Genomic DNA, 56,724 nt, shown 5'->3' on the forward strand with positions numbered 1-56,724 from the left:
GACGGCGTCGACCGGATTGCCCTTGATCAGCCGGGGGATGAGGAAGTTGAGGGTGACCGCCGCCCAGACCGCGACCAGGTAGAACAGCGCCTTGCGCCGCAGGTAGCGCATCGGGGCGGCTCAGCCGGCCGGGGTGAGGTTCTTGGCCACGATCCCCATGTCCGGCCCGTTGTACGGGGTGGTCAGCGCGTAGTGGTTCTCCTCGGTGGGGAAGTTGCCGAGGTTCTCGGTGCGGTACTCGATCAGCGAGGCGGACTGCTGGAGCGGGATGTACGGCAGCTCCTCGACGATCACATCCTGGATCTTGAAGAGTTGTTCCCTGATCGCGTCGCGCTGGTCCGGCGGGGTGCTCTCCATCGCCAGCAGTGCCGCGTCCACGGCGGCGTTGCGGAAGCGGCCGTAGTTGGAGCCGGCCTGCTGGCCCAGCGGTGCGGTCCGCTTGCTGGAGAACGCCCGGCTGTACCAGGAGTACGCGGTGCCCTCGCTGTACAGGTTGGTGATGATCATCTCGAAGTCGCCGGTCTGCTGGTCGGTGGAGAAGGCGGTGAAGGAGACCTCCTGGGTCTTCATCTCGATCCCGACCGACTTCAGCGACTGGGTCATGATCTGGAGCGCGGAGATGTAGTCGTTGTAGCCCTGCACGACCTTGACGGTGAAGGAGAGCCGCCGGCCGGCCTTGGCGTAGATCCCGTCGGCGCCCTTGGCCCAGCCGTCGGCCTGGAGGGTCTGCTCGGCCCGGGCCGCGTCGAACTCCAGCTTCCGGTCCTTGTACTCCGGCTTGATGTAGTCGTCCCAGAGCGGCCGGGGCAGCTGGGCCGGGCTGGCCTCCTTGCCGTACCCGGAGAAGGCCAGCCGGATGATCTGCTCGCGGTCCAGGGCCAGGCTGATCGCCTTGCGTACCGCGGCGCTGTCGAACGGCGCCCGGTCCAGGTTGGGGATCAGGTTGGTCAGGTAGAGCTGCGACTCGTTGATGTACTTGTTGTGCTTCGGGTCCTTGCTGACGTACTGCTTCTCGATGTCGGCGATGAACGATCCGGCCCAGTCGAGCTGCCCGGCGGCGAGCGCCGCGATCGCGCTGTCCGCGCTGGCGAACTGCTGGAACCGCATCCCCTTGATCTTCGGCTTGCCGGTCTCCCAGTAGTTGGGGTTGCGTTCGAAGACGTAGTTCTGCTGGCTGAACGAGGCCAGCGTGAACGCGCCGGTGCCGACCGGCTTCTCGTTGGTGAAGGCGGACGGGTCGGCGATGGTCGACCAGATGTGCTTGGGCACGATCCAGGTCCGGCCGGCGATCAGGTTGAGCCGGGTGTAGACGCCCTGGCTGAACGTGACCGAGACGTGCGTGGGGTCGGTCGCGACCGCCTCGACGATCGGCAGGCCGTTCTGGTTGAGCTTCGGGTTGTCCCGGATCAGGTTGAAGGTGAAGGCGACGTCGTCGGCCGAGAACGGCTTCCCGTCGCTCCACTTCACCCCCTCCCGGATGGTGAGGTTCAGCCGCCGGCCGTCGTCGGCGAACTCGTATCCGGTGGCGAGTTGCGGCTGCACGTCGTCGGCCCGGGCGGCGTTGAAATAGAGCAGGGACTCGTAGAGCACGCTCATCGTGCCGGCGACGCTGTTCTGGGAGAACGGGTTGAAGTTGGGTACGAACCCGGCGTTCGTCCCCGAGAGGACGTTGATGATCTTTCCTTCGGCGTCGGCGGACGAGTCGCCGTCGTCACCGCAGCCGGCGGTCACACCGACGGCCAGCGTCGCCGTGGCCAGCGTGGCGAGCAGCCGGCGGGCGAGGGTACGGCGCATCGTTGCCTCCCGGTTCGGGGATTTCGGACGGGTTGCCACCTGGTGTCCGGGGCAGGTGAGATCGATGACAACACCGAACCGGTTCACAGTCAATAGACGGAAAGCGATTTCCGCCCCGGCCGGCGGCCGGGCTCGGGGCGTGCGACGCGACCTGGAGGCGGCTCCGAGGCGGCCCGATCCGGCGTCACTTAACCGGTTCTGCCGGTGCTGCCGGACGGGACGGTTGCCGACGACTGTGACCCGGCAGCCGGCGTCGACGGTGATCAACGGGGAGCGGTCGAAACCAGCCGGAAATCCGGTCACTGGTACCGTTGCCAACGCCGACAACACTCGCGAGCGAGAGACCGCCCGGCAGCGTGGGGCGGCGCCGAAGGGGCAAATCCTCCCCGGAACCTCTCAGGCAAAAGGAGCCCGCGGGCAGGCGACTGTGGAGCGCCCGCGACGTCGCGGAGCGTGACAGAGGGGGAGGTTGCAGCGTCGACCTCGCCCGGGAGCGTCCCCCATGACCACAGCACAGCACCCCACCCGCGACGGCGGGCAGTTCGCCGACCGGCACATCGGCCCCGACACCGACGCGATGCGCCGGATGCTGGAAACCGTCGGCTACCACTCCGTCGACGACCTGATGGACGCCGCGATCCCCGAGGTGATCCGCTGGACCGGCGACCTCGACCTGCCGCCGGCCGCCACCGAGGAGGAGGTCGCCGCCGAACTGCGCGCGCTGGCCGCCCGGAACAGCGTCGCCGTCTCCATGATCGGTCTCGGCTACTCCGGCACCCACACCCCGGCGGTGATCCGCCGCAACGTGCTGGAGAACCCGGCCTGGTACACCGCGTACACGCCGTACCAGCCGGAGATCAGCCAGGGGCGCCTGGAGGCGCTGCTGAACTTCCAGACCATGGTCACCGACCTGACCGGGCTGGCCACCGCGAACGCCTCCATGCTCGACGAGGGCACCGCCGCCGCCGAGGCGATGACCCTGGCCCGCCGCGCCGGCAAGAACAAGACCAACGTGTACGTCGTCGACGCCGACACCCTGCCGCAGACCCTCGCCGTACTCGCCACCCGGGCCGAACCGCTCGGCATCGAGGTACGGGTACTCGACCTTTCCGCCGAGCCGCTGCCGGCGGAGTTCTTCGGCCTGCACCTGCAGTACCCGGGCGCCTCCGGCGCGGTCCGTGACCACAGCGGGCTGGTCGAGGCCGCGCACGCCGCCGGGGCACTGGTCACGGTCGCCGCCGACCTGCTCGCGCTGACCCTGCTCCGCCCACCGGGTGAGATCGGCGCCGACATCGCCGCCGGCACCACCCAGCGGTTCGGCGTACCGATGGGCTTCGGCGGCCCGCACGCCGGCTACCTGGCGGTCCGGGGCGGCCTGGAGCGGATGCTGCCCGGCCGGCTGGTCGGGGTCTCCCGGGACGCGGCCGGCGACCCCGCCTACCGGCTGGCGTTGCAGACCCGGGAACAGCACATCCGCCGGGAGAAGGCGACCAGCAACATCTGCACCGCCCAGGTGCTGCTCGCCGTGATGGCCAGCATGTACGCCGTCTACCACGGCCCGGCCGGGCTGCGGGCGATCGCCGAGCGGACCCACCGCCGGGCCGCCACCCTCGCCGCCGGGCTGCGCACCCTCGACGGCGTCGAGGTGGTGCACGAGACGTTCTTCGACACCGTGCTCGCCCGGTTCCCCGGCCGGGCCGCCGAGGTGGTCGGCGAGGCCGCGCGGCGCGGGGTCAACCTGCGACTGGTCGACGCCGACCAGGTCGGGATCGCCTGCGACGAGACCACCACCGAGGCGCACCTGGCGACCGTCTGGGACGCCTTCGGCGCCGTCGCCGGGCAGCGGGTGACCCCGGCCACCGGGCAGCCGCCGGCCGCACTTCCGGCCGACCTCGCCCGTACCGGCGACTACCTCACCCACCCGGTCTTCCGGTCGCACCACTCCGAGACCGCGATGCTGCGCTACCTGCGCCGGCTCGCCGACCTCGACTACGCCCTGGACCGGGGAATGATCCCGCTCGGCTCCTGCACGATGAAGCTGAACGGCACCACCGAGATGGAGCCGGTGAGCTGGCCGGAGTTCGCCGACGTGCACCCGTTCGCCCCGGACGAGCAGACCGCCGGCTACCGCGACCTGGTCGCCACCCTGGAGGGCTGGCTCGCCGAGGTGACCGGCTACGACGCGGTCAGCGTGCAGCCGAACGCCGGCTCGCAGGGCGAACTCGCCGGCCTGCTGGCGATCCGCGCCTACCACCGCGACCGGGGCGAGGCGCACCGGGACGTCTGCCTGATCCCGTCCTCGGCGCACGGCACCAACGCGGCCAGCGCGGTGATGGCCGGGATGCGGGTGGTGGTGGTCGGCTGCGACCCCGACGGCGACGTCGACCTGGCCGACCTCGACCGCAAGATCGAGGCGCACCGGGAGACCCTCGCCGCGATCATGGTCACCTACCCGTCCACCCACGGGGTGTACGAGGGCGGCATCGCCGCGCTCTGCGCCAAGGTGCACGACGCCGGCGGCCAGGTCTACGTCGACGGCGCCAACCTCAACGCGCTGCTCGGGTACGCCAAGCCGGGCCGGTTCGGTGCCGACGTGTCACACCTGAACCTGCACAAGACGTTCTGCATCCCGCACGGCGGCGGCGGACCCGGGGTCGGCCCGGTGGCGGTACGGGCACACCTGGCGCCGTACCTGCCCGGCGACCCGCGCGACACCGAGGGCCGGCCGGCGGTCTCGGCGGCCCGGTACGGCTCGGCCGGGATCCTGCCGATCCCGTGGGCGTACCTGCGGCTGATGGGGCCGGACGGGCTGCGCCGGGCGACCGGGGTGGCGGTACTCGCCGCCAACTACGTCGCGGCCCGGCTGCGCGGCCACTACCCGGTGCTCTACGCCGGCAACAAGGGCCTGGTCGCACACGAGTGCATCCTCGACCTGCGGCCGCTGACCAAGGCGACCGGGGTCAGCGTCGACGACGTGGCGAAGCGGCTGATCGACTACGGTTTCCACGCCCCGACGATGTCGTTCCCGGTCGCCGGCACCCTGATGGTGGAGCCGACCGAGAGCGAGGACCTCACCGAACTCGACCGGTTCTGCGACGCGATGATCGCGATCCGGTCCGAGATCGACAAGGTCGGGGCGGGGGAGTGGCCGAAGGGGGACAACCCGCTCGGCAACGCGCCGCACACCGCGGCGATGGTGACCGGCGACGAGTGGCCGCACCCGTACCCGCGGTCGGTGGCCGGCTATCCCGGCGGGGTCGACCGGCGGGCGAAGTACTGGCCGCCGGTACGCCGCATCGACGGTGCCTACGGAGACCGGAACCTGGTCTGCGCCTGCCCGCCGCCGGAGGCGTTCGAGAACTGAGAACGGAGGACCGGCCGGCACAACAGGCGCCGGCCGGTCACAGTGAGTGATGAATCAGCCGACCAGGGCGTGCCGGGCCGGACCACGGTGCGGCGCTATGGTGCTGCCGTCGGGCAGCAGCTCGCCGGTGTCCTCGAAGAGGATGACGCCATTGCAGAGCAGGCTCCACCCCTGCTCACGGAAGCAGGCGAGGACGCGGGCCGCTTCCCGGTCGGTTGCTTCGGCGGAGGGGCAGGTCGGTTCGTGCTGGCACATCGGGTTCTCCGGACTATGGGGGCGCTGTGGCATGGTTCACATGACCAGTGACGGACGGTACCCCTTCACGCCCAGTGATGACGAGCGGGTATCCGTCTCTGACCGGGGAAATCCACTTTTCGGATGAGGCAGATCCATCCGTACGTCGTGGAAGCGCTCCCATTCGCGCCACCGGGAGCGCCCGCGAGCTGCGTACCCGGGCTCGTCGAACACGACCGGCTTCAATGCCCGGCCGACGGTCCGGACGACCCCGCCACGCTGCTGGAGGAGTTCCTCGCCGGGCACGGCCTCCCGGTCCGCGACCTGACCCGGCCCGGCGTCCACCCGCCGGACGGTCCGGCCGGCACCATCTGCGGCGCCGCCGTCTTCGTCTCCGCCGCCGCCGGAGCCCGGATGGTCGGCGCGCCCGCCGGCCCGGCCACCCCGGCACCCGCCGTCCCCGACCTGGTCGCGGTGGTCTACCGGCACGGCGCCGCACCGCAGGCCGGCCGACCCCGGCGGCACCCGCCCGACGACCGGGAGGCCGACGCCTGGGAACTCGGCCCGTGGGTCGAGAGTTGGACGCCGCAGCGGCACGCCGACGCGGTCCGGCAGGCCCGGGACGCCATCGCGGCCGGCGACATCTACCAGGTCAACGTCGTCGGCCACGGCTGCGCCCGGTACGCGGGAGACCCGCTGCCGGCACTGGCCCGGCTGGCCCGGCTACCCGGCGCCCGGTACGGCGGCGTGCTCACCGGCCCCGGCTGGGCGATCGGCTGCGCCTCCCCGGAAACCCTGGTCGAGGTGACCGACGGCCGGGTCTACACCCGGCCGATCAAGGGCACCCGGCCGGCGACCGGCCCCGGCCGGCGGGAACTGCTCGAATCCGCCAAGGAACGCGCCGAACACGTGATGATCGTGGATCTGGAACGCAACGACCTGGCCCGGATCGCCCGTACCGGCACCGTCCAGGTCGACCAGCTCTACGCCATCCGGCGCTGGTCCGACCTCTGGCAGGCCGAGTCGACCGTCTCGGCCACCCTCGCCGACGGGTGCGGGCTGGCCGACCTGCTCCGCGCGGTCTGCCCCGGCGGGTCGGTCACCGGCGCCCCCAAGCTCGCCGCGCTGGCCCAGATCGCCGCCCTGGAACCGGTCGGCCGGGGCGCCAGCATGGGCGGGCTCGGCTGGATCGGCCCGGACCGGATCGACCTGGGGCTGACCATCCGGACGGTGGCCGCCGACGCCGACCGGGTGCACGTCTGGGCCGGCGGCGGCATCACCTGGGGCAGCGATCCGGCGGCGGAGGTCGCCGAGGCGGCCGCCAAGTCCGGCCCGGTCCGGGCCATCCTGGCCGCCCCCCGCTGACCGCCGCCGAGCCGCACGTAGCCGCCGAGCGCGGCCAGGTTCCGGTGGCGGGACTTGGCCTGTAGCTCGGCGGTGCTGCGGCCCTTGGCGGCTAGGTGGGTCAGGCTGCTGTGGCGTAGCTGGTGGAGGGTGTACCCGATGCCGTGCGGGTCGTGGAGCTTGGATGCCTGGTCGTCGCGCCGCCGCGCGGAGCTGATCGACATATCTCTATTTGCCATGGAGTCTGCTCAAGGGGGCATGCTTGCAGCCATGGAGATCGACTCCCCGATGATCGACGAGCCGACCATCGGGCAGGTATCTGACCTGGTCGGCCTGTCGCCCGACACGCTGCGCTGGTACGAGCGGATCGGGCTCCTCGAGACGATCCCGCGCGATGCCGCCGGGCAGCGCCGATACCGCGCGGTCGACCTCGACCGGCTGGAACTCCTGATCAAGATGCGGGCGACCGGTATGCCGGTCACCGAGATGCACGAATACGTCGCTCTGATCCATGGGGGCCCGGCCACTCGATCCGACCGGCTGGCCCTGCTCGAGTCACACCGTCAGCGCACACTCGACCGAATCGCCGCTCTCCAGCAGGATCTCGTCGTCATCGACCGCAAGATTGACCGCTATCGCAGCCTTCTGGAGGATGACAATGCGCAAAACCGTGCTGGGTGAATCCGGTCCCGCAGTCTCAGCCATCGGCCTGGGCTGCATGGGAATGAGCGCACACTACGGACCACGCCCAACGGAAACGCAATCCATAAGCGTCGTTCACCGAGCACTTGACCTCGGCATCAACCTCATCGACACCTCTGCCTCCTACGGCGTCGGCCACAACGAACAGCTCATCGGCAAAGCCATCCACGGCCGACGCGACCACGTCGTCCTGTGTACCAAGTTCGGGATCCGGCGCGACAACGGCCGCATGTACGTGGACTCCTCACCAGGCTGGGCAAGAAAGTCATGCGACGAATCCCTACAACGCCTCCGTGTTGACTACATCGACCTGCTCTATCTGCACCGACGCAACCCCGAAGTCCCCATCGCGGATACGATCGGCGCGATGGCCGAACTGGTGGCCGCCGGCAAAGTTCGCCACCTTGGACTGTCCGAAGTGAACGCGCAGACTCTGCGGCAAGCTCATGCCATCCATCGCCTGGCAGCGCTGCAGACCGAGTACTCGCTGCTCAGCCGCGAGGTCGAAGCGGATCTGCTGCCGACCTGCCGCGAACTGGGCATCGCCCTCGTCGCCTACTCACCCATCAGCCGGGCCCTGCTCACCGGCCACATCACCACCGACACCGCGTTCGGTGACGATGACCTGCGCGGTGGCAACCCCCGCTTCGCCAGGGCCAACCGGGCCGCCAACCTGGCCCTCGTCGACCGGTTACGCGCACTTGCCGGCGAAATAGGCGTGACACCGGCACAACTCGCACTTGCCTGGCTACTCGCACAGGGCACCACCCCGATCCCAGGCACGACCACAGTCCGCCACCTGGAAGACAACGCCGCCGCCAGCACAGTCTCGCTAACGACCGAACAACTCCACCAAATCGCCGACCTCGTACCGGCTGGTGCCGCTCAAGGCGAGCGACTCTCCGCTGCCGCCGCGCGCTGGGTCGGCAGGTGACAGGCAACAGCAGCCGGGAAAGGACCCTCTAAAAGGGTCGACGGCTGTCGTGTCCGCATGTGCTGGACAGGTGAGCTCGGCCGGGGCCGTCGCGCCGCCGACCGCCCCGGCGGAGCCGGTCGCGTCGTCGACCCGACCCCGACCGGCGGAGTCGGTCAGTCGCCGAGCAGGTCGGCGAGGGCGTCCGCCGGGTCGTCGCGAGCAACCCCGGCCGGCCACCAGTCGCCGCCGGCCACCTCCCGGTACGGATACCAGCGGCCGTCGCGGCCGTACCGCAGCTGGGCCCGGTGCCCCGGAAACGTCCACCGGTTGCGCCACACCTGCGGCTCCGGCGGGTCGTCACCGGTCCAGCCGGCGGCCAGGTCGGCCCGGGCCCGGGCCAGCCGTACCGGCGGCGGCGTCCACGGCTCGTCCAGCACCGAAAGGCCGGCCTGCCCGCCGTACTCCCAGGCCCGTACCGCCCGGCCGAACTCCCCTGCGGTACGCCCGGCGGCCTGCCGCAGCCGGGCCAGCACCGGACCGCTCGCCCCGACCGCGAGCCGGACCGCATCCACCCGCTCCGGCAGCACCAGCGGCGGGCCGTCGCCGCCCGAAGCGGCGTCGAGCAGCACGCCGGCCCGGACGGCGGCGTTCTCGACCAGCCCGTGCAGCACCTCCGCCGCGATCCCCGGCGCGTCCGGCAGCACCGGCCCGGCCACCCCGGGCTCCGGCGCCGGCGGCGGAGCCGGCAGCGCCGGGTCCGGCCGGGCGTACACCTGCGCGGCCGGCACCCCGACGCCCGGCGGCGGGCCGGCCGGCTGCTCCGCCGGGGCGCCCGCCGCCGGCCGGTGCCCCCGGCGCCGCAGCTCGGCGAGCACCTCCCGGGGCCCCCGGCCCCGGATCAGCAGCAGCAGGAACGGGTCGGCGTCGAGCAGCCAGGCCACCTGGTAGCCGAGCGCGGCCGCGTGCCGGCACGCCGCCGCGACCCACTCCGGGCAGTCGCACTCCGGCTGGAGGTCGCCGATCCCCGGCAGCAGGGCGACCCCGACGTCGTCGGCCGACGTGGCCAGGTCGCGCGGCATCTCCCCGTCGAGCAGCGCGGCGATGTGCCCGGCCTTCGCCGCCACCTGGTCGAGGAACCGGGACCACTGCGCGTCGGTCAACGGCTCCACGAAGATCCGGGTCCGGTACGGCACGTCGCCCACCCCGTCGTGCACCTCGGCCGCGATCCGGCCCGGGCTGACGGTGATCGAGCCGACGTGCCCGGCCGTGGCCGAGCGCCGCCCCCGGCGCAGCAGAGTCTCGTCCAGCGAGGTCTCCTCCAGCGCCCGGATCCAGGCGTCACCCCACCAGGATCGGCTGCTGCGGGCACGCCGCCCCGGCGGGAACGCCGGAAAGCCCCGGACCCGGTCGTCGCCGCTCATCGGCCCCCACCTTCCACGGCCGGCCCGGAGCCGACACACCACGCCCGGCTCGCGTACGCGGTCACGCCGGCCTGCGCAACTCGACCAGGGACGCCAGTTCGGCGTCGGAGAGTTCGGTCAACGCCGCCTCGCCACCGGTGAGCACCGCGTCGGCGAGGTCCCGCTTGACGGCGAGCAGGGCGGCGATCCGGTCCTCGACCGTCCCCTCGGTGACCAGCCGGTGCACCTGCACCGGACGGGTCTGCCCGATCCGGTACGCCCGGTCGGTGGCCTGCTCCTCGACGGCCGGGTTCCACCACCGGTCGTAGTGCACCACATGGTCGGCCCGGGTCAGGTTCAACCCCGTACCGGCGGCCCGCAGCGACAGCAGGAAGACCGGCACCTCACCGGCCTGGAACCGGCGTACCTGCTCGTCGCGGCGGGTCACCGGGGTGCCGCCGTGCAGCAGTTCGGTCGGTACGCCCCGGTCGCCGAGGTGCCGCTCGATCAGCCGGGCCATCGCGACGTACTGGGTGAAGACCAGCACCGCGCCGCGTTCGGCGAGAATCGTGTCGACCAGCTCGTCGAGCAGCTCCAGCTTGCCGGAGCGGCCGGCCAGCCGGGGTCGCGCCTCCCGCAGGTAGTGCGCCGGATGGTTGCAGACCTGCTTCAGCGAGGTCAGCAGCTCCAGCACCAGACCACGGCGGGCCATCCCGCTGCTGTCCCGGATCCTGGCCAGCGTCTCGCGGACCACCGCCTCGTAGAGGCCGGCCTGCTCGCCGGTCAACCCGACCGGATGGTCGGTCTCGGTCTTCGGCGGCAGCTCCGGGGCGATCCCCGGATCCGACTTGCGGCGGCGCAGCAGGAACGGTGCGATCAGCCGGGCCAGTCGACCCGCCGCCGCCGGATCCCGACCGGACTCGATCGGCGCCGCCCACCGGGCCCGGAACCGGGGCAGCGGGCCGAGCAGGCCGGGAGTGGTCCAGTCCAGGATCGCCCAGAGTTCGGTCAGGTTGTTCTCCACCGGGGTGCCGGTGAGGGCGACCCGAGCAGCGGCCGGAATCCGGCGCAGCGCCCGGGCGGTACCGGAGGCGCGGTTCTTCACGTGCTGCGCCTCGTCGGCGACGACCAGCCCCCACCGCACCCCGGCGAGCCGGTCGGCGTCGAGCCGCATCGTCCCGTAGGTGGTGAGCAGGAACCCGCCGTCCAGCGCGTCGAGGTTGCGTCGCCCGCCGTGGAAGCGGCGTACCGGGGTACCGGGGGCGAACCGGCCGATCTCACGTTCCCAGTTGCCGAGCAGCGAAGCGGGGCAGACCACCAGGGTCGGGCCGGCGGTCGCCGGATCCGCCTGCCGGTGCAGGTGCAGCGCGATCAGCGTGACCGTCTTGCCGAGCCCCATGTCGTCGGCGAGGCAGCCGCCCAGCCCCAGCTCGGTCATCCGGGCCAGCCAGCGCAGCCCGCGTAGCTGGTAGTCCCGCAGGGTGGCGGTCAAGCCGGCCGGCACCCCGACCCGCTCCGGGTCGGCGCCGGCCTGCTCCGGGTCGGCGATCCGCCGCCGCAGTCCGTCCAGCCAGCCGGTGGTGTCGACCTGCACCGGCCGACCGTCGACCTCCACCGTGCCGGTCAGCGCCGCGCCGAGCGCCTCGATCGCGCCGACCGGCGGCAGCGCCGGCTTGCGGGCCCGGGCGGCCAGTTCCGGGTCGACGAGTATCCACTGGTCGCGCAGCCGCACCACCGGTCGGTGTGCCTCGGCGAGCAGGTCCAGTTCGGCGGCGGTCAGCGGTCGCCCGCCGAGGGCGAGCTGCCAGTCGACGTGGAGCAGCCCGTCGCCGCCGAAGAAGGTGGCCAGGTCCGACGGCGGTGACTCGGCGGCGCCGAGCACCGCCCGGGAGGTGAGCCCGGCGGCCAGCTCGCGGGGCCAGTGCACCGCCATCCCGACCGTGCCGAGCCGGCCGGCGGCGTCGGCGACCAGCTCGGTGACCTCCTCGTCGGTCAGCAGGAGCGTGTCGGGGACGGCGGCGTCGAGCAGGTGCCGCAGCGGCGGCCAGACGCCGGCGGCGCGGCGGATCGCCAGCGTGGTGTCGAGCCGGGCCCGGGGCCCGAACCCGGCCACGTCGCCGTGCCACAGCGCGGCGGCGTCGACCACCAGCGCCGGGTCGACGAGGCTGTGCACCTGCACCACCGCCCGCAGTCCGGGCCGGGTGAGGTCGCCGTCGACCGGCTCCAGCCGTACCGAGACCCGCACGCCGGAGTCGAGACCGGCGCGGACCTCCTCGGCCCAGCCGCGCAGCCGGGGTACCGACTGCGGTGCCGTCGCGGCGAACGCGTCGGTGCCGGCGGCGTGCCGGGCAGCGGGGGAGCGGGGCATAGTGTCGGCGACCGCGTCGAGGAAAGCGCGCAACAGGCCGGCCGCGTCCGGCAGGAGCGGACCGGCCGACGGTGCCCCGTCCGCCGTCTCGTCCGCCGGGACCGGATTCGCCCGGGCCCGGGCCGGCATCGCCGCGGCGAGTTCCCGGATCCGGCCCGCGTCGGCCGCGTCCAGCGCCCCGACCGTCCAGGCGTCGAAGCCGGCCGGCGAGACCGTCGGCAGGATCCGCCGCCGGGCCACCAGGTGCAGTGCCAGCAGCGCCGCCGCCGACCAGTAGGCCAGCGCGGGGTCGACCGGCCGCTCCGGCGCCGGGCCGGCCAGCAGCAGCGGAAGCGCGTCGCCGACCGGCAGCCGGCGCGCCGGCACCGTCCGGTCCCGCACCCCGGCACCGTCCGGCAGCACGACCGTCAGCTCCCCGTCGTGTCCCGGTCCGTCGGCCGGCAGGCCACCGCCGTCGGGCCGCCAGAACGCCAGTACCCCGGCGCGGGGCGGGTCGGCCGGCTCGAAGGCCACCGCACAGGACGCCGCCCACCGCTCGTCCGGGCCCGCGTTCCCGGACCGTCCGGTCGGGGAGGCGTCGCCGGGTACCGACGTCGTGTTCGGCCGCATCTCCGGTCCTGCCCCCTCGTCCGCCAGCCGCCCCGACCCCCGGACCCCCGTCCGGTCGGGACGCCACCCGTACCAGCCCGGACATTATATCGTACGACGTACGGGAATGCCCTCCGTCGGCCCGCCGAACCCGGAACGACGAGCGCACCGCTGTCGTCGAGCGTGCCGGGACACCGGACCGGTAACGAACCGATAAGGTTCCGGTCATGACGATGCGGCCCATCCGGATCATCGGCGACCCCGTGCTGCGCACCCCGTCCGAGCCGGTCACCAGCTTCGACGCCGAACTACGCGACCTGGTCACCGACCTGATGGACACCCTGCTCGGCGCACCCGGCCGCGCCGGAGTCGCCGCACCCCAGATCGGCATCAGCGCCCAGGTCTTCGTCTACGACGCCGACGGGCACCGCGGCCACCTCGTCAACCCCACCCTCGAACTCTCCGCCGAGCAGCAGGACGACGACGAAGGCTGCCTCTCCGTCCCCGGCCTCTACTTCCCGACCCCGCGCGCCATGCACGCCACCGCACACGGCTTCGACCAGTACGGCGAACCCCTCACCATCACCGGCAGCGGCTTCCTCGCCCGCGCCCTCCAGCACGAAACCGACCACCTGCACGGCCGGCTCTACGTCGACACCCTGCGCGGCGACACCCGCCGCCGCGCCCTGCGGGAGATCCGCGCCGGACGGTTCGCCAGCCCCGACCGGTGACCCCACCCACGGCCCGGATCAGCGGCCCCGCCGACGCCGCAACCAGACACCGACCGCACCCACCAGCACGAAGACCAGCCCGGAACAACACAGCGCTTTGAAGAGCACGCCGAAACTGTCGCACATCCCGCCGTAAGGTGTGCACGTGCGCCTGGCAACCTTCAACCTGCTGCACGGCCGATCCCCGCACGACGACCTCGTCGACGAGAACCGGCTCGCCGCCGCCGTCGCCACCCTCGACGCCGACATCCTGGCGCTGCAGGAGGTCGACCGGGACCAGTCCCGCAGCAACCACCTCGACCTGACCGCGATCGCCGCCCGGGCGATGAACGCCCCGGAACACCGGTTCGCCGCCGCCGTCGTCGGCACCCCCGGCGAACGGTTCCGGCCACTGACCCACGACGACGACGGCCACGGCGAACCCCTCTACGGCATCGGCCTGATCAGCCGCTACCCGGTCCGCTCCTGGCAGGTCACCCGGCTCGCCTCGGCACCCGTACGCTCCCCGGTCCTCGACCCCGGCCCCGGCGGCGGCATCATCCTGCTCCGCGACGAACCCCGGGTCGTCCTCGCCGCCATCCTCGACACCCCGTACGGGCCGATCACCGCCGCCGCCACCCACCTGTCCTTCGTACCCGGCTGGAACATCCGGCAGCTACGCCAGGTCATCCGCGCCCTGCGTACCCTGCCCGCGCCCCGGATCCTGCTCGGCGACCTCAACCTGCCGGCCAGACTCGCCACCCTCGTCTCCGGCTGGCGCTCCCTGGGGCACCGCCCCACCTACCCGGCCCGACAACCCCGGGTACAGCTCGACCACATCCTCGCCGACCCCCGCGACGGACACCCGCTACCCGCCGTCACCGCCGTCGACGCCCCGATCGCCACCATCTCCGACCACCGGCCACTCGTCGTCGACCTCGCCTGACGCCCGCACCCGCGGCGGCTCCGGCTCGCCCAGCCGAACCGACCCCCGAACGAGCCGCCCCGGACCCGAGCCGCCCCCGGTGACCTACCGCCCCGGCGGCACGGCGCCCCGAGTCCGTACCACCAGGGTGGTATCCCGACCGGCAACTCCGGCATGACGACCCAGGACCACACCGGTACCTACGCTGCCGGCAGGTACCAGTCGTGCTAGGGAAGGAACCACCGATGTCCGTCCGCCACCTGTCCGCCGCCACCACAGCCGCCCTGCTCGCCGGAGTCTGGCACGCCGCACCCGCCGCCGCGCACGTCACCGGCCAGCCCGTCGCCGCCAGCGTCTACACCATGAGCCCCGGCCGGATCGGCTCCATCGTGGCCGGGCTGCTCGGACTGGTCGGCATCGTCGTCGGCGCACTCGCCCGGGCCCGCTCCGCCGGACGGGTCGGCACCGGCAACGGGCGACGCGGCGCCCTGACCGCCATCGCACTGGGACTGGTCGGCGCCCTCATCGGCGCGGTGGTGGTCGCCACCTCCGACGGCGGCCTCGGCACCGGCAACGGACTCGGCGGAGCGATCGTCGCCCTCGCCCTCGGACTGACCGGCATGCTCCTCGGCGGACTCACGCTGAACCGCGCCCGCCACACCGGCTGACCCGACCCCCTCACACTGACCCGGCCACCGCGCCGGGTCAGTACCCGGTCCGTCCCACCCGGGCGGACGACCCACTGCCGGTGCCGACCCCCGACGGACGACCCACCCGCACGGCGCCCTCAGGAACGGGCGAGCCAACCGGGTACGGTCAGCCCCGACTCGTACGCGAGGATCACCAACTGGGCCCGGTCCCGTACCCGGGTCTTCGTCATGATCCGACTGACGTGCGTCTTCGCGGTCGCCGGACTCAACACCAACCGCGCCGCGATCTCGTCGTTGGAGAGACCAGCCGCGACCAGCACCAGCACCTCCCGCTCCCGCTCGGTGAGCGCCCGCAGCCGCGGCCCCGGATCAGGATGGCGGACCCGGGCCGCGAACTCGGAGATCAACCGGCGGGTGATCGACGGCGCGATCAACGCGTCACCACGGGCCACCACCCGCACCCCGTGGATCAGCTCCGCCGGCTCCGTGTCCTTGACCAGAAAGCCGCTCGCACCGGCCCGCAACGCCCCGTAGACGTAATCGTCCAGGTCGAAGGTGGTCAAAATGATCACCCGGGCGTCCGAACCCGCGACGATCTCCCCGGTCGCGGCCAGACCATCCAGCCCCGGCATCCGGATGTCCATCAGTACGACATCCGGCCGCAACCACCGGGTCAGCCGCACCGCCTCGGCACCGTCGGCAGCCTCGCCGACCACCTCGACGCCCTCCTCACCCTCCAAAATGGACCGGAACCCGGCCCGCACCAGGGTCTGGTCGTCGGCGAGCAGCAACCGGATCACGAAACACCCCCCGACTCCGACGACAACCCCGCCGGCCCCGCCGACACCACGTCACGCCGCAACGGCAGACGGGCGGAGACCCGGAAACCACCACCCGGCCCAGGACCCGCACTCAACGAACCACCCAACGCCCGCGCCCGCTCACCCATGCCGACAATCCCGTTACCGGGCACACCCGGCCCGCCAACGCCGTCGTCCTCGACCTCCACCAGCACGCCACCACCGTCACGCCGCACCCGCACCACCACGGCGGTCGCACCCGCGTGCCGAGTCACGTTCGTCAGCGCCTCCTGCACGATCCGATACGCCGCCAACTCCACCTCCGGCGGCAACGCCCGGATCTGCGCCACCTCGGTACGGACCGCCAGCCCGGACCGCCCCGCCGTCAGCACCAGCTCACCGAGCCGGTCCAGACCCGGCACCGTCACCGCCTCGCCCTCCTGCCGCAGTACGCCCAACGCCGTACGCAACTCACCCAACATCTCCTTGCTCGCCTGCTTGATCGCGGTGAGCGCCTCGGCCGACCGGCCCGGATCCGGACGATGCAACGCGGCACTGGCCTGCACGTTGATCAGCGAAAGATGGTGGCCGAGCACGTCATGCAACTCCCGGGCGATCCGCAACCGCTCCTCGGTGGCCCGACGCCGAGCCTCCTCCTCCTTGCCCTGCTCCGCCGCGAGCACCCGGGCCCGCGCCTCCGCGACATAGGCCCGACGGTTACGGGTCACCCCGACGATCACCGCCACCAGCCAACCGGCATGCAGCAACGTCGCCCCGTTCCCACCACCGGCCGACCGGCCATAGCCGTCCGCCGCCGCGAACGCGACCACCGAAGCGCCCCCGAGCCCGACCGCGACCCAGAGGCGCCCCTCGTCGACAACGGTGTAGAGCGCCACGACAAAAACCAGCATGATCGGACCCGGCCGGTGCAGCAACGCGCCGTACCCGCCGACGGCAACCAGCGCCACCACACCCACCGGCACCGGATAGCGACGCCGCACGTACAACGCGGCAGAGGAGCCCAACACCACCGACAGCGCCACCCACTCGGCGGCGCTGTCGACACCGCCCGACTGCACCACCAGCCCGGCAAGGCCGACCAGGCCGACCACGAGCACCAGGACCACGTCCGCCGCCCGACCCCGCCACCACCTCGGCATACGCCGAAGCCTAGCCGCCACAGACCAGCCGACTCGAAAACCCCGCACACCCCGAAACCGGCGACACCCCCGCCCGCGACCCACCCCACGGGAAGTAGCATCCGCACGCGGCGCGCCCACCACCGCCGCGCCCGCCGCACCCGGAGGTGACATCGGTGGACCAGCCGGTCCGGCTCGCCATAGACCTCGGCACCACCCACACCGTCGCCGTCGTCCGCCGCGACCACCACCAACCGGCCCGAACCCTCCTCTTCGACGGCACCCCGCTACTCGCCTCCGCCGGCCACCTCACCCCCGACGGCACCGTGCACACCGGACGCGACGCCGTACGGCTCGGCGGCACCGACCCGCAACGCTACGAACCACACCCGAAACGCCGCATCGACGACGGCACCCTGCTACTCGGCACCGACGAGATACCCGTCGAACGACTCCTCACCGCCACCCTGCGCCGAGTCGCCGACGAAGCCCGCACCGCCGGCGTCGACCCCGCCGGCACCACCGTCCTCACCTGCCCCGCCGACTGGGGCCAACCCCGCCGTACCCTGCTGCGCACCGCCGCCGCCGACGCCGGCCTCGGCACCGTCCGACTCCTCGACGAACCCGTCGCCGCCGCCACCTACTGCGCCCAGATCCTCCACCAACAGATCCCCGTCGGCGGCACCCTCGGCATCTTCGACTTCGGCGGCGGCACCCTCGACGTCGCCGTCGTCCGCCGCGACCCCACCGGCCTGCGCGTCCTCGCCACCGGCGGCCTCGACGACCTCGGCGGCCTCGACATCGACGACGCCCTCGTCGCCCACCTCGGCCAACTCGTCGAACTCCGCGACCCCGAACATTGGCGGCGGCTACGCCACCCCGAAACCCCCACCGAACGCCGCGACCGGCAGACATTCTGGACCGAGGTCCGCGCCGCCAAGGAAATGCTCTCCCGCACCGCCACCGCGCCCGTCCAGGTCCCCGGCCGCGACGACCCGCTGCACCTCACCCGCGACGAACTCGACCGGATCGCCGGACCACTCGTCGCCCGCGCCGTCGACGAGACCCGCCGCACCCTCGACCGGGCCGGCATCGAAGCCCGACACCTCAACAGCCTGCTGCTCGTCGGCGGCTCCAGCCGGCTACCCCTGGTCGCCAGCCGCCTGCACGCCCGGCTCGGCATCGCCCCCACCGTCCCCGAACAACCCGAACTCCCCGTCGCCTACGGAGCCGTCCACCACACCGGCCCCGAGCCGCGACAGCCGGGCACCCCGGCCAGCAACCCACCCGGGTACCCGCCGAGCGCCCCACCCGGGTACCCGCCCGCAGCCGCCGGCCCCGCCGTCGGACCGCCACCCGGCCCACCGTCGCCACCGCGCTCCGCACCCACCGGCGGGCGGCACCCCCAGCCGCCCACCGGTGGCTCCCGCCCGCACCCCGTCGACCCACGCCGCCGACGGATCCGCCGCCTCCTGGTCACCGCCACCACGTTCCTCGCCGTCGCCGGCTGCGTCGGCACCGTCGTCGTCGGCGGCGAATGGCTGACCAACCAACTCGGCGCCCTCGGCGTACCCGGCACCGGCCCGACAGCCGCCGGAACCCTCGACCAGGTCAACGCCTACCAGAGCACCCGGCGCGGCGCCGCGGCCGTCACCGTGCACCGCACCGACGTCATCTCCGCCGTCGCCGGCAACCGCAGCACCGAAGTGGTGGCCCTGACAGCCGCCGACGGCCCACCCCGATGGACCGCCACCCTGCCGATCGAACCCACCGAGCTGCGTCTCACCGCCATCCAAGACCTGATCGTCGTCGACGGCGAAAACTCCGTCACCAACGGCGGCCAGGACGTCCGCGCCGTACTCTCCGGCAACGACGGCACACTCCTCTGGCAACGCGCCTGGCCCGACCGCGTCGACGTCGCCTACTACGGCACCGACGCCATCGTCGAGACCCTCGGCGACTCCGACGACCTCGCGATCAGCCGCGTCAACCTCCGCACCGGCCGCCAGGTATGGAGCAAGTCCGGCGAACCCGACCTGCTCAGCTCCGACGAACACCGGGCCGAACCGGTACGGCAATGGCCCACCCCCGGCACGACCGCACCCGGCATCCTGCCAGCCGTCGCCGGCAGCTACCACGACGCACCCGGCGGCACCAACACCATCGTCGAACTCGACTCCGCCAACGACCGCGGCTACATCCTCGACGCCAACACCGGAAAGGTCCGGGCAAGCGGCAAACTACCCCTCGAACCCGACCTCTGGACCGGCTACGACAACGCGGTGATCGGCAAGACCACCGGCGACGACCACGTCCTCGCCGCCTACGACGTACCCGGCCTGCGGCAGCGCTGGAAGATGCCGCTCGCCGCCGGCGACATCGTCGAACGGATCAAACCCTGCGCCGCCGCCCGCGTCTGCGTCGCGATCACCAACGGCGCCGAGCACCGCGTCGTCGCCATCGACACCCGCAGCGGCGAACCCGGCTGGACCGCCCTGACCGAACACTCCGACGAGAACTGGTACGCCCACGACGACACCCTGGTCACCGGCCGAGGCACCTTCGACTCGCTCAGCAACCCCCGGCTGATCAGCGGCAGCACCGGCCAGGCACAACGCCAACTCCCCGAACGCGCCAACCTCGAAGCCGCCGCCGGTGGACGACTCGTCCTCGGCTCCGTCGCCGGCTCACCACCACGCTGGCACCTCCAGGTGGCGGACACCACCCTCGGCGAGGGCACCGACCGGTTCCCCGTCGGCGACAAGGCCCCCGAACAGGTGGCGATCGCCGCCAACCTGGTCGGAGTCGTCACCGCCGACCGCCGCACCCTGGTCCTCGACGTCGCCGGCCTGCCCACCGCCACCCCCCGCTAACCGACCCCGTCCACGACCGCCCGCTCCCACAACAGCCGACCCAGCGACCGGTTCGTACGGTTCGCCCGCACCGCCGCCCGCTCCTGCTCGGCGGTCACCTCGATATAGCTCTGACTCGTCGCCAGACTCGCGTGCCCCAGCAGCCGCATGATCTCCGGAGCACTCGCACCGTCCTCGGCCAACCTGGTCGCGAAGGTGTGCCGCAGCGCGTGCAGCCGCGCACCCGGCGGCACCCGGTCGGTGATCCCCGCCCGCCGATAGCAGGACTCCACCAGATATTGCAGGCCGCCCCGACGCAGCGGCGCACCCTGCCGGTCGACCAGCAGCGCCGAGTCCGGCCCCACGGTCCGAGAGCCGAACCGGCGACGCCGACTCTCCAGATAGTCCACGATCACCCGGTCCAGCTCCGGCTCCACCGGTATCAACCGGGACCGGCTGCCCTTGCCGGTCACCTCGACCCGGCGCTCACCGTCCCGGCCGACCAGCGAACCCGTACGCAGGGCCAGCAACTCGGCCAGGCGCAGCCCGGCGCAGAGCGCCAGGGCCAGCACCGCGAGGTCCCGTTCCGGCCACGGGTCACGCTGCCGCCGGTCCGGTTCGACGACCCCGGCCAGCAACTGCTCCGGCGTACGCTCGCCGCGCAGCGGCTTCGGTGGGGCAGGGGGGACCCGGGGCTTGTCCACGGCGGGCATCGGGTTGCCGGCCACCACCTGCTCGGCGACGAGGAAGTCGAAGAAGCCGTTCCAGGTGGACCAGGCCCGGTAGATCGAGGCGGCGGCCCGGGGAGCGGCGAAGCGGGCGAAGGCCGCCCGCAGGGACCGGGTGGTCAGAGCGCGGATCGACAGTGCCGCCAGGGGGAGGGGAGTGCCGGGCTGGTTGTCGGCGACCAGTCCGGCGACCGCCAGCAGATCCCGACGGTACGCCGCCAGCGTGTGCGGGGAAGGCTTGCGGGTGGCCCGGGACGTCAGGAACTGCTCGACGAGGGGGAGTAGCAGAAAGTCCTCTTTGTCCTGCATAACGAATATTATGCATGATTCGGGAGTAACCGGCCAGCCCAAGTGATCTTGGAAGGTGGGTTTCGGAAGCTGAGCAGCTCGACCGCACCGAGGTGGGGGAAGGAGGGCCACACGCCGCCTCGGCGGAGGTCGCACGAGGGCTGGTCGCTCCGCGCCGGGGGCGGCCACGACCTGGCGGGTCGGCATGGTGGTGGGTTCGGGCGTTCGTGCCGGCGAGGCGAGGAATTGGCGGACTGGTCGACCGGCCGCAGGGTCGAACAACTCCGGACCAGTCCGTCTCGGGCCGCCGACGATCCAGCCTCACCAACGCCCGCCGTTCGGTGGCGCCTCGTCCAGACCGGTTTCGTGGCGACGTCTCACCGGCCTCCGCCGATCCGGGCCGCGACCGGCAGGGGCCAGCCGATAACGGTCTAGTTGACATAATGTACATTATCGACCTAGAGAATCTCCGTCGTGTGCTCGCGGTCGTCCGTCCGTGACCCGCGACCGCAGCCGGGTGCTCAACGCCGCCCCGTTCAGCGTCGCGTCGACCCGGTCGGCCGGCACCACTCGGTGCTCTGGACATCGGACGGACGGGTGACGCAGACCGTCCCGGTGATCATCGACCTCCAGGAACGCTGCTGACGCAGGGCTTCGCCCGAGTCCCCCGGGTCCGTGCCGGCGTCCTGGGGCGCCGGCACGGACCATCGTCGGTCGTGCTGTCGGTGCGGCCGGCGGGACGAGGTGTGGCACTGGCCGCCGAAGGTCTGCCTCAGTCCCTCGTGCCGGTGTGGGCGTCGCTGAGGCCGACGTACGCCGCCAGGTGCTGGCCGGTGAGGGTGGAGTGGGCGGCGACCAGGTCGGCGGGCGTGCCCTCGAAGACGATCGTGCCGCCGTCGTGCCCGGCGCCGGGGCCGAGATCGATGATCCAGTCGGCGTGCGCCATCACCGCCTGGTGGTGCTCGACGACGATGACCGACTTGCCGGAGTCGACGAGCCGGTCGAGCAGGCCGAGCAGTTGTTCGACATCGGCGAGGTGCAGTCCGGCGGTCGGCTCGTCGAGGACGTAGACGCCGCCCTTCTCGGCCATGTGGGTGGCCAGCTTGAGGCGCTGCCGTTCACCGCCGGAGAGTGTGGTGAGCGGCTGGCCGAGGCTGAGGTATCCCAGCCCGACGTCGGCGAGCCGGCGCAGGATGGCGTGCGCGGCCGGGGTGTGCCCCTCGCCGGTGCCGAAGAACTCCTCGGCTTCGGTGACGGACATCGCGAGCACCTGGCTGATGTCGTGGCCGCCGAGGCGGTATTCCAGTACCGACGCCTCGAAGCGCTTTCCCTCGCAGTCCTCGCAGGTGGTGGCGACGCTGGCCATCATCGCCAGGTCGGTGTAGATGACGCCGGCGCCGTTGCAGGTGGGGCAGGCGCCTTCGGAGTTGGCGCTGAACAGTGCCGGTTTGACGCCGTTGGCCTTGGCGAACGCCTTGCGGATGGGGTCGAGCAGCCCGGTGTAGGTGGCCGGGTTGCTCCGGCGCGAGCCGCGGATCCCGCCCTGGTCGATCGAGACGACGCCGGCACCGGCCGGGATCGATCCGTGTACGAGCGAGCTCTTGCCGGAGCCGGCGACGCCGGTGACGACGACGAGTACCCCGAGGGGGATGTCGACGTCGACGTCGCGGAGGTTGTTCGTGGTCGCGCCGCGGATTTCCAGCGTGCCGGTGGATGTGCGTACGGCCTTCTTGACGGCGGCGCGGTCGCCGAGGTGCCGGCCGGTGATGGTGTCGCTGGCGCGCAGTCCGTCGACGGTGCCCTCGAAGCAGACGGTGCCGCCGGCCGTGCCGGCGCCGGGGCCGAGGTCGACGACGTGGTCGGCGATGGCGATCGTCTCGGGTTTGTGTTCGACGACGAGGACGGTGTTGCCCTTGTCCCGGAGTCGGAGCAGGAGGTCGTTCATCCGCTGGACGTCGTGCGGGTGCAGTCCGATGGTGGGTTCGTCGAAGACGTAGGTGACGTCGGTGAGCGAGGAGCCGAGGTGGCGGATCATCTTGGTGCGTTGTGCCTCGCCGCCGGAGAGGGTGCCCGAGGGTCGGTCGAGGGAGAGGTAGCCGAGCCCGATCTCGACGAACGAGTCGAGGGTCTGGCCGAGCGAGGCGAGCAGGGGCGCCACCGATGGTTCGTCGAGGTCGCGGACCCATTCGGCGAGGTCGCTGATCTGCATGGCGCACGCCTCGGCGATGTTGACGCCCTTGATCCGCGAGGATCTGGCGCCCTCGCTGAGTCGGGTACCGTCGCAGTCGGGGCAGGTGGTGAAGGTGACCGCCCGGTCCACGAAGGCCCGGATGTGCGGTTGCATCGCCTCCCGGTCCTTGGAGAGGAACGACTTTTGGATCTTGGGGATCAGTCCCTCGTAGGTGAGGTTGGCGCCCTCGACCTTCACCTTGGTCGGTTCCCGGTAGAGGAAGTCGCGCATCTCCTGTTTGGTGAACTCGCGGATCGGCTTGTTCGGGTCGAGGAAGCCGGATTCGGCGTAGGTGCGCACGGTCCACCAGCTGTCCGACTTCCAGCCGGGGATGGTGAACGCGCCTTCGGCGATCGACTTGGAGTCGTCGTAGAGCTGGGTGAGGTCGATGTCGGAGATTCGGCCGCGGCCTTCGCAGCGCGGACACATCCCGCCGGTACGACTGTAGGTCTGCCTGGTGGTCTTGCCGGCGACCGTGATCGCACCGCTGGCCCGGACGGAGGCGACGTTGAAGGAGAACGCGCTGGGTGGGCCGATGTGTGGCTCGCCGAGTCGGCTGAAGAGGATCCGCAGCATCGCGTTGGCGTCGGTGGCGGTGCCGACCGTGGAGCGGGGGTCGGCGCCCATCCGTTCCTGGTCGACGATGATCGCGGTGGTCAGGCCGTCGAGTACGTCGACCTCGGGGCGCGCCAGGGTCGGCATGAAGCCCTGCACGAAGGTGCTGTACGTCTCGTTGATCATCCGCTGTGACTCGGCGGCGATGGTGCCGAAGACCAGCGAGCTCTTGCCCGAGCCGGAGACGCCGGTGAAGACCGTCAGGCGACGCTTCGGGATCTCGACGCTGACGTCCTTGAGGTTGTTCTCCCGGGCGCCGTGTACGCGGATCAGGTCGTGGCTGTCGGCGGCGTGCGGCTCCGGCGACCTGGTGTCCGTCCTCGTGGCCATGCTTGTCGTGTCTCCATCTTCCGGTTGGGGTCGCCGTCGCGGGGACCACGGGTTTGTGGTCGCCGGGCGGGTCAGCCGAGCTGGTTGATCCGGATCAGGTTTCCGGCGGGGTCGCGGAAGGCGCAGTCGCGGATGCCGTACGGCTGGTCGGTCGGCTCCTGGACGACGTCTGCGCCGCTGGCCTGTAGCCGGTCGAAGACGCCGTCGAGGTCGTGGGTGGCCAGGGTGATGGCGGTGTAGGTGCCCTTGGCGATCAATTCGAGGATGGTACGCCGCTCGTCGTCGGTGATGCCGGGGTCGGCGGCCGGCGGGTGCAGGACGATGGACGTTTCCGGCTGTTTGGCGGGACCGACGGTGATCCAGCGCATCCCGGCGTATCCGACGTCGTTGCGGACCTCGAAGCCGAGGGTGTCGCGGTAGAAGGCGAGGGCGGCGTCCGGGTCGGTGTGCGGAAGGAAGGCGGCGTGAATGTTGATGTCCATGACCGTCACGCTAGTTGCGGCTCGCTGACCCGCGCTTCTCGATTCCTGATCGGTCTGGTCACGTACTTCGCGATGCAGGGTGGCATCTCCGCTGTGCCGTGGGCGGTCTGCGTCCGGTAGGTGCTCGGTGGCACTCCGACCAGTTCGGTGAAGCGGGTGCTGAAGGTGCCCAGTGAGGAACATCCGACCGCGAAACAGACTTCGGTGACGCTGAGGTCGCCACGCCGCAGCAGTGCCATGGCGCGTTCGATGCGCCGGGTCATCAGGTAGGAGTACGGTGACTCGCCGTAGGCGGCCCGGAACTGGCGGCTGAGGTGGCCGGCGGACATGTTCACGCCACGGGCGAGCGCTTCGACGTCGAGCGGCTGCGCGTACTCCCGGTCGATCCGGTCCCGGACGCGGCGCAGCCGCACGAGGTCGCGCAGGTGTTGCGCCTCGGCGGGTGTGCTGCTCACCTGCGAGATGCTGCCACGACCTGCCGAAATTGCCTAGCCGGCCCTCGGCGTGCCGGCCGGCGGCCGTGCGGGGGCGGGCGGCCGTGCGGGGGCGGGCGGCCGTGGCCGGTGCCGCCCGGCGGGGTGCTACATGCCGCCGGCGACCCGGAGTACGGCGCCGGTGGTGTAGGAGGCGCCGTCGCCGAGCAGCCAGACGATCGCGGCGGCGACCTCGTCGGCCCGGCCGGCGCGGCCGAGGGGTACCCGGCCGGCGACCCGCTGGGCCCGGTCGGGTACCCCGGAGATGGTGTGGATCTCGGTGTCGATGATGCCGGGTGAGACGGCGTTGACCCGGATGTTTCGGGGGGCGAGTTCCTTGGCCAGGCCGACGGTGAGGGTGTCGGTGGCGGCCTTGACGGCGGCGTAGTGCACGTATTCGCCGGGGCTGCCGAGGGTGGCGGCGGCCGAGGAGACGTTGACGATCGCTCCGCCGGACGGGAACCGGCGGGCGGCCTGTTGGGCGCAGAGGACGTAGCCGATGAGGTTGACGTCGACGACGCGGCGCAGGTCGGTGACGGTCAGCTCTTCGAAGGGACCGATCGGGCTGGTCACGCCGGCGTTGTTGACCAGGCCGGTGGGTTCGCCGAGTTTGGCGGCCTCGTCGAAGAGTCGTACCACCTGGTCGGGGTCGGTGGTGTCGGCGCGGAGGGCCATGCCCCGGCGTCCGGCGGCGGTGACGTCGCGGAGTACGGCGTCGGCGGCGTCGGCGTCGCGCCGGTAACAGAAGACGACGTCGTGTCCGGCGGCGGCGAGTTGTCGTACGGTCGCGGCGCCGATTCCGCGACCGCCGCCGGTCACCACCGTCAGCGGAGTCATGGGCCTCTCCCCTCGGTTGTCGTCTCCCCCGGCCGCCGGGTCCGGGCCGGGGGTGGTGCCGGTGCGGTGTGCCGTGCCGGCGGGTCTCCTCGTCGCGGGTGTCCGCGTGGTCTGGTCCGGTAGCTGGCGATCCTGCCAGGTGTCGGTGCGGCGGGTCGGTCGGGGCGGATCGTCCCGGGCTCCGGTTTTGTTGATCTCGGAACGGTGTGTCCGTCTCGACGTTGTCGGGCGGGCCTGGTAGTAAGTCATGAATCAAACAGGTGTACGGAAGAGGGATCCGATGGCTGCCGCGCGTACCGCTGAACAGGGGTTGTCCACCGAGGAGTTGCAGCAGATCAGGGACGCGTTGGCGGCGGGCCGTAAGCCGAAGGTGATGTTCACCGAGGCGGCGGGGCAGATTGCCGGTCAGCTCGGTCAGGTGGTGGAGTTGACCGATCCGGAGGTGTCCGAGGAGTGGGTGGTGGTCCGGTTCGGCCGGGACGAGTTGCCCTTCTCCCCCGGCGATCTGGCTGTCGCGCCGAAGGGTGCGACGCGGCGGGCGCCGGTGAAGCCGGAGCCGGAGCCGGTCCCCGAACCAGAGTTCAAGATTGTCAGGGAGCCGGTTCCGGCGCCCCGCGAGGAGGCAACAGTGACCGCAGTGGACACTCCCCCGGCCCGTCCGGCGGACGGCGAGGGCGAGGCGAAGCCGGCCCGTCGGGCGACGAAGGCGGCGAAGCCGAAGGGTCCGGCGGGGTTGACGGTCACCCTGACGTACGCGGACGGCGAGTGGACGCTGGCGGCGACGCAGGGCGCGAAGTCGCTGGCGAAGCCGTACGTGATCAAGCCGGCCGAGGCGTTGAAGATGGTGGCGTTGATCGACGTTCCCGGGGTGCACGAGGCGGTGGAGCAGATCATGGCGGTGGAGCGGCGGGAGGCCGAGCAGCAGGCGGAGAAGTTGCGGGCCGAGTTGGCGGAGATCGAGGCGCGGTTGGCGGAGTTGCGCGACGCGGGCTGATCCGTTGCCGTCCGGGCCGGTCGGGTTGGTAGGCTCGGCCCGGACCGTGACTGGCGTGCTGGGATGGGGTCAACCATCGGGAAGCGGTCCCGTCGAGTGACGTGTGCCGTGCGCCTGGGCCGATTTCCTTCGCCCAGGAGGCTGCCATGGCCAATCAGGTCTTTCCGGTCGGCACGAGGTCCACGGAGTCCGTCGCGTTCCGCGCGGCGTTGGATGTGGTGCGTGCGGTCGAGCCCCGCGTCGCGGACGCGATCGGGGCGGAACTGGCCGATCAGCGCGACTCGTTGAAGTTGATCGCCTCGGAGAACTACGCGTCCCCGGCGGTACTGCTGGCGATGGGTAACTGGTTCAGCGACAAGTACGCGGAGGGCATGGTCGGCCGCCGCTTCTACGCCGGTTGCCGCAACGTCGACACGGTCGAGTCGGTGGCGGCGGAGCATGCCCGGGAGTTGTTCGGGGCCGCGCACGCGTACGTGCAGCCGCATTCGGGGATCGACGCGAACCTGGTGGCGTTCTGGGCGGTGTTGGCGGAGCGGGTGGAGTCGCCGGCGTTGCGCCGGGCCGGGGTGCGGCACGTGAACGAGCTGACCGACGCGGACTGGGCGGTGTTGCGCCGCGAGCTGGGTGACCAGCGGATGGTGGGCATGTCGTTGGACGCGGGCGGGCACCTGACCCACGGGTTCCGGCCGAACATCTCCGGCAAGATGTTCGACCAGCGTAGTTACGGCACCGATCCGGAGACGGGGTTGCTGGACTACGACGAGGTGCGCCGGATCGCCCGGGAGTTCCGGCCGTTGATTCTGATGGCCGGCTATTCGGCGTATCCGCGGCGGGTGAACTTCCGGCTGATGCGGGAGATTGCCGACGAGGTCGGTGCGACGCTGCTGGTCGACATGGCGCACTTCGCCGGTCTGGTGGCCGGGAAGGTGTTCACCGGTGACTTCGATCCGGTGCCGTACGCGCATCTGGTGACGACGACGACGCACAAGTCGTTGCGGGGCCCGCGCGGCGGCATGGTGTTGTGTGGCCCGGAGTTTGCCGACCAGGTGGACCGGGGTTGTCCGTTGGTGCTCGGCGGTCCGTTGCCGCATGTGATCGCCGGTAAGGCGGTCGCCCTGGCGGAGGCGCGGCGGCCGGAGTTCGCGGCGTACGCGGGCCGGGTGGTGCAGAACGCGGTCGCGTTGGCGGAGGGGTTGTCGCGTCGGGGTGCGCGGCTGGTGACCGGGGGGACGGACAACCATCTGCTGCTGGTGGACGTGTCGGGGTACGGGTTGACGGGGCGGCAGGCGGAGGCGGCGCTGTTGGACGCCGGCATCGTGACGAACCGGAACTCGGTGCCTCGGGACCCGAACGGTGCCTGGTACACCTCGGGGGTCCGGCTCGGCACGCCGGCGTTGACGACCCGGGGGCTCGGGGTGGCGGAGATGGACGAGGTGGCCGGGCTGCTGCACACGGTGTTGTCGGCGACCCGGCCGGGGGTCGGGCCGGACGGTGCCCCGTCCAAGGCGCGGTACGTGCTGGACGGGGCGGTGGCGCGGCGGGTGGCCGGGCAGGCTGCCGACCTGCTGGCGGACTATCCGCTGTATCCGCTGGTCGACCTGGGCTGACCGTCCGGAGTTCCGCCCCGGACCCGGCGGGTGGCTCCGCCTCGGACGGGGTGACCCGGCGGGTGGCCAGGGACTTCACCGACCGGGGGGTGCGGTTCGGGGTGAACCGCACCCGTACGGTCGGCGGCTACTCCGCGTAGGGCTGGTTCTCCCCCTGGGCGCTGTACCCCAGGCTCCAGATGTAGCCGTCCGGGTCGGCGAAGGAGCCGCCGTATCCGCCCCACGGCAGCGGGCCGGCGGGCTTGAGGATCGTGGCGCCGGCCTTCTCCGCCTCCGCCATGATCTCGTCGACCCGGGTTTCGGTACGGACCACGTAGGTGAGGACCAGTCCGCTGAAGCCGCTGCCCTCCGGGCTGGTGCCCACCTGCTCGGCCAGGCCGTCCCGGCCGTAGAAGCCGACGGGTGAGCCGCCGTCGGGTGCGAAGAAGACCGAGACGCCGTAGTCCTGCTCGATCTTCCAGCCGAGACCCTCGGTGTAGAAGCGCTTGGACCGCTCCATGTCCCGGACGGCGAGCAGGATCGAACTCACGTGCGCTTTCATCTCTTGTCCCCTTTGTTGTGTTTTCTGGTGACGCATTCCAAGGGTCACGGTACGAGCGGCGTTGGGGACCGCGCTTCTTGAATCCTGATCGGTTCGGGTTCGGCGTCGCCGCGTGCGCCGGCCTCGGTGCCGCCGTCGGTTGCGCCGACGTCGGCGCTGCTCTCGGTGGCGGCGGTGGTCTCGGCGTCGGCGAGGCGGTCGCGTGCCTCGGCGAGGTCCTCGTCGGTCGGGTCGTCGTCCTGGGTCAGGTGCCGTCGCCAGTAGCCGGTGAAGTCGATCGACTGTTTCGGCAGGCCCCGGTCGTCGACGAGGTGGCGGCGCAGGGCGCGTACGGTGCCGGCTTCGCCGGCCAGCCAGGCGAGGACGGAACCGGCCGGGAAGGTGGCGGCGCGTACGGCGTCGAGCAGGCGGCTGCCGGGTGCGCTGGGCGGGTCGTCGCGGTGCAGCCAGTGCAGGGTGAGGTCGGCCGGGGTGTCGAGGTGCTGCTCCTCGGCCCGGTCGGGGATCTCGACGAAGGCGTGTGCGCGGGTGCCGGCGGGTAGTGCCTCGACGATGGTGCCGAGCGCCGGGAGCGCCGATTCGTCGCAGGCGAGCAGCATCCAGTCGGTGGTGCCGATCGGGAGGGGTCGGGCGAAGACCGGGGACGGGCCGAACATGCCGAGGGTGTCGCCGGGGGTGGCGGAGGCGGCCCATCGGGTGGCGGGGCCGGCGGGCTCGTGCAGGGTGAAGTCGATGTCGATGAGGTTGCCGTGCGGGTGGTGGGCCCGGATGGTGTAGCTGCGGGTCCAGGGGCGGACGGGTGCGGGGATGTCGGCGAAGCCGGCGTACCACCGCCAGAGGTCGGGGTCGGGGTCGGGCAGCCGGGGGCGGCGCTGTCCCGGTCTGGGGAAGTAGAGCTTCACCTGCTGGTCGGGGCCGTCGAGGTGGAGGTCGGCGAGGTCGTCGCCGGTGAAGGTGATCCGGGCCATCCGTGGCGTGATCGGGGTGGTGTCGGCGACCCGGATGTACCGGATCGGGAGCTGTCCCATCGGGGGCCTCCGAAGGTGCGGGGGGCGATGCCCTGTGCGAGTCGTTCGCTTCAATTGTTTCATTGAAGTCCTTGGTGAGACTTTTCCTGCGCGGTTTCGGTCAGAGGCGCAGGAAAAGTCTCAACTCGCGGGGCAACGCGGCGGCGGTGGCCCCCGGGGTCGGTCAGCGTGGGATGTTGGCGACTCCGATCCGCTTGCGGAAGACCCAGTAGGTCCAGCCCTGGTAGCCGAGGACGACGGGGGTGAAGAAGGCGGCCACCCAGGTCATCACCTTCAGGGTGTAGGGGCTGGAGGCGGCGTTGGCGACGGTGAGGGTGCCGGCCGGGTCGGTGGTGGAGGGCAGCACGTTCGGGAAGAGCGCGGCGAAGAGCGTGGCGACGGTCAGCCCGATCGCGGCGGCGGTGCCGACGAAGGCCCAGCCCTCCCGGCGTACCCGGGTGGCGGCCAGGGTGCCGGCCAGGGCGAGCGCGGCGGCCACGGCGAGGCCGACGGCGGCCGGGGTGTGCCGGATGGTCAGGCCGACGGCCAGGAACGCGGCGGTGAGCGCGGCGGTGGTGGCGGCGGCCCGGGCGGCGAGCCGGCCGGCCCGGATCCGGATCTCGCCGCTGGTCTTCAGCGCGAGGAAGACGGCGCCGTGCGTGACGAACAGCGCCGTCGTGGTCACCCCGCCGAGCAGGGCGTACGGGTTGAGCAGGTCGAGCAGGCCGCCGGTGTAGTCGTGTCGCGCGTCGAGGGGTACGCCGCGCAGCAGGTTGCCGAGGACGACTCCCCAGAGCGCGGCCGGGATCAGGGAGCCGAGGAAGATGGCGAGGTCCCAGCGGGCCTTCCAGCCGGCCTCGGGGCGCTTGTGGCGGTATTCGAAGGCGACGCCCCGGAAGATCAGGGCGAGCAGGACGAGCAGCAGCGGCAGGTAGAGGCCGGAGAAGAGGCTGGCGTACCAGCCGGGGAAGGCGGCGAAGAGGGCTCCGGCGGCGGTGATCAGCCAGACCTCGTTGCCGTCCCAGACCGGCCCGATGGTGTTGATCAGCACCCGGCGTTCCCGGTCGTCGCGGCCGAGGACGGGCAGCAGGATGCCGACGCCGAAGTCGAAGCCCTCCAGGATGAAGTAGCCGACGAACAGCACGGCGATGAGCAGGAACCAGAAGGTGGGCAGGTCCATCGTGGGCTCCGGTCGGATCGGTCGTGGTCGGGATGCGGGTGCTGGCGCGGTGGGCCGGGCCGGTGGGGGTCAGTAGGCGAAGGCGAGCGGGCGGTCCTCGTCGTCGGCGTCGGGTTCGGGCTCGGGGGGTGCTGCGGTGTCCGGCAGGCCGGCGCGGGCGTACCGGATCAGCAGCTTGACCTCGATGATGGCGAGGGTGGCGTAGACCAGGGTGAAGGCGGTGAACGAGGTGAGTACCTCGGCCAGGGAGACGCTGCGGGAGACGCCGTCGCGGGTGAGCATCTCGCCGAAGACGACCCAGGGCTGCCGGCCCATCTCGGTGAAGATCCAGCCGAAGCAGTTCGCGGCGAGCGGCAGGACCGGCATGACCAGGCCGGCCCGGACCAGCCAGCGGGAGTTCGGGGTACGGCCACGGCGCTGCGCCCAGAGCACCCACGCCGCGATGGCGGCGGCGGCCAACCCGAAGCCGATCATGAATCGGAAGCTCCAGTAGGTGACCGGGATGATCGGGGTGTAGCTGCCGGGGCCGTACTGGGCGACGTACTGGGCCTGGAGGTCGTTGATGCCCCGGACCTCGCCGTTCGGGTCACCGGTGCCGAGCACCGAGAGCAGGTACGGGATCTTGATCGCGAAGAGTTCGCGGCTGCCGTCGAGGCTGCCGACGGTGAGTACGGAGAACGAGGCGGGCGCCTCGGTGGTGTAGAGCGCTTCGGCCGCGGCCATCTTCATCGGCTGCACCTGCGTCATGATTTTGCCTTGCAGGTCACCGGTGATCACGACGGCGACGGCGGCGGCGAGGGTGACCCAGGCGCCGAACCGGGCGGCGAACCGGAAGGCGGCCCGGTCCTCCCCCGCCGCCGGGTTCCCGTCGGGCTGCTTCCCGGTCGGGCGACGCAGGTGCCAGAGGGCGATCGAGACCATCAGCGCCCCGGCGACGAGGAAGCAGCCGGCGAGGGTGTGCGGGAAGGTGACCAGGGTGACCTTGTTGGTGAGTACGGCGACGATGTCGGTGAGTTCGGCGCGGCCGGTCTCCGGGTTGATCCGGTAGCCGACCGGGTTCTGCATCCACGAGTTCGCGGCCAGGATGAAGTACGCGCTCAGCGTGGAGCCGATCGCGGCGGCCCAGATGGTGGCGAGGTGGATCCGGCGGGGCAGCCGGTCCCAGCCGAAGATCCACAGGCCGAGGAAGGTGGATTCGAGGAAGAACGCGAGCAGCGCCTCGATCGCCAGCGGGGCGCCGAAGACGTCGCCGACGAAGCGGGAGTAGTCGCTCCAGTTCATCCCGAACTGGAACTCCTGCACGATGCCGGTGACCACGCCCATCGCGAAGTTGATCAGGAAGAGCTTGCCGTAGAACTTGGTCAACCGCAGGTAGCGCAGTTGCCCCGTGCGGTGCCAGCGGGTTTGCAGGATCGCCACGAGCACCGACAGCCCGATGGTCAGCGGTACGAAGAGGAAGTGGTAGACGGTGGTGACACCGAACTGCCACCGGGCGACGTCGAGCGCGTCCACGGATGACCCCCAGGTTTTACTACCGGACGTAGTAAATACTACCTGTCGTCGTAGACGGTGGCGCTGGGAGGTCGATCACGTCCGCCGTCGTTCCGGTTCCCACGACGCCCCGCCCCGGGCCTCCCCGCCGACCGGCGCGTGCGACGATCGACCGCTGATGGAGACCACCACCGCCGTACCCTGGCGCGCCCCCCGCTTCTGGCTCTTCCTCCAGGTGCTCGCCCGGGGCGTGGTCGGGCTGCTCGCCCGGCTACGGGTCACCGGCGACGTGCCCGACGAGCTACGGCACGGACCGCTGATCCTGGCCGCCAACCACGTCAACCCGTTCGACCCGGTCGTGCTGACCGCCGCCTGCCGGGTACGCCGGATCGCCCCCCGGATCATGGCCACCGGCGGGGTGTTCCGGGCCCCGATCGTCGGCTCCGCGATGCGGGCCAGCGGACACATCCGGGTCGACCGGCGCACCCCGACCGTCGGACTCGCGCTGGAACACGCCGCAGCGGCCGTCACCCAGGGCTCGGTGGTGCTCGTCTACCCGGAGGGGCGGATGGGACTCGACCCCGGCATGTGGCCCGAACGGGGCAAGACCGGCACCGCCCGGCTCGCCTTCGCCAGCGGCGCCACCGTGGTACCGGTCGCCCAGTGGGGCGCGCACGAGGTGCTGCCGTACGCCGCACCGGCCGGAATGCTCCGGGCGGTCGGCCGGGCGATGCTCCGCCGGCCGGTGATCCGGGTGCACTTCGGCCCGCCCGTCGACCTGACCGGGATCGACCCGGCCAGCCCCGGCGCCGCCGCCCGGGCCACCGAGGCGATCATCGAGGCGCTCACCGTCGCCCTGGTGCCGCTGCGCCTCGACGAACCCGACCGGCCCCGCTACGTCGACCCGACCCGGCCGACCGAGACCCGCCGCCAACATCGCCGCAGGGACCCCGACACCACGCCCGGCGGCTGAGCATCCCGCTCGCGCCCGCCGCCACGGGTCGGACCCGATCCGGTTCCGAGGCCCGGCACTACGCTGTCCCGGACCGCCACCTTGCGGCCGCGCGAGCTGAAGCGGATCTCTCGGGCCGGCGGAGGTCGCGACGACGGCATCGGAAGGCGAACGATCAAGTGACGACACAGGTCATCGTGCTCAACGGCGGCTCCAGCTCGGGAAAGTCGGCGATCGTCCGGTGCCTCAAGCACATACTGCCGCGCCCGTGGATCAGCTTCGGAGTGGACGACCTGATCGACCGGCTGCCACCGGCCATGCTGAACTCCCCCACCGGGCTGACCTTCGGGCCCGACGGCGAGGTCATCGTCGGCGAGGACTTCGGCGAGTTGCAGCACGCCTGGCTGGTCGGCATCGCCGCGATGGCCCGGGCCGGAGCGCGGATCATCCTCGACGAGGTGTTCCTCGGCGGCGCCGCTTCCCAGGAGCGCACTCGCGGGTACCTGACGGACCTCGCCGTGCTGTGGGTCGGGGTGCGCTGCGCTCCGGACGTCGCGGCGGGCCGGGAGATCGCCCGAGGGGACCGCGTGATCGGGATGGCGGCGTCGCAGGCCGAGATCGTGCACCGGGGTGTCCGCTATGACGTGGAGGTCGACTCCGGCCGCACCGAGTCTCTCGACTGTGCGCGCGCCATCGCCTCGTACGTGGTCTGACCGCGACGCCCGCCTGGTAGGCGGTCTCTGACGGCGCCGCCGCGTCGACCCCGCGAAGTGCCTGCGTCGGTCAGCCGGAGCGGCGCTGCCGCAGGTAGGCGAGGACCGCCTCCCGGGTGGTGCGCACCCCGAGCGCCTCGCGGGCCTGCGCGATCCGCCGGTTGGCGGTGCGCAGGGACAGGAACTCCGCCGCCGCGGCGGCGGCGATCGTCTCGCCGTCGGCGAGCCGCTCCAGCAACGCCCGCTGCTCGGGAATCAGCCGGCTCAGCACCGACTCGGTGTCGGACTCCGGCGCCTCGTCCGGATCCCGGTGCACCGGCCCGAGCCGGCTCAGGTCGTCGACGAGCGCCCGACCGACCTCGCCGGCCGGGTCCACGATCGCCACCACCCCGGCGCCACGGGCGGCGGCCAGCACGGCCAGCCGGACCGTCTCGGCGTCCGGTACCCGGCCGAACAGCACCAGCCGGGCGGTGGCCAGGTCCCAGCCGGGCTCGGCGACCGCGAACCCCTCCCGGGTCGACCACCCGTCCCGGGCCAGTCGGCGCAGGACCGTGGTCGCGTCGGTCGCCGACGGTACGACGTAGCGCGGCGGGTCGGTCATCGCTGCACCTCCAGCACCAGTCACAGCGCCTCCAGGGCGAGGGCCGCCGCCTCGGTACGGGTACGGGCGCCCAGCTTGCGCATCCCGGACCGGACGTGGGTCTCCACCGTCTCAGCGGATATACCCAGTTGCCCGGCGATGCGTCGGGTCGGTTCACCGGCCGCCACCAGCCGGAGTACCTCCCGCTCCCGGTCGGTGAGGTCGCCGTCCGACCGAGCACCCCGGACGTCCCGGCGTACGGCGTGCCGGCGCAGCGCCCGACGGATCCGGCCGAGCAGCACGACCAGCCCGGCCCGTCCGGCGCGTTCCTCGGCGGTCAGCAGCACCGGGACGCTCCGGGACGGGTCCGGCTCGTGCAGGCCGGCGGCGAGCAGGCAGCGCACCTCCTCGCGGACGGCCAGGTCCCGCCAGCCGTTCGCGGCCCGGGTGAAACCGGCCGGGTCGCCGCCCGGGGCGTCCCAGGCGGCGAGGGTCTGCCGCACCGGGGCCGGCTCGGGCGGCACCGCCGTCACCGCACCGGCGGGCAGGCCCGAAGCGGAACCGGCCTGCGCGCCGTCGTACGCCGCCCAGCGTGCGGTGATCTGCCGCAGCCCGTCGACCAGCGGCGGGCCGCCAGCGGATGATCCGCCGGCCCGGTCCGGCTGGCCGTCGAGCCAGGCCGCCTCCCGGCTGACCCAGTCGAGCAGCGCGTCGGCGCCGGCGGAGCCGCCGGTGGCGGCGGCCAGCCGGGACCGGGCCGGGCCGAGCAGCCCACCGTCGGCCTCGACCAGGCTGGCGGCGGCCACCGCGTAGCCCCGGGCCGGGGCGGGCAGGGTCCGGTCGGTCAGGTCGCCGGCCCGGCGCAGCGCCTCGTCGACGTCGAGCGCCCTACCCGGGCCGAGGGCGCCAGTCGGGTCGGGGGCGTTGCCGGGGTCGGAGGCGGGCACGCCGCCGCGCAGCGCCGCGCACCAGAGCCGGGCAGCCAGGAAGCGGGTCTGCCAGCTGTAGGCGAGGTCGGCCGCGCAGGCGTGTTCGGCCGCCTCGGCGGCCTGTCCGGCCTCGGCGAGCCGGCCGTCGGCGAGCAGCGTCTCGACCAGCAGCCAGGCGCTCCAGCGGGCGGCGAGCGGCTCACCGGCCGCACCCGCCGCCACGGCGGCCGAGGCGAGTGCCGACTCCCAACCCGGGGCCCGGTTCGCGGCGCGTACCGCCGCCAGCGCGGCCCGCAGGCCCGGGTGCGCCGGCTCCGGGCCGTGCACGGCGGTGATCCGGGCCGCCGACCGGGTCGCTTCGGCCGGGTCGGCGCCGAGTTGGGCGAGGAGCACGATCCGGTCCCGGGCGGCGAGCTGCTCCGGCGTGGCCGAATCCGGTATCCGGGCCACCGCCGACCGGGCGCCGGCCAGGTCGCCGAGCTGGACCAGTGCCTCCGCCCGCAACAGGTCCGGGTCGACCCCGAGCGGTGTACCGGTGGTCAGCGCCCGGGCCGCCGCCCGGGGGCGGCCGCAGGCGAGCGCGGCCCGGGCGGCGTCGACCCGTACCGCCGGATCAGGCTCGACACCGGGCAGCGCGCAGGCCAGCAGCAGCAGTTCGGCGCGGGTACCGGCGGTGTCGGCGGTGGCGGCCACGGCCAGTGCCCGGCGGTACGCCGCCGCGCCGTCACCGGCCGCCGCCAGGTGCCGAACCGCCTCGACCGGCGGTACCAGGTCGGCGAGGCGCCGGTGCAGCGCCTGCCGGCCGGCCTCGTCCAGCAACCCGGCGGCGACCTCGGCGACGTACGGCGACACCGGGGCGACCCCGTCCTGCGCGACGGTGACCAGGCCGGCGGCGTGCAGTTCGTCGACCCCGGCACCGAGCAGGTCCGCCGGTGCCGGCCGGCCGAGCAGCCCGAGTGCGGCCATCGTGGTGCGGGCCGGCCGGGTCAGGTCGGCCAACGCCGCCGCCACCGCGTAGCCGACCTGGTCGGCGTCCCGGTCCGCCGGCACCGGCTCCGGACGCCGCTGTGCGGGGCCGTCGGGGCGGTGCGCTCCGGCGGGCCGTCGCGCGGCCGCCTGGCGGGCCAGGGTCACCACCGCCAGCGGTGTGCCGCCGGCCTGCCGGACCACACCGGCGACGGTCGACGGGCCGAGCGCGGGAGCGATCCGCCCGGCCAGCGCGGTCGCCGCGTCCACGGTCAGCGGCGGCACCGCGAGCCAGCCGGCCGCGACGGCCCGCAACGCCGCCACCGCGCTCGGCGGCAGCCGGTGCGGGGTACGCAGCGCGACCGCGACCCGGCAGTGCGTGGCCAGCGGTACCAGGGCGGCGAGGGTGGCCGGGTCGACCCACTGGAGGTCGTCGAGAAGCAGCAGGCCGCCGCGTACCCGGGACCTCACCGCCTCGGCGAGCAACGCGGGATCGTGCCCGGGCAGCCGGACCCGGACGGCGCGGGCCAGCGCGAACGCCGGTTCGCCGGGCAGGCTGGCCAGGCCGCCACCGGCGAAGACGGGTCCCCGGAACGCGGCGCCGAGCCGGTGCAGCGCGGTGCTGCGCCCGCCGCCGGGTCCACTGTGCAGCACCACCAGGCCGGGGGTGGTGAGCAGGGCGGAGCCGGCCGCGACGACGTCCGGTGCCGGATCGCCGGCCGGCAGGTCGGCGGGGCGGAACTGGTCGGGCAGGTCACCGACCGACGCTTGCCGCACTGGCCCTCCCCCGCCCGGGTCGACGCCGCACCACCGTGCAAGACGGTGGCACGAACATGGGATCCTGCGCCGGCAGGATATTCGTAGTGTGATGTCCGGCAGGGGCAGCCCGCCCCCCGCCGTCGTGTCGGAAGGACAGCAGACGAGATGCGCGTGCTCCACCACCGGGTCCCTGCCATTGTCGCCGACCGCACCGCCGGCTGACGAGCCATGGGAGCAGGTCCGCTCAGCGCCCGGGTCGCCGGCCTCTGTGACGAGGTCGGCCCGCGACTCGGCGCCGCCACCGGTACCCAGGTGTCGGGGGTACGCCGCCGGCTCGACGAACCGCTGCGGGTGGCGATCGCCGGCCGGCTCAAGGCCGGCAAGTCGACGCTGGTCAACGCGCTGATCGGCCGGCGGGTGGCGCCGACCGAGGTTGGCGAGTGCACCCGGCTCGTCACCCAGTTCCGGTACGGCACCGCCGACCGGGTCGACGTGGTACGCCGGGACGGCAGCCGGCTCAGCCTGCCGCTCGACGACGCGGGCATGATCCCGCAGCGGCTCGGCGTGCCGCGCGCCGAGATCTCCTACGTCGACGTCACGCTGACCAGCGACCACCTGCGGGACCTGACCGTGCTGGACACCCCCGGTCTCGCCTCGACGAACACCTCCGTCAGCGCCGGTGCCCGCCGGTTCCTGTTCGAGGCCGCGACCGCCCCGTTCGACGACAACATCGACGACGACTCGGCCGGGGCGATCGCCGGTGCCGAGGCGATCGTCTACGTCTTCACCCAGTCGGTCCGGGACGACGACCTGGCGGCGCTGGAGGCGTTCCGGTCGGTCTCGGCGCGGCTGGCCAGCAACCCGATCAACTCCCTCGGGCTGTTCAACAAGGTGGACAAGCTGGTCGGCGGCGCGGCCGACCCGTGGCCGGTGGCCGGTCCGCTCGCCGCCGACCAGACCGGGGTACTGCGCCGGGTGGTCTCCGAGGTGGTGCCGATCGTCGGGCTGCTGGCCGAGACGACCGAGGCCGGCCGGCTCACCGCCGCCGACTGCGAGGCGCTGCGGACGATGGCCCGGCTGCCGGCCGGGGAACGGGCGGTACTGCTCGCCTCGGTCGACCTGTTCACCTCCCGGGACTGCCCGGTCCCCGGGGAGCAGCGGGAGCGGCTGCTGCGGCTGCTCGACCTGTACGGCATCGGCTTCGCCATCGCCCAGTTCGCCGCCCAGCCGCAGTTGTCAAGCGGCGACCTGGTGCGGCTGCTGTTCGCCGCGTCCGGGTTCCCTCGGCTGCGCAACACCCTCGACCAGGCGTTCCGGTGGCGTACCGACGCGATCAAGGCCGGCTGGGGGCTCTCCACCCTGGAGAAGCTGGCCAGCCACGCTCCCCGGCCGGAGGACCGGGAACTGCTGCGGGACGCGATCGAGCAGGTGCTGCAACAGCCGGAGTACCACCGCCTCCGGCTGCTGGAGGTGGCCCAACTGGTCAGCTCCGGCTCGGTGGAGCTGCCCGAGCCGATGGAGCAGGAGCTGACCCGGCTGGCCCTCTCCACCGACCCGCGCTGGATCCTGAGCCTGCCGGCCGCCGCCCCGGAGCAGCTCACCCGGGCCGCGCTGGAGGCCGCCACCCGGTGGCGGGTGTACGCGGTCGCCGGGGCGAGCCCGGCGCAGTCCCGGGTGGCGCAGGTGGCGCACCGGGGCTTCTTCCTGCTCTCCCAGCGGGTACGCGCCGAGGGGAGCCTGCGGTGACCACCGGCCGTACCGCCACCGGGTCGGGTGCCGCGCCGGCCCAGCACGGCGGTGCCAACCCGGAGGCGGCACTCGGTACGGCGCTGACCGGGGCGGTCGACGGCGGGCTGGCGTACCTGCGCAAGGTCGCCCCGGACGCGGCCGCCGAGGTCGACACGCTGCGCCGCCAGGTGGTGACCCGCCCCTCGATCGTGGTGGTCGGCGAGACGAAACGTGGAAAGAGTTCCCTGGTCAACGCGCTGGTCGGGGTGCCCGGGCTGTCGCCGGTCGACGTCGCTGTCGCCACCTGCTGCTATCTGGAGTTCGTGCCGGGCGCCGAGGCCGGTGCCCGGGCCTTCCTGCCGGGCCGCCCCGAGCCGCTGCCGCTGGGCCTGGCCGACCTGCGGGACTGGGCCACCCCGTTGGGGCGGCTCCCGGACGACCAGCGTCCGCCCCGGCACATCGAGGTGACCCATCCGGCGCCGCTGTTGCAGTACCTGAGCCTGGTCGACACCCCGGGCACCGGCGGGCTCGACCCGGCGCACGCCCGGATCGCCCTGGACGCCGCGGCCCGGGCCACCGCCCTGCTCTTCGTGGTCGACGCCGCCGCCCCGCTCGCGCAGCCGGAACTCGACTTCCTGGTCGAGGCGAGCAAGCGGGTCAACCTGGTGGTCTTCGCGCTGACCAAGACCGACGCTTACCCGGGCTGGCGGACGATCCTGGCCGACAACCGGGCACAGTTGCAGGCGCACGCACCCCGGTTCGGCGGCGCGTCGTGGTTCCCGGTCTCGGCCCGGCTCGCCGAGCTGGCCCGGACGATGCCGGCGGAGGCGGCCGGCGAGCTGCTCCGGGAGTCCCGGATCGCGCAGTTGCAGCACGCCCTGATCGGGGTGGCCGGCCGGGGGCATCTGCTCCGGCAGGCGAACCTGCTGCGCACGGTCCGCAGCGAGCTGGTCCGGTACGACCTGGAACTCGGCGAGCGGCTGCGGGCCGCCGACCCCGATCCGGCGGACCTGCACCGGATCAAGCAGGACCGGGCGGCGCTGGCGGCGCGGAAGCGTACCGAGTCGCGGCAGTGGTCGCTGGCGTTGAGCACCGAGACGCAGCGGGCCCGGGTCGAGGCGACCGGGCTGCTCCGCGGCTATGCCGGCACCCTCCAGGAGGAGTTCCTGAACCGGATCGACAACGCTCGCGGCGAGGAGCTCAAGGGGCTGCCGCAGCAGGTCGACGAGGCGCTGCACGCGCTGTCGGTGCGGCTCTCCGACGATCTGGAGGTGCGGTTCCGGCAGGTCGGCGAGCGGGTGCTCGCCGAGGTGTTCCAGCCGGAGGAGCTGCGGTTCGTGCTGGGGCGGCTCAACGCGACGCTGCGGCACGCGCTGGCCAGCAAGCCGCGCCGGTCCGGCGGCGGCCCGGACAACATGATGATCGCGATGTCGGCCGGGTCGATGGCCTTCCTGGCCGGCCGGGGCGCGATGGCTGGCGCCTCCGCACTCGGCGCGGGTGCGCTGGTCGGTGGCAGCCTGCTGATCCCGTTCGCCGGGCTCGGCCTGGGACTCGCCGCCGGTGGCTTCATCCTGTACCGGCGCCGGGTGCACACCGACCGGCAGCAGGCCCGGACGTGGCTGCGGGAGGTGGTCGCCGACGCCCGGGCGGTGCTGTCGGACGAGATCACCCACCGGTTCACCGATCTGCAGTACGCGCTGACCCTCGCCCTGGACGACGCGATCGAGCGCCGGCTGCGGCAGCTCGACGAGCGGATCGCCGAGATCGACGCGGCGGCGGCCGAGGACACCGCCGTACGGGCCCGGCGCCGCGCCGCGACGCAGGCGCAGCGGGAGACGGTCCGGGCCCGGGTAAAGCAGGTCGACGAGGTGCTGGGGCGGGCCCGGGCGCTCGCCCCGGCCGCCGCCACCGACGCACGAGGGCGGGAACATGACTGACCACTGGGGCGGCTGGTCCGCCGACGAGCCGGAGTTCGGCGGCCCGGAGGGCGAGGACTTCGGCGACCTGACCCCGGACCAGCCCGACGACGGCTTTCCGGTCGAGGGGTTCGGTGCCGCCGACCCCGATCCCGGCGACCTTCCCGGGGCGCCCGCCGATCCGCCGATGCCGCTCGGCTACGACGACCTGCCGACGGCGCCGAGCGCCGACCCGTACGCCGAGGCGGACCCGTACCCGGCGGAGGAGTCGGGGTTCGGGCCGGACGGCTATCCGGAGGTACCCGCCGAGGTCGGCTTCGGCGCGGCGGACCCGCCGGTCGGCGCCGACCCGGACCTCGACCCGTACGCCGACACCGGACCGTCCTGGTGGGAGTCGACCGACCTGCCGGACCTCGGCGCACCGCCGGAGCCGGTCGACGGTTTTCCGTGGGCCGATCCCGCCCTGCTCGGCCAGCCGGTCGACGCGGTACCGGCGCCGCCGTCCGCGCCGGACACCGGGACCGTCGCCCCGGACGAGCTGGCCGGGTATGCCGGCGAGGAATTACCGGCCGACGGTGACCCGTGGGCGGCGCTGGCCGCCTCCGACGACCCGGCGACGAGTACGCTTGCCCGGTTCTGGTTGCCGGAGGAGCGCTGAGGAACACCGGGCCTTCCGCCCTGCTGCGGGCTTCCGCGCGCTGCTCCGACGCCGGCACGGATGTGGCAACCGGCCGAACCTTTCAGGCCCAGACGGAAGTGAGCAGCGGATGGCGGAGACGACGAGTGGCGGCACCGGCGCCACGGCCCAGATCGGGGTCACCGGGCTGGCGGTGATGGGCCGCAACCTGGCCCGCAACCTGGCCCGGCACGGTCACCGGGTGGCGGTGCACAACCGGTCGCCGGAGCGGACCCGGAGCCTGGTCGCCGAGCACGGGGGCGAGGGCACGTTCGTGCCGAGCGAGTCGCTGGCCGACTTCGTCGCCTCGTTGGAGCGGCCCCGGGCCGTGATCGTGATGGTGAAGGCGGGTCGTCCCACCGACGCCGTCATCGACGAGCTGATCCCGCTGCTCGAACCCGACGACATCGTCATCGACGCCGGCAACGCCCACTTCGCCGACACCCGGCGCCGGGAGGAGACGCTGCGCGAGCACGGGCTGCACTTCGTCGGCACCGGTGTCTCCGGTGGCGAGGAGGGTGCGCTGCTCGGGCCGAGCATCATGCCGGGCGGTTCGGTGGAGGCGTACCGGAAGCTCGGGCCGATCTTCGAGTCGATCGCCGCCCAGGTCGACGGCACGCCGTGCTGCGCCCACATCGGGCCGGACGGCGCCGGGCACTTCGTGAAGATGGTGCACAACGGCATCGAGTACGCCGACATGCAGCTCATCGCCGAGGCGTACGACCTGCTCCGGGAGCGGTTGGGTGCGACACCGGCCGAGATCGGCAAGATCTTCGCCGGTTGGAACGAGGGCGACCTGGAGTCGTTCCTGATCGAGATCACCGCCGACGTGCTCGGGCACGTCGACGCCCGCACCGGCAAGGCGTTCGTCGACATCGTGCAGGACCGGGCCGAGCAGAAGGGCACCGGCCGGTGGACGGTGCAGAGCGCGCTCGACCTCGGTGTGCCGATCACCGGGATCGCCGAGGCGACGTTCGCCCGGTCGCTCTCCGGGCACGCCGACCAGCGGGACGCCGCCGCCCGGGCGTACGCCGACGCGGGTGGCGAGGCGCCGACCGACGAGGTGGACCGGGACGCGTTCGTGGAGGACGTCCGCAAGGCGCTGTACGCGTCGAAGATCGTCGCGTACGCGCAGGGCTTCGACCAGATCCGGGCCGGCAGCCAGGAGTACGGCTGGGACATCGACCCGGCGGCGCTGGCCACCATCTGGCGGGGCGGCTGCATCATCCGGGCCCGGTTCCTCAACCGCATCCGGGAGGCGTACGACGCCGACCCGCAGCTGCCGACGCTGCTGGTGGCGCCCTACTTCGTGCAGGGGGTCGCCGACAGCGTCGCCAGTTGGCGGCGGGTGGTCAGCTACGCGGCGCAGGCCGGGGTGCCCGCCCCCGCCTTCGGCTCCTCGCTGTCGTACTACGACGGCCTGCGGCGGGACCGGCTGCCGGCCGCGCTGATCCAGGGCCTGCGGGACAACTTCGGCGCGCACACCTACCAGCGGGTGGACACCGAGGGCAGCTTCCACACCCGCTGGGCCGCCGACCGTACCGAGTCCCCGGCCTGACCGCGGTCAGCCGGGCTCGACGGTGACGACCGCGACCAGTACGACGAGCGCGGCGACCACCAGCAGGGCCAGCGCCCCGGTCCAGACCAGCCCGGCCGTGCCGGTCCAGAACCGGCCGGCCGGGTCGACCGGCCGCGCCTCGGGCCGGGCCGGGATCGCGGCCCGGGTCCGGTCCGGCACCCCGACGTCGGTTCCGGCCGGCCTCGGGGTGTGGGCGGGGCCGGCGGGTGGGTCGTCGAGCCGGAGGGCGCCCTCGGCCACCGCCGTCTCCGGCTGTTCCAGGCTGGTCGGGGCGACGCCCAGCTCGACGTGGATCAGCCGGGCGGCCAGCGGGATCCGGCTGGAGCCGCCGACCAGGAAGATCCCGACCAGGTCGGCCGGGTCCAGCCGGGCGTCGGCGATCGTCCGGGCCAGGCAGCCGACCGTCTGCTGGAGCTGCCGACGGATCAGCGACTCCAACTCCTCCCGGGTCAGGTGTGCCCGCAGGTCCAGCGCCGGCAGGTGCAGTTGCGCGCTGGCGGCCCGGGACAGCAGTTCCTTGGCCGCCCGCACGTCGTCGTAGAGGAGTTCCCGCGCCCGACGCTGGTTCGGGTCGACCGGGCTCAGCAGGCCGTGCCACTGTTCGGTCCGGCCGTCGGCGTAGTCCCGGCCGATCTGCTCGACCAGGGCCTGGTCGAAGTCGAGCCCGCCCAGGTCGGTCAGGCCCGACTCGGCCAGTACGTCGAAACCGGCGGCGGTGCGGCGGACCACTGCCGCGTCGAAGGTGCCGCCGCCCAGGTCGTAGACGGCCAGCGCCCGGCCGGGCGGCACCGCCGTGCCGAGTACCGCCGGATAGTGGGCCGCCGCCGCGACCGGCTCGGCGACCAGTCGGGGCGGCGGCAGCCCGGCGGCGCGGGCGGCGGCGACCAGCACGCCACGACGCCGCTCGCCCCACCTGACCGGATGGGTGAGCCGGACCTCGTCGACCCCGCCGAGCTGCCGGTACGCCTCGACCCGGACCCGCCGCAGCACCGCGCCGACCAGCTCGGTGACCGGTACCTCCCGGTCGCCGAGCAGCACCGTCCCGTCGTCGATCCGCCGTTTCGGCGCCGGCTCGAACCGGGCCGGGTCGAGCCGGGCCGCCCGGACCGCGTCCCGGCCGGTGAGCGGCGTGCCGTCCGGGGCGAGGCAGACCGCCGACGGCAGCAGCGGGGTGCCGTCGAAGAGCAGCGGCCGGGCCCGGTCGTCGGCGCCCCGCACCACGGCGACGGTGTTGGAGGTGCCGAAGTCGATGGCGAGCAGCCGCATGGCGAGCACCCTACTGAACCCTTTCTCGACCGCCCGGCACGTTGCCGCCGGAAGAGTTCCCGTCGGTCGGGGTGAGGCGCCGCCGACCGGTCACCGGACGGCCATCCCGGCCGGGCATACTCGCACCGTGATCCGGGACTTCGGCTATCTCGACGCGCCGACGCCGCTGGCGTTCGCGCACCGGGGCGGTGCCGCGCGCGGCGACGAGAACACCGCAGAGGCGTTCGCCCGGGCGGTCCGGCTCGGCTACCGGTACGTCGAGACCGACGTGCACGCCACCGCCGACGAGGTGCCGGTGGTCTTCCACGACGCGACACTGGAGCGGATGACCGGCGAACCCGGCCGGATCGCCGAACTGCGCTGGGCGGATCTGCGGACGATCCGGGTCGGCGGGGCGGCGGCGGTGCCCCGGCTCGACGAGGTACTCGGGGCCTGGCCGCAGATCCGGTTCAACGTCGACGTGAAGGCCGACGGTGCGGTGGCGCCGACCGTGCGTGCCGTCGAGGAGGCCGGAGCCGGCGACCGGGTGCTGCTCGCCTCGTTCAGCGACACCCGGCTGGCCCGGCTGCGGATCCTGGCCGGGCCGAAGGTCGCCACCTCGCTCGGGCTGCGCGGGGTGGCCCGGGTACGGCTCGCCTCGCTGGCGAACCGGCGGCTGGTGCTGCCGCCGACGGTGGTCGCCGCCCAGGTGCCGGTCCGCTACCGGGGAATCAGGGTGGTAGATCGGCGGTTCGTCGACTACGTGCACCGACTCGGCCTCCAGGTGCACGTCTGGACCATCGACGACATCACCGAGATGAACGAGTTACTCGACCTCGGTGTGGATGGCATCATGACCGATCACGTCGACGTGCTGCGCGAGGCGTACCTGAGCCGTGGCCACTGGCCGTCCGATCGGTAGGTCGGCCGGACCGGGCCGCCGACCCCGATTCGCCACCCGACCCTGATACCGAAGGACCGACATGGCCGAGACGATCCCCGCGACGGCGCCGGACGCGCCACCCAGCACCCGGCACGAGCGGGTCGGCTGGTACTTCTACGACTGGGCGAACTCGGCGTTCAACACGACGGTGATCACCGTCTTCCTCGGCCCGTACCTGACCTCGATCGCGAAGGCGGCTGCCGGCTGCGCCTCCGACGACCCGTGCCGGGGCGGGCGGATCAGCCTGCTCGGCATCGACATCGCGCCCGGCTCGCTCTTCCCGTACATGGTGTCGCTGTCGGTCTTCCTGACCGTCTTCGTGCTGCCGCTGGTCGGCGCGGTCGCCGACCGGTCGCCGCGCAAGAAGGAGATGCTGGCCCTCTTCGCCTACATCGGCTCGGCGGCAACCGTCGGGCTGCTCTTCCTGACCGGTGACCGCTACCTGCTCGGTGCCGGGTTGTTCCTGGTCGCCAACATCTCCTACGGGGCCAGCATCGTCGTCTACTACTCGTTCCTGCCACAGATAGCCGGGCCGGAGGAACGGGACAGCGTCTCCAGCATCGGCTGGGCGATCGGCTACATCGGCGGCGGCCTGCTGCTGGCGATCAACGTCGCGGCGGTGCTCTTCAAGGACTCGCTCGGGATGGACACCGGCGAGGTGGCCCGGTACAGCATGGTGTCGGCGGGCATCTGGTGGGCCGCGTTCACCACCATCCCGCTGATCCGGCTGCGTAACCGGCCGCCGGTCGCCGGCCCGGCGCAGGGGCCGGTACTCCTCGACGGGTTCCGTCAGCTCTGGCACACGCTGCGCAGCCTCAAGGCGTACCCGTTGACGTTGTTCTTCCTGGTCGCCTACCTGGTCTACAACGACGGCATCCAGACGGTGATCTCGCTGTCGGCGGTCTACGGCACCGAGGAACTCAAGCTCTCCGACGACGTCCTGGTGCCGACCATCCTGATGGTGCAGTTCCTGGCCTTCGCCGGCGCGCTCGGGATGGGCGCGCTGGCGAAGCGGATCGGCGCCTGGAAGACGATCCTGATCAGCCTGGTGCTCTGGACGGTGGTGCTGGCGGTCGCGTTCCGGCTGCCGGCCAACCAGGCGGTGCCGTTCGTGCTGCTCGGCGGCGGGATCGGCATCGTGCTCGGCGGCAGCCAGGCGCTGAGCCGGTCGCTGTTCAGCCAGTTGATCCCGAAGGGGAAGGAGGCCGAGTACTTCGGGATCTACGAGATCTCCGACAAGGGCACGAGCTGGCTCGGCCCGCTGCTGTTCGGGCTGGCGTACGGGCTGACCGAGAGCTACCGGGTGGCGATCATCTCGCTGCTGGCGTTCTTCGTGATCGGGTTCGTGCTGCTGGCCGCGGTACCGATCCGGCGGGCGATCGTCGCCGCCGGCAACACCCCGCCGGAACGCCTCTGACCGGCGTTCGTCGCCTCCTCACCGGGTTCCGATGTGCTGCGTGGTGCCGTCGGCGACGGCCCGGAGCTTGTCCGGGTTGGCCACGTTGTGGATCGCGGTGATCCGGCCGGCGGCGTCGAAGTCGAACGTGACGGTGGCGATCACCCGGTCCGGACCGCTGAACACGATGCCCGGACCGCCGTTGATCTCCACGAGCTCGGCGAGCATCTCGGCGGCGCGATGCCCTGGTAGCTGACGGTGCCGATCGCGGCGAACCAGGCGGCCACCGGTCGTACGCCCACGACCGGACGCATCGCCTGGCGGACCTTGCCGCCGCCGTCGGTCCAGAGCGTGACGTCCGGGGAGAGCAGTTCCATCAGCGTGTTGATGTCACCGCCGGTCGCGGCGGCGAAGAACCGCTCGGTGACCTCGCGCTGCCGGGTACGGTCGGCGGTGAAGCGCGGCCGGCGGGCCCGCACGTGCTCGCGAGCCCGGTGCGCGGCGGCGGTCTCGACGCCGGTCGGCCCGCTGCCACCGACCACCACCGTACCGCCGCCGAGCCGCGCCAGCCGGCCGGCCAGCGCCTCGGCGTCCTGGGCACCGTCCAGGGTGTGCGCGTACTCCGCGACACCGGGCACCGCGGCGGTGTGGGCCAAGGCGCCCAACCCGTACACCAGGGTGTCGTAGCGCAGCACCCGTTCGTCGTCGACGCGTACGGTCCTCGCGTCCGCGTCGACCGCCGTCACCCAACCTCGGACGAACCGCACGCCGGTTCCCTCCAGCAGTCGAGGGATGTTCAGTTCGGCGAGCCGCTGCCCGGTCGCCACCATCGGCAGTCGCAGCCGCTCGGTGAACGACCCCTGTGCGTTCACCAGGGTCACCCGCACGTCCTCGCGCCGCTTGATCCGCGCGGCGAGCTGGACGGCCGCGGACATGCCCGCGTACCCCGCGCCCAGGATCAGCACCCGGTGGGTGGCCGCCCGGCCGGATCCCCGCTCTGTGGTCATCGTTCCGTTCTCCCTTCACCCGATGTGACGACCACCAGATGTAGGGGGACCGTCCGCACGTGACATGCGGCCGGTGTGATCCGGGACATAGCCCGTCCGGCCCCGTGCGCTGGGCCGGCCGGAGCGTCGGCGTACGGCCGGCGTCGGGCGACACTGACCACGTCCCACCCCGCCGCCCGATCTGCCCTAGGGTGGGCCCGGGGCGGCACGTGGGCAGGAGGCGCGGGATGGAGCCGATCGAGGTGACGGCCGGTACGGCGCTGGTCGGCGCGATGGCCGGTGCCGGCTGGCCGGCGGCCCGGGCCGAGGCGGTGGCGTTCTGGCGGAATGTCCGGCCGGCGGAGGCGGACGACATCGCCACCGACCTGACCGAGGTACGCGCCGAGGTGCTCGCCGCCCGCCAGGCCGGTGACCACGACCTGGAACGCGTTCTCGCGCACGGCTGGCAGCGCCGGTTCCGGGATCTGGTGCAGGGCGATCCGGCCCGCGCCGCCGAGCTGCGCGACCTCGTCGACCGGCATCTGCTGCCGGCGCTGGGGACGGACGAGCGGGCCCGGCTCACCGGGCGGTGACCGGACGCGGATCCCGGACCGGGCTGAGTCGCGCGCACGCTCACCGGCCTGCCGGACCGAAGTGGTCAACGACACGGCGGGTCGAACCCGAAACGCCTGGTGGCCTAGGCTCCCCGAGCGTGACTGACGACAGCCGCAGCAGCCGTACCTCCTCCGCTGGCGACGAATCGGCGCTCGCCCAGGCGTGTGCCGCCGCCGGCGACGGCCGGCTGCGTCAGGGCGCCGCGCTCAAGTTCTTCTGGGGACCGATGGACTGTGGCAAGTCGACCATGGCCCTGCAGATGAACTACAACCACGCCCGGCAGGGCCGGCGCGGGCTGGTGCTGACCAGGATCGACCGTTCCCTCGGCCCGCAGATCACCACCCGGATCGGCCTGGCGCACGAGGCGATCGAGGTCACCGACGACCTCGACCTGTGTGAGCTGGTCAAGAGCCGGTGGGCCGAGGGTGACAGGCTCGACTATCTGATCTGCGACGAGGCGTGCTTCTACACGGTGCGGCACGTGGAGCAGATGGCCGAGCTGGTCGACTGCTACGACGTGGACGTCTTCGCGTTCGGCCTGGCCAGCGACTTCCGGTCCTGCCTGTTCCCGGCGGCGCAGCGGCTGTTCGAACTCGCCGACGAGGTGTCCCGGATCCAGGTCGAGGTGCTCTGCTGGTGTGGACGTCCGGGGCAGCTCAACGCCCGGGTGGTCGACGGCGCGGTGGTCCGGCAGGGCGAGCAGGTGGTCATCGGGGACACCGTCGAGGCTGCCGAGGTGCGCTACCAGGTGCTCTGCCGGCGGCACTTCCGCTCCGGCGACCTGGCCCGCAACCGCTGACCTCCGGCTCCGGCCGCTCGGTCGGGGTCAGAACGGGTCGCCGCAGACGTGCCACTGGTCGCCGTCCTTGACCATCGGCATCTCCCGCCGGTCCACCACTCCGGAGCGGCGGGTCAGCTCCGCCGTCGCGGTCGCCCGGAGCCGGCCCTGGTCGCTGGCGACGGTGACGTCGTCGACGGCGTACCGGGTGATCGTCGGCGGCACCGCGAGTCGCCGTTCGAACTCCTCCCGGCTCCACCGCTCCCGGGTGTCGACGCAGAGCCGGTCGTAGGCGCCGCCCGCGTCACCGCTGGTCACGTCCTGTAGGAACGCCTCCGCCGCGTCCCGGGCCGCGCCGGAGGACTGCCGGACGTGCTGGTAGTTCCACGCGCCGAGACCGGCCGCGCCCACACAGCAGACGAAGAGGCCGGCCGCGACCACCGACAGCACGCCCCGCAGCCGGCGCGGTCGCCGTGCCCCGCGTCCGCCGGGCAGCTCGTAGGCCATGCCATCGACGGTAGATGCGGTCGCGTCCGGCGGGTGCCGAACGGCCGGGTACGCCGCCGACCGGTCATGATCGGCTCGGTCGGTGCCACCGGCCGGCCGCCGTGGACTACGGTCGGGACCATCCCCCGCCAGCTTCGCCGGTCCACCGCCGGCCCTCGCCCCCGAGGACGACGAAGATGCAGCGCTACGTCCAGGTGGTCCCGGTACCCGCCGACCCGTACTTCAGCGACCGGCTGCTGCGGTCCTGGCTGGACCGGCAACTCGGCGCGGACGGGCACGTCGCCGCCGCGGACCGGCTCGCCGCGCTCGCCACCGACGTCACCGGGCCGCTGCGGGCCGCGCACGCCAACGCCGAGGCACACCCGCCGACCCTGGTCCGCTACGGTCCGTGGGGCGCCAGGATCGACCGGATCGAGACCTCCGCCGGCTGGCAGACCCAGCGTGCGGCGGCGGCCCGGCACGCCGTGGTGGCGCTGCCGTACCTGGCGCAGGCCCGGACCACCTGGGGAGCGGCGGCCCGGGTCGTCCAGCACGCCCTGCTGCACCTGTACGGCCCGGAGTCGGCGACCTTCTCCTGCCCGGTGGCGATGAGCGACGGTACCGCCGCGCTGCTCGCCCGTCCCGAGGTCGATCCGGCGCTGCGGGACACCTGGCTGCCCCGGCTCACCGCCACGGACCCGGCCCGGGCGGTCAGCAGCGGGCAGTGGATGACAGAGTCGCAGGGCGGCTCCGACCTGGCCGGGTCGACCACCAGCGGCCGGGCCGCCGCCGACGGCTCCTGGCGGCTCACCGGCGAGAAGTGGTTCTGCTCGGCCGCCGACGCGGAGCTGGCGGTCGCCCTGGCCAGGCCGGAGGGTGCCGGTGCGGGCAGCCGGGTGCTGGTGCCGTTCCTGGTCCCGCGCTACGCCGCCGACTCGCCGCTGGCCGGGCCGGGCGCCGACCCGGACGCCCCGGCGCCGGGGATCACCGTGCACCGGCTCAAGGAGAAGCTCGGTACCCGGGCCCTGCCGACCGCCGAGATCGGGCTCCGCGACGCGTACGCCTGGCCGCTCGGTGACCCGTCCGGGCCGGGTCTGAGTCGGGCGATGACCCTGGTCGTGGTGACCCGGCTGCACAACGCGGCGGCGGCCGCGGCCGGCATGCGGCGGGGACTGGCGTACGCCCGGGCGTACGCCGACGCCCGGCAGGTGGCCGGCGGACGGCTGGTCGACCTACCTCTGCACCGGGCGACCCTCGGCACCCTGGCGGTGGACGCGGCCGGGGCGTTCGTGCTGGCCGGACACGCGTTCGCGCTGCTCGGCCGGGTCGAGGTCGGCGCGGATCCGGCCGCCGCCGCCGAACTGCGGATCGTGGCGCCGCTGGCCAAGCTCGCCACCGGACGGCTGGCGGTCTCCTCGGCGAGCGAGTACGTCGAGTGTTTCGGTGGCGCCGGGTACGTCGAGGACACCGGGATACCCCGGCTGCTGCGGGACGCCCAGGTGCTGCCGATCTGGGAGGGCACCACCAACGTGCTCGCGCTGGACGTGCTCCGGGCGGTGCTGCGGGAGGACGCCGCCTCCCCGCTGCTGGCCCGGCTGGACGCCGCCACCGACACCGCCCGGCGGCTGCACCCGGCGCTCGCCGACGCGCTCGCCGGCACCGTCGCCGAGCTGCGGAACTCGCTCGCCGAGGTGACCCCGGAGGCGGTCGCGGTACTGGCCGGGGCGCGCGGGCTGGCGCTGCGGATGGCGTACGCGCTGGCCACCGCCCTGCTGGTGGAGCAGGCGGCCGGCGGCGACGAGACGGCGGAGGTGGCCGCCCGGCTCTGGGCGCGGCGCTGGCTGCGCGGCGCGGACATCGCGGCGGAGGCGCACCACGAACTCGACCTGCTCTGCTGACCCGGCGACCCCGCTGCGGGGTCGCGGGGTCAGCTTCGGCGGCGCGCCCGGGCTGCCCAGATCGCGTACGCGGGGTCCCGGTCCAGGTTGTGCCGGTCCCGGTCGTACCGCCGGGTGGTACGCGGGTCGGCGTGTCCCATCGCGTCCTGCACGTCCTCCAGCGGCACCCCCTCGGCGCGGGCCGAGGTGGCGAAGGCGTGCCGCAGCGAGTGTGGGGAGAGCCGTTCCCAGGCGGGGATGCCGGCCGCCCGGGCCAACCGCCGGACCAGCCGGAAGACGGCGTGCCGGTCGAGCCGGTTGCCGGTGGCGGTCACCAGCAGTGCCCCGGTCAGCTGCTCCACCGGCCGTCCCGCCACGACCGAGCGGGCGCTCAGGTAGGCGTCCACCGCGTACGCCGAACCCGGGGTCAACGCCCGGCGGCGGGCCCGGCCGCCCTTGCCGACGAACCGCACGCTGCGGTGCCCGCGTTCCTGGCCCAGGTCGGCGAGGTCGAGCGAGACGAGTTCGCCGACCCGCAGCCCCAGGTCGGCGAGGAGGGCCAGCACCACCCGGTTGCGCAGCGCGTTGGGGCCGGCGTCGGCCTCGGCGGCGGCGAGCAGCGCGTCCACCTCGTCGGAGCTGAGCCCCACCGTCGCGGAATGGTCGCGGTCGACCCGGGGCCGGTCGGCGCCGGAGACCGGATTGGCCGGCACCGCGCCGAGCTTGCCGAGGAACGTGTACCAACTGGAGAGTGCGGAGAGTTTCCGGGCCACCGTCGCGGCGGTCAGTGGGCGGCAGCTGCGCGGGTCGACACTCGACTCCAGCTCCCGGGCGTACGTGTTGACGTCCAGGAACGTCGCGCCGAGCGGGTCGAGTTCCCGGGCGGCGCACCAGCCGAGCCAGCCGGCGATGTCCCGCCGGTAGGCGAGCCGGGTGTGTTCGGACAGTCGACGGTTGCGTAGCCAGGCCTCGGTGAAGTCGGCCGGAGTGGACGTCGAGACCGGTCGGGCCGCCGCCCGGCGAGCCAGGGTGGATCGGGACACGCGAGAAAGTTTTTCAGACCATTCGCCCGGAACCGCGCCGGACGCGCCCGGCGTTCCGGGAACTCTTCATCGGGCGGCCACTCCCCCTCGACGCCCCGACGCGCGCCGGTCCGGTGTCGGTCGGACAGGCGCGCGTCGGGTGAGCGGGGTCGGGCGGCCGGTCAGGAGTTGATCTGGCGCGGGCCGCCGCCGGTGACGGTGACCTCGACCCGGCGCGGCTTGGCCCGCTCGGCCACCGGAATGCGCAGCGTCAGCACCCCGGCCTCGTAGCCCGCCTCCAGCTTCTCGGTGTCGAGCGTGTCGCCGAGGAAGAGCTGGCGGGTGAAGACACCCATCGGGCGTTCCGCGGCGACGAGTTCGACCTTGTCGCCGGTCGGCCGGCGCCGCTCGGCCCGGACGGTGAGCACGTTGCGCTCCACCGTGCACTCGATGCTGTCCGGGTCGACGCCGGGCAGGTCGAAGGCCGCGTAGAAGTAGTCGCCGTCGCGGTAGGCGTCCAGGTGCATGACCGCCGGTCGGCTGCTGGTGCCGAAGAAGTGCTCGGCGATCCGGTCGATCTCGCGGAACGGGTCGGTACGCATCAACATCGTCGATCCTCCTCGGTTCTCCTGGGCCGAAGGTTAAGTTGGCCGAAGGCTAAGTTGAGCCTAGGTGACTCAAGTCCTCTTCCTTATTACCGCGCTTCGACTCCGGCGTCAACCCCCACCGCCGGGACGGTCAGTCGAGCCGCTTCTCGAACCAGTGGTCGGCGTACGGCGACGTCGAATAGGCCGGCACCTCCCGGTAGCCGTGCCCGGCGTACAGCGCCCGCGCCTCCACCAGGTCGTGCCGGGTGTCCAGCCGCATCGTCGTCGCCCCGTGCGCCGCCGCGGCCTCCTCCACGGCGGCGAGCAGCCGCGCCCCGCCACCGCTCCGTCGCGCCCCCGGCCGGACGAAGACCCGGGTCACCTCGGCGTACGGCAGGGCGTCCAGCCGTACGCCGGCACAGCCGGCCGGTTCGCCGTCGAACCAGCCGACCAGGAACAGCCCGGTCGGCAGGGTCAGGTCGTCGCTGCACTCCTCCACCAGCACCTGGTCCACCTCGGCGTCGGTGGCCGGCCGCTGGTGATAGCGGCTGACGATCTCGGTGTAGTAGTCCCGGAGCAGGGCGCCCGCAACCGGGCCGTCGACCGGCTCGGCCCGGACCGTCCAGCCCCGGGTCAGGATCTTTTCCACCCGGCCATTCTGGCCGCCGCGTCCAGCGGTTTTCCCACTCCGGGGCGGGGCGGTCTGCGCCGCACGCCGCCCGGTCAGTTGACGGCGGCGAGCGGCTCGGGTTCCGGTGCGGGCTCCGGCCGGGTGGTCGCCGGACGGCGTACCCCCGGGAACGCGGCGGTGCCCAGGCAGGCCACCGTCACCGCGACGGCGGAGAGCACCAGCGGCACGGCCGGCGACCAGGCGTCGGCGGCGAGCGGTGCGAGGGCGTACCCGAGGGGCATCGCGGCGAGCGAGAGCAGCCAGTCGTACGAGGTGACCCGGGCGAGCACGTGCGGCGGGATCTCCGCCTGGACGACGGTCTGCCAGACCGGGTTGAGGAAACCGAGGGCGGCCAGCGCGACGCCGTACGAGACGATCACCGTCCACGGCGGAGCGGCCACCGCGAAGAGGGTGAGCGGCAGCGCGTACGTGGCCAGCCCCAGGTTCGCCACCAGGATCGGCCGGCGCAGCCGCACCCGTCCGGCCAGCAGCGAGCCGACCAGCAAACCGACGGCACCCGCCTGGAGCACCAGTACCCAGACACCCTCGCCGCCCAGCCGGTCGACCGCGACCGCCGGGCCGAGGGTGACCAGTACCGCCGCCACGCCGTTCCAGACCGCGTGCGCCAGCAGGCTGCTCCAGTACCAGTCCCGGGAGCGGACCTCGGACCAGCCCTCCCGCAGGTCGGCGAGGAGCGACTGGGGTTCCACCGGGATACGGCGCACTCGGAGTACGGCCAGCAGGGCGGCGCTGACCGCGAAGCTGGCGCCGTCGAGCACGAACGCCCAGCCGGGTCCGGCGGCCCAGATCAACGCGCCGGCCAGCGCCGGTCCGGCCAGGCCGGTCGCGCTGCGGGCGGCCCCGAGCGCGGCGTTGGCCCGCTGTCGGCCGGCCGGGTCGACCACGCCGGCGACCAGCGGTGAGGTGGTCGGCATCGCGAAGGCGGACGCGACCCCACCGACGGCCGAGGCGGCGGCGATCGCCAGCAGGGCCGGGTCGTCGCCGAGCAGTTCGACCCCGATGAAGACCTGGACGGCGCAGCGGACCAGGTCGGTGCCGATCGCCACGATCCGGGGATCGAGCCGGTCGGCGAGCACCCCGCCGAGGGGCAGCAGCAGCAGTTTCGGCACCATCGCACAGCCGAGCACCAGGGCCAGCGCGGAACTGGAACCGGTGGCCCGGAGTACGGCGAGGGCGAGCGCGGCCGGCACGACGGCGTCACCGAGCGCGGAGAGCGTACGGCCGAGGAAGAGCAACCGGAAGGCGCGGAGCCGGAGCGGATGGGTCACGACCGGGAGATTATTTCGAAGCCGAATCTTTCGTCAACGAATAATTCTGCTCCGACGTAGGATCGTGGCGTGGAGGACCAGAAAGACTGGACCGACGGGCACGTCGCCCGCTGGCAGCCCGTGCTGCCCGACCTCGACCCGGACGTGGAGGGCGCGGTGACCCGGGCGAAACTCCTGGCCAAGCACCTGATCCGGATCCGGGAGAAGTCACTTGTCGACTTCGACCTCCAGCGGCCCGAGTTCGACACCCTGCACGCGCTCGCCGGCCGGCACGGCCGGGCGGTGCCCTCCCAACTCGCCGACGACCTCGACCTGGCACCGCCCTCGGTCACCGCCCGGATCGACGCCCTGGTCGCCCGCGGCTTCGTCCGGCGGACACCGTCGGCCACCGACCGGCGACGGGTCGACATCGAACTGACCGAACAGGGCCGGGCCGCCTGGCTCGGCGCGATGGACGTCCTCGGCGACGAGGAATACCGGCTGCTCGGCGCGCTGACCGCGGACGAGCGGCGCACCCTCTCCGACCTGCTGCGCCGGATCATGATCGCCGCCGAGCGGCCGCCGTCCTCCTGACCGGCACGCTCAGCTCCGGACCCTCCGCAGCGAGGAGCACGGCAGGCCCTACGGGGCGAGGAGCACGGTCTCGCCCCGGCCGTCACAGCTCGAACAGGTCCCGCAGCGCCTCGCCGATCCGGGCCATGCTCGCCCCGGTCGCCATCCCCACCCGCTCCACCGCCACCGCCGACGGGACCCGGCGCAGCCGGTTCACCACCACGACCCCGGTGACCGGATCCGTCTCCGCCAGCGGCACCACGAACGGCGGCAGTTCACCGCCGCCGCGTTGCCGGACGATCGGCGCGCAGTACGGCGAGGCGGACGGCCGGTCGTTGTGCCCCTCGCCGGAGAGCACGACGACCCGATGCCTGGCCTGCTGGGTACGGTCGCCGACAGTCCAGATCTCGCCCCGCTTCACGCGGCGCCGGCCAGGTCGGACCAGCCCGCGTCGACCCGGTCGGCGTACCGGTCGAAGGCGTCGAGTTCGTCCCGGACCTCCGGGTGCGCGGCCAGCCACGCCTCCTGCTGTCGAGCCGCGGCGCGGAGCGCCTCCCGGCGGGCCGCCCGATCGATCCAGGCCGACAGGGAGAGCCCGTCCCGCTTCGCCGCCGCACGGGCTCGGGCGAGCGTGTCCCGGTTCAGGCTGAGCGTCACCTTGTCCGCCACGTCCGCGATGGTACGCCCGGTGGTATCGGCCGAGGTATCCGCGCGGGTGTGTCGAGGGACGGCACCGCGACAGCGGGTACCGGTCAGCGGGCCGGCGCCACCAGCCCCAGCTCGTACGCGATGATCACGAGCTGTACCCGGTCCCGGGCGCCGAGTTTGGTCAGCAGCCGGGCCACGTGCGACTTCGTGGTCGCCATCGTGATGAACAGCTCCTCGGCGATC

At 73.0% G+C, this 56,724-nt stretch carries 52 protein-coding genes and 2 riboswitches (2 of these 54 running past the window's edge); of the genes, 23 read left to right on the forward strand and 29 right to left on the reverse strand.

Annotated features, from left to right (window positions below):
- Positions 1 to 111: the 5' end (the start) of an ABC transporter permease gene (locus V1634_RS34070; RefSeq protein ID WP_331211748.1), read on the reverse strand. The gene continues 873 nt to the left of window position 1, outside the view; 111 of the gene's 984 nt are visible here — the first part of the coding sequence; its start codon is at positions 109 to 111; its stop codon lies off the left edge, out of view.
- A 9-nt stretch (positions 112 to 120) separates the two neighbouring features.
- A complete protein-coding gene (locus V1634_RS34075; RefSeq protein WP_331211749.1) occupies positions 121 to 1,794 on the reverse strand; it encodes an ABC transporter substrate-binding protein in 1,674 nt (557 codons plus the stop codon).
- A 325-nt stretch (positions 1,795 to 2,119) separates the two neighbouring features.
- Positions 2,120 to 2,216, forward strand: a riboswitch (glycine riboswitch).
- Between the two features lie 80 nt (positions 2,217 to 2,296).
- Between V1634_RS34075 and gcvP the strand changes: the two genes are divergently transcribed.
- Positions 2,297 to 5,158, forward strand: coding sequence for an aminomethyl-transferring glycine dehydrogenase (gene gcvP / locus V1634_RS34080; protein ID WP_331211750.1), 2,862 nt, complete (start codon positions 2,297 to 2,299; stop codon positions 5,156 to 5,158).
- 54 nt (positions 5,159 to 5,212) lie between these two features.
- Here gcvP and V1634_RS34085 read toward each other — a convergent pair whose 3' ends face one another.
- Positions 5,213 to 5,413, reverse strand: a complete 201-nt coding sequence (locus tag V1634_RS34085; protein WP_101365960.1) for a DUF5999 family protein — start codon at positions 5,411 to 5,413, stop codon at positions 5,213 to 5,215.
- Positions 5,414 to 5,536: 123 nt separating this feature from the next.
- Here V1634_RS34085 and V1634_RS34090 point away from each other — a divergent pair, with 123 nt between their 5' ends.
- The 3 genes from V1634_RS34090 to V1634_RS34100 all read left to right on the forward strand — a co-directional run bounded on the left by V1634_RS34090 (position 5,537) and on the right by V1634_RS34100 (position 8,372).
- Entirely contained in the window at positions 5,537 to 6,757 is a 1,221-nt protein-coding gene (locus tag V1634_RS34090) for a chorismate-binding protein (RefSeq protein ID WP_331211751.1), read from the forward strand.
- 249 nt (positions 6,758 to 7,006) lie between these two features.
- Complete coding sequence (locus V1634_RS34095) at positions 7,007 to 7,417, forward strand: MerR family transcriptional regulator (RefSeq protein WP_331211752.1); 411 nt, start codon at positions 7,007 to 7,009, stop codon at positions 7,415 to 7,417.
- Positions 7,395 to 8,372, forward strand: coding sequence for an aldo/keto reductase (locus V1634_RS34100; protein WP_331211753.1), 978 nt, complete (start codon positions 7,395 to 7,397; stop codon positions 8,370 to 8,372). The genes V1634_RS34095 and V1634_RS34100 overlap by 23 nt, the downstream gene beginning before the upstream one ends.
- A gap of 155 nt (positions 8,373 to 8,527) precedes the next feature.
- Here the strand turns inward: V1634_RS34100 and V1634_RS34105 are convergent, their stop codons facing one another.
- Together V1634_RS34105 and V1634_RS34110 are read right to left on the reverse strand one after the other, a co-directional pair.
- Positions 8,528 to 9,775, reverse strand: a complete 1,248-nt coding sequence (locus V1634_RS34105) for an SWIM zinc finger family protein (RefSeq protein WP_331211754.1) — start codon at positions 9,773 to 9,775, stop codon at positions 8,528 to 8,530.
- Between the two features lie 61 nt (positions 9,776 to 9,836).
- Positions 9,837 to 12,731, reverse strand: a complete 2,895-nt coding sequence (locus tag V1634_RS34110; protein WP_331211755.1) for a DEAD/DEAH box helicase — start codon at positions 12,729 to 12,731, stop codon at positions 9,837 to 9,839.
- 206 nt (positions 12,732 to 12,937) lie between these two features.
- Here V1634_RS34110 and def point away from each other — a divergent pair, with 206 nt between their 5' ends.
- The 3 genes from def (at position 12,938) to V1634_RS34125 (ending at position 15,013) form a co-directional block, all read left to right on the forward strand.
- Positions 12,938 to 13,441, forward strand: a complete 504-nt coding sequence (gene def / locus V1634_RS34115; protein ID WP_331211756.1) for a peptide deformylase — start codon at positions 12,938 to 12,940, stop codon at positions 13,439 to 13,441.
- 145 nt (positions 13,442 to 13,586) lie between these two features.
- A complete protein-coding gene (locus V1634_RS34120) occupies positions 13,587 to 14,366 on the forward strand; it encodes an endonuclease/exonuclease/phosphatase family protein (protein ID WP_331211757.1) in 780 nt (259 codons plus the stop codon).
- Positions 14,367 to 14,590: 224 nt separating this feature from the next.
- Positions 14,591 to 15,013, forward strand: a complete 423-nt coding sequence (locus V1634_RS34125; protein WP_331211758.1) for a DUF6223 family protein — start codon at positions 14,591 to 14,593, stop codon at positions 15,011 to 15,013.
- A 119-nt stretch (positions 15,014 to 15,132) separates the two neighbouring features.
- Here the strand turns inward: V1634_RS34125 and V1634_RS34130 are convergent, their stop codons facing one another.
- Together V1634_RS34130 and V1634_RS34135 are read right to left on the reverse strand one after the other, a co-directional pair.
- Entirely contained in the window at positions 15,133 to 15,795 is a 663-nt protein-coding gene (locus V1634_RS34130) for a response regulator transcription factor (RefSeq protein WP_331211759.1), read from the reverse strand.
- Complete coding sequence (locus V1634_RS34135) at positions 15,792 to 16,955, reverse strand: sensor histidine kinase (RefSeq protein ID WP_331211760.1); 1,164 nt, start codon at positions 16,953 to 16,955, stop codon at positions 15,792 to 15,794. The genes V1634_RS34130 and V1634_RS34135 overlap by 4 nt, the downstream gene beginning before the upstream one ends.
- Positions 16,956 to 17,110: 155 nt before the next feature.
- Between V1634_RS34135 and V1634_RS34140 the strand changes: the two genes are divergently transcribed.
- A complete protein-coding gene (locus V1634_RS34140; protein WP_331211761.1) occupies positions 17,111 to 19,807 on the forward strand; it encodes an Hsp70 family protein in 2,697 nt (898 codons plus the stop codon).
- Here V1634_RS34140 and V1634_RS34145 read toward each other — a convergent pair.
- Positions 19,804 to 20,823 carry a tyrosine-type recombinase/integrase gene (locus tag V1634_RS34145; protein ID WP_331211762.1) on the reverse strand — a complete coding sequence of 340 codons (1,020 nt, stop codon included), beginning with the start codon at positions 20,821 to 20,823 and terminating at the stop codon, positions 19,804 to 19,806. The genes V1634_RS34140 and V1634_RS34145 overlap by 4 nt on opposite strands.
- Positions 20,824 to 21,276: 453 nt before the next feature.
- Here V1634_RS34145 and V1634_RS35590 point away from each other — a divergent pair, with 453 nt between their 5' ends.
- Positions 21,277 to 21,447 (forward strand): DUF5980 family protein, encoded by a 171-nt coding sequence (locus V1634_RS35590; protein WP_407951906.1) that lies wholly within the window; start codon positions 21,277 to 21,279, stop codon positions 21,445 to 21,447.
- Positions 21,448 to 21,574: 127 nt separating this feature from the next.
- On the opposite strand, the gene V1634_RS34150 is transcribed toward V1634_RS35590, so the two are convergent.
- The 4 genes from V1634_RS34150 to V1634_RS34165 all read right to left on the reverse strand — a co-directional run bounded on the left by V1634_RS34150 (position 21,575) and on the right by V1634_RS34165 (position 25,769).
- Positions 21,575 to 23,977, reverse strand: coding sequence for an excinuclease ABC subunit UvrA (locus tag V1634_RS34150; RefSeq protein WP_331211763.1), 2,403 nt, complete (start codon positions 23,975 to 23,977; stop codon positions 21,575 to 21,577).
- Positions 23,978 to 24,048: 71 nt separating this feature from the next.
- A complete protein-coding gene (locus tag V1634_RS34155; protein WP_107255799.1) occupies positions 24,049 to 24,459 on the reverse strand; it encodes a VOC family protein in 411 nt (136 codons plus the stop codon).
- 5 nt (positions 24,460 to 24,464) lie between these two features.
- A complete protein-coding gene (locus V1634_RS34160; protein ID WP_331211764.1) occupies positions 24,465 to 24,914 on the reverse strand; it encodes a helix-turn-helix transcriptional regulator in 450 nt (149 codons plus the stop codon).
- Between the two features lie 126 nt (positions 24,915 to 25,040).
- Positions 25,041 to 25,769 carry an SDR family oxidoreductase gene (locus V1634_RS34165; RefSeq protein ID WP_331211765.1) on the reverse strand — a complete coding sequence of 243 codons (729 nt, stop codon included), beginning with the start codon at positions 25,767 to 25,769 and terminating at the stop codon, positions 25,041 to 25,043.
- 280 nt (positions 25,770 to 26,049) lie between these two features.
- Between V1634_RS34165 and V1634_RS34170 the strand changes: the two genes are divergently transcribed.
- Entirely contained in the window at positions 26,050 to 26,763 is a 714-nt protein-coding gene (locus tag V1634_RS34170) for a hypothetical protein (protein WP_331211766.1), read from the forward strand.
- Between the two features lie 36 nt (positions 26,764 to 26,799).
- Positions 26,800 to 26,890: riboswitch (ZMP/ZTP riboswitch) on the forward strand.
- A 19-nt stretch (positions 26,891 to 26,909) separates the two neighbouring features.
- Complete coding sequence (locus V1634_RS34175) at positions 26,910 to 28,370, forward strand: glycine hydroxymethyltransferase (protein WP_331211767.1); 1,461 nt, start codon at positions 26,910 to 26,912, stop codon at positions 28,368 to 28,370.
- Positions 28,371 to 28,497: 127 nt separating this feature from the next.
- Here V1634_RS34175 and V1634_RS34180 read toward each other — a convergent pair whose 3' ends face one another.
- From V1634_RS34180 to V1634_RS34195, 4 genes are all read right to left on the reverse strand, one after another.
- Positions 28,498 to 28,911, reverse strand: a complete 414-nt coding sequence (locus V1634_RS34180) for a VOC family protein (protein ID WP_331211768.1) — start codon at positions 28,909 to 28,911, stop codon at positions 28,498 to 28,500.
- Between the two features lie 44 nt (positions 28,912 to 28,955).
- Positions 28,956 to 29,939 carry a siderophore-interacting protein gene (locus V1634_RS34185; RefSeq protein WP_331211769.1) on the reverse strand — a complete coding sequence of 328 codons (984 nt, stop codon included), beginning with the start codon at positions 29,937 to 29,939 and terminating at the stop codon, positions 28,956 to 28,958.
- Positions 29,940 to 30,102: 163 nt separating this feature from the next.
- Entirely contained in the window at positions 30,103 to 31,098 is a 996-nt protein-coding gene (gene cydB / locus V1634_RS34190) for a cytochrome d ubiquinol oxidase subunit II (protein WP_331211770.1), read from the reverse strand.
- 69 nt (positions 31,099 to 31,167) lie between these two features.
- The gene (locus V1634_RS34195; protein WP_331211771.1) at positions 31,168 to 32,610 is read right to left on the reverse strand and encodes a cytochrome ubiquinol oxidase subunit I; all 1,443 of its coding nucleotides are present in this window, start codon (positions 32,608 to 32,610) and stop codon (positions 31,168 to 31,170) included.
- 157 nt (positions 32,611 to 32,767) lie between these two features.
- On the opposite strand from V1634_RS34195, the gene V1634_RS34200 reads away from it, so the two are divergent.
- Positions 32,768 to 33,562, forward strand: a complete 795-nt coding sequence (locus V1634_RS34200; RefSeq protein WP_331211772.1) for a lysophospholipid acyltransferase family protein — start codon at positions 32,768 to 32,770, stop codon at positions 33,560 to 33,562.
- 158 nt (positions 33,563 to 33,720) lie between these two features.
- Entirely contained in the window at positions 33,721 to 34,254 is a 534-nt protein-coding gene (gene cpt, locus V1634_RS34205; RefSeq protein WP_331211773.1) for a chloramphenicol phosphotransferase CPT, read from the forward strand.
- Positions 34,255 to 34,324: 70 nt separating this feature from the next.
- On the opposite strand, the gene V1634_RS34210 is transcribed toward cpt, so the two are convergent.
- A complete protein-coding gene (locus V1634_RS34210) occupies positions 34,325 to 34,855 on the reverse strand; it encodes a LuxR family transcriptional regulator (protein WP_331211774.1) in 531 nt (176 codons plus the stop codon).
- Between the two features lie 20 nt (positions 34,856 to 34,875).
- Positions 34,876 to 37,506: a LuxR C-terminal-related transcriptional regulator gene (locus tag V1634_RS34215; protein WP_331211775.1), complete on the reverse strand. Its 2,631-nt coding sequence runs from the start codon at positions 37,504 to 37,506 to the stop codon at positions 34,876 to 34,878.
- A gap of 210 nt (positions 37,507 to 37,716) precedes the next feature.
- Here V1634_RS34215 and V1634_RS34220 point away from each other — a divergent pair, with 210 nt between their 5' ends.
- From V1634_RS34220 to gndA, 4 genes are all read left to right on the forward strand, one after another.
- The gene (locus V1634_RS34220; RefSeq protein WP_331211776.1) at positions 37,717 to 39,234 is read left to right on the forward strand and encodes a dynamin family protein; all 1,518 of its coding nucleotides are present in this window, start codon (positions 37,717 to 37,719) and stop codon (positions 39,232 to 39,234) included.
- Positions 39,231 to 41,153 (forward strand): dynamin family protein, encoded by a 1,923-nt coding sequence (locus tag V1634_RS34225; RefSeq protein WP_331211777.1) that lies wholly within the window; start codon positions 39,231 to 39,233, stop codon positions 41,151 to 41,153. The genes V1634_RS34220 and V1634_RS34225 overlap by 4 nt, the downstream gene beginning before the upstream one ends.
- On the forward strand, positions 41,146 to 41,790 hold the full coding sequence (locus V1634_RS34230; RefSeq protein ID WP_331211778.1) for a hypothetical protein: 645 nt from the start codon (positions 41,146 to 41,148) through the stop codon (positions 41,788 to 41,790). The genes V1634_RS34225 and V1634_RS34230 overlap by 8 nt, the downstream gene beginning before the upstream one ends.
- 109 nt (positions 41,791 to 41,899) lie before the next feature.
- Entirely contained in the window at positions 41,900 to 43,366 is a 1,467-nt protein-coding gene (gene gndA / locus V1634_RS34235; protein ID WP_331211779.1) for an NADP-dependent phosphogluconate dehydrogenase, read from the forward strand.
- Positions 43,367 to 43,372: 6 nt separating this feature from the next.
- On the opposite strand, the gene V1634_RS34240 is transcribed toward gndA, so the two are convergent.
- The gene (locus V1634_RS34240; RefSeq protein ID WP_331211780.1) at positions 43,373 to 44,653 is read right to left on the reverse strand and encodes an Hsp70 family protein; all 1,281 of its coding nucleotides are present in this window, start codon (positions 44,651 to 44,653) and stop codon (positions 43,373 to 43,375) included.
- Between the two features lie 127 nt (positions 44,654 to 44,780).
- On the opposite strand from V1634_RS34240, the gene V1634_RS34245 reads away from it, so the two are divergent.
- Complete coding sequence (locus tag V1634_RS34245; RefSeq protein WP_331211781.1) at positions 44,781 to 45,554, forward strand: glycerophosphodiester phosphodiesterase; 774 nt, start codon at positions 44,781 to 44,783, stop codon at positions 45,552 to 45,554.
- A gap of 61 nt (positions 45,555 to 45,615) precedes the next feature.
- On the forward strand, positions 45,616 to 46,992 hold the full coding sequence (locus tag V1634_RS34250; protein WP_331211782.1) for an MFS transporter: 1,377 nt from the start codon (positions 45,616 to 45,618) through the stop codon (positions 46,990 to 46,992).
- An 18-nt stretch (positions 46,993 to 47,010) separates the two neighbouring features.
- On the opposite strand, the gene V1634_RS34255 is transcribed toward V1634_RS34250, so the two are convergent.
- Both V1634_RS34255 and V1634_RS34260 read right to left on the reverse strand, forming a co-directional pair.
- Complete coding sequence (locus V1634_RS34255; RefSeq protein ID WP_331211783.1) at positions 47,011 to 47,157, reverse strand: hypothetical protein; 147 nt, start codon at positions 47,155 to 47,157, stop codon at positions 47,011 to 47,013.
- On the reverse strand, positions 47,133 to 47,978 hold the full coding sequence (locus tag V1634_RS34260) for an FAD-dependent oxidoreductase (RefSeq protein WP_331211784.1): 846 nt from the start codon (positions 47,976 to 47,978) through the stop codon (positions 47,133 to 47,135). The genes V1634_RS34255 and V1634_RS34260 overlap by 25 nt, the downstream gene beginning before the upstream one ends.
- 227 nt (positions 47,979 to 48,205) lie before the next feature.
- Between V1634_RS34260 and V1634_RS34265 the strand changes: the two genes are divergently transcribed.
- A complete protein-coding gene (locus tag V1634_RS34265; protein WP_331211785.1) occupies positions 48,206 to 48,550 on the forward strand; it encodes a hypothetical protein in 345 nt (114 codons plus the stop codon).
- Between the two features lie 119 nt (positions 48,551 to 48,669).
- The gene (locus V1634_RS34270; RefSeq protein ID WP_407951907.1) at positions 48,670 to 49,371 is read left to right on the forward strand and encodes a thymidine kinase; all 702 of its coding nucleotides are present in this window, start codon (positions 48,670 to 48,672) and stop codon (positions 49,369 to 49,371) included.
- 27 nt (positions 49,372 to 49,398) lie between these two features.
- On the opposite strand, the gene V1634_RS34275 is transcribed toward V1634_RS34270, so the two are convergent.
- Positions 49,399 to 49,857, reverse strand: coding sequence for an Rv0361 family membrane protein (locus V1634_RS34275; RefSeq protein ID WP_331211786.1), 459 nt, complete (start codon positions 49,855 to 49,857; stop codon positions 49,399 to 49,401).
- Positions 49,858 to 50,033: 176 nt separating this feature from the next.
- On the opposite strand from V1634_RS34275, the gene V1634_RS34280 reads away from it, so the two are divergent.
- Positions 50,034 to 51,734, forward strand: a complete 1,701-nt coding sequence (locus V1634_RS34280) for an acyl-CoA dehydrogenase family protein (RefSeq protein WP_331211787.1) — start codon at positions 50,034 to 50,036, stop codon at positions 51,732 to 51,734.
- 29 nt (positions 51,735 to 51,763) lie between these two features.
- On the opposite strand, the gene V1634_RS34285 is transcribed toward V1634_RS34280, so the two are convergent.
- The 4 genes from V1634_RS34285 to V1634_RS34300 all read right to left on the reverse strand — a co-directional run bounded on the left by V1634_RS34285 (position 51,764) and on the right by V1634_RS34300 (position 55,281).
- Positions 51,764 to 52,756 (reverse strand): tyrosine-type recombinase/integrase, encoded by a 993-nt coding sequence (locus tag V1634_RS34285; RefSeq protein WP_331211788.1) that lies wholly within the window; start codon positions 52,754 to 52,756, stop codon positions 51,764 to 51,766.
- A gap of 161 nt (positions 52,757 to 52,917) precedes the next feature.
- A complete protein-coding gene (locus V1634_RS34290; RefSeq protein WP_331211789.1) occupies positions 52,918 to 53,343 on the reverse strand; it encodes an Hsp20/alpha crystallin family protein in 426 nt (141 codons plus the stop codon).
- Positions 53,344 to 53,473: 130 nt separating this feature from the next.
- Positions 53,474 to 53,971 carry a GNAT family N-acetyltransferase gene (locus tag V1634_RS34295; protein WP_331211790.1) on the reverse strand — a complete coding sequence of 166 codons (498 nt, stop codon included), beginning with the start codon at positions 53,969 to 53,971 and terminating at the stop codon, positions 53,474 to 53,476.
- A gap of 74 nt (positions 53,972 to 54,045) precedes the next feature.
- Complete coding sequence (locus V1634_RS34300; RefSeq protein ID WP_331211791.1) at positions 54,046 to 55,281, reverse strand: MFS transporter; 1,236 nt, start codon at positions 55,279 to 55,281, stop codon at positions 54,046 to 54,048.
- A 69-nt stretch (positions 55,282 to 55,350) separates the two neighbouring features.
- Here V1634_RS34300 and V1634_RS34305 point away from each other — a divergent pair, with 69 nt between their 5' ends.
- Positions 55,351 to 55,854, forward strand: a complete 504-nt coding sequence (locus V1634_RS34305; protein ID WP_331211792.1) for a MarR family winged helix-turn-helix transcriptional regulator — start codon at positions 55,351 to 55,353, stop codon at positions 55,852 to 55,854.
- Positions 55,855 to 55,936: 82 nt separating this feature from the next.
- On the opposite strand, the gene V1634_RS34310 is transcribed toward V1634_RS34305, so the two are convergent.
- The 3 genes from V1634_RS34310 to V1634_RS34320 all read right to left on the reverse strand — a co-directional run.
- The gene (locus tag V1634_RS34310; protein ID WP_107255775.1) at positions 55,937 to 56,254 is read right to left on the reverse strand and encodes a type II toxin-antitoxin system PemK/MazF family toxin; all 318 of its coding nucleotides are present in this window, start codon (positions 56,252 to 56,254) and stop codon (positions 55,937 to 55,939) included.
- Positions 56,251 to 56,502, reverse strand: coding sequence for a hypothetical protein (locus V1634_RS34315; RefSeq protein ID WP_331211793.1), 252 nt, complete (start codon positions 56,500 to 56,502; stop codon positions 56,251 to 56,253). Before V1634_RS34315 ends, V1634_RS34310 begins: the two co-directional genes overlap by 4 nt.
- Positions 56,503 to 56,585: 83 nt before the next feature.
- Positions 56,586 to 56,724: the final stretch of a response regulator transcription factor gene (locus tag V1634_RS34320; RefSeq protein WP_331211794.1), read on the reverse strand. It continues 521 nt past the right edge of the window; the window shows 139 of its 660 coding nt (coding positions 522-660); the start codon falls outside the window, past its right edge; the stop codon is at positions 56,586 to 56,588.

Origin of the sequence: Plantactinospora veratri, from assembly GCF_036421995.1 — a bacterium.
Classification (GTDB): Bacteria; Actinomycetota; Actinomycetes; order Mycobacteriales; family Micromonosporaceae; genus Plantactinospora; species Plantactinospora veratri.

Coding starts and splice junctions, on each gene's coding strand:
- V1634_RS34075 (WP_331211749.1), bottom strand. CDS start 1,794: ATGCGCCGTACCCTCGCCCGCCGGCTGCTCGCCACGCTGGCCACGGCG.
- gcvP (WP_331211750.1), top strand. CDS start 2,297: ATGACCACAGCACAGCACCCCACCCGCGACGGCGGGCAGTTCGCCGAC.
- V1634_RS34085 (WP_101365960.1), bottom strand. CDS start 5,413: ATGTGCCAGCACGAACCGACCTGCCCCTCCGCCGAAGCAACCGACCGG.
- V1634_RS34090 (WP_331211751.1), top strand. CDS start 5,537: ATGAGGCAGATCCATCCGTACGTCGTGGAAGCGCTCCCATTCGCGCCA.
- V1634_RS34095 (WP_331211752.1), top strand. CDS start 7,007: ATGGAGATCGACTCCCCGATGATCGACGAGCCGACCATCGGGCAGGTA.
- V1634_RS34100 (WP_331211753.1), top strand. CDS start 7,395: ATGCGCAAAACCGTGCTGGGTGAATCCGGTCCCGCAGTCTCAGCCATC.
- V1634_RS34105 (WP_331211754.1), bottom strand. CDS start 9,775: ATGAGCGGCGACGACCGGGTCCGGGGCTTTCCGGCGTTCCCGCCGGGG.
- V1634_RS34110 (WP_331211755.1), bottom strand. CDS start 12,731: ATGCGGCCGAACACGACGTCGGTACCCGGCGACGCCTCCCCGACCGGA.
- def (WP_331211756.1), top strand. CDS start 12,938: ATGACGATGCGGCCCATCCGGATCATCGGCGACCCCGTGCTGCGCACC.
- V1634_RS34125 (WP_331211758.1), top strand. CDS start 14,591: ATGTCCGTCCGCCACCTGTCCGCCGCCACCACAGCCGCCCTGCTCGCC.
- V1634_RS34135 (WP_331211760.1), bottom strand. CDS start 16,955: ATGCCGAGGTGGTGGCGGGGTCGGGCGGCGGACGTGGTCCTGGTGCTC.
- V1634_RS34145 (WP_331211762.1), bottom strand. CDS start 20,823: ATGCAGGACAAAGAGGACTTTCTGCTACTCCCCCTCGTCGAGCAGTTC.
- V1634_RS34150 (WP_331211763.1), bottom strand. CDS start 23,977: ATGGCCACGAGGACGGACACCAGGTCGCCGGAGCCGCACGCCGCCGAC.
- V1634_RS34155 (WP_107255799.1), bottom strand. CDS start 24,459: ATGGACATCAACATTCACGCCGCCTTCCTTCCGCACACCGACCCGGAC.
- V1634_RS34165 (WP_331211765.1), bottom strand. CDS start 25,769: ATGACTCCGCTGACGGTGGTGACCGGCGGCGGTCGCGGAATCGGCGCC.
- V1634_RS34170 (WP_331211766.1), top strand. CDS start 26,050: ATGGCTGCCGCGCGTACCGCTGAACAGGGGTTGTCCACCGAGGAGTTG.
- V1634_RS34175 (WP_331211767.1), top strand. CDS start 26,910: ATGGCCAATCAGGTCTTTCCGGTCGGCACGAGGTCCACGGAGTCCGTC.
- V1634_RS34180 (WP_331211768.1), bottom strand. CDS start 28,911: ATGAAAGCGCACGTGAGTTCGATCCTGCTCGCCGTCCGGGACATGGAG.
- V1634_RS34185 (WP_331211769.1), bottom strand. CDS start 29,939: ATGGGACAGCTCCCGATCCGGTACATCCGGGTCGCCGACACCACCCCG.
- cydB (WP_331211770.1), bottom strand. CDS start 31,098: ATGGACCTGCCCACCTTCTGGTTCCTGCTCATCGCCGTGCTGTTCGTC.
- V1634_RS34200 (WP_331211772.1), top strand. CDS start 32,768: ATGGAGACCACCACCGCCGTACCCTGGCGCGCCCCCCGCTTCTGGCTC.
- V1634_RS34210 (WP_331211774.1), bottom strand. CDS start 34,855: ATGACCGACCCGCCGCGCTACGTCGTACCGTCGGCGACCGACGCGACC.
- V1634_RS34220 (WP_331211776.1), top strand. CDS start 37,717: ATGGGAGCAGGTCCGCTCAGCGCCCGGGTCGCCGGCCTCTGTGACGAG.
- V1634_RS34230 (WP_331211778.1), top strand. CDS start 41,146: ATGACTGACCACTGGGGCGGCTGGTCCGCCGACGAGCCGGAGTTCGGC.
- gndA (WP_331211779.1), top strand. CDS start 41,900: ATGGCGGAGACGACGAGTGGCGGCACCGGCGCCACGGCCCAGATCGGG.
- V1634_RS34240 (WP_331211780.1), bottom strand. CDS start 44,653: ATGCGGCTGCTCGCCATCGACTTCGGCACCTCCAACACCGTCGCCGTG.
- V1634_RS34250 (WP_331211782.1), top strand. CDS start 45,616: ATGGCCGAGACGATCCCCGCGACGGCGCCGGACGCGCCACCCAGCACC.
- V1634_RS34260 (WP_331211784.1), bottom strand. CDS start 47,978: ATGACCACAGAGCGGGGATCCGGCCGGGCGGCCACCCACCGGGTGCTG.
- V1634_RS34265 (WP_331211785.1), top strand. CDS start 48,206: ATGGAGCCGATCGAGGTGACGGCCGGTACGGCGCTGGTCGGCGCGATG.
- V1634_RS34275 (WP_331211786.1), bottom strand. CDS start 49,857: ATGGCCTACGAGCTGCCCGGCGGACGCGGGGCACGGCGACCGCGCCGG.
- V1634_RS34280 (WP_331211787.1), top strand. CDS start 50,034: ATGCAGCGCTACGTCCAGGTGGTCCCGGTACCCGCCGACCCGTACTTC.
- V1634_RS34290 (WP_331211789.1), bottom strand. CDS start 53,343: ATGTTGATGCGTACCGACCCGTTCCGCGAGATCGACCGGATCGCCGAG.